47 protein-coding genes are annotated in these 57,671 nt (G+C 60.2%); 28 read left to right on the top strand and 19 right to left on the bottom strand.

Annotation, left to right across the window (positions count from 1 at the left end; all coding sequences use genetic code 11):
* Nucleotides 1-66: 66 nt before the first annotated feature.
* The 4 genes from GSQ93_RS22235 to GSQ93_RS22220 all read right to left on the bottom strand — a co-directional run bounded on the left by GSQ93_RS22235 (nt 67) and on the right by GSQ93_RS22220 (nt 3,622).
* On the bottom strand, nt 67-477 hold the full coding sequence (locus GSQ93_RS22235; RefSeq protein ID WP_158937800.1) for a type II toxin-antitoxin system VapC family toxin: 411 nt from the start codon (nt 475-477) through the stop codon (nt 67-69).
* Nucleotides 474-731: a type II toxin-antitoxin system Phd/YefM family antitoxin gene (locus GSQ93_RS22230; protein WP_158937799.1), complete on the bottom strand. Its 258-nt coding sequence runs from the start codon at nt 729-731 to the stop codon at nt 474-476. Before GSQ93_RS22230 ends, GSQ93_RS22235 begins: the two co-directional genes overlap by 4 nt.
* A gap of 325 nt (nt 732-1,056) precedes the next feature.
* A complete protein-coding gene (gene recN, locus GSQ93_RS22225) occupies nt 1,057-2,712 on the bottom strand; it encodes a DNA repair protein RecN (protein ID WP_158937798.1) in 1,656 nt (551 codons plus the stop codon).
* A 7-nt stretch (nt 2,713-2,719) separates the two neighbouring features.
* Nucleotides 2,720-3,622 (bottom strand): NAD kinase, encoded by a 903-nt coding sequence (locus GSQ93_RS22220; RefSeq protein WP_089166277.1) that lies wholly within the window; start codon nt 3,620-3,622, stop codon nt 2,720-2,722.
* A 220-nt stretch (nt 3,623-3,842) separates the two neighbouring features.
* Between GSQ93_RS22220 and hrcA the strand changes: the two genes are divergently transcribed.
* From hrcA to GSQ93_RS22205, 3 genes are all read left to right on the top strand, one after another.
* Complete coding sequence (hrcA, locus tag GSQ93_RS22215) at nt 3,843-4,862, top strand: heat-inducible transcriptional repressor HrcA (protein ID WP_089166278.1); 1,020 nt, start codon at nt 3,843-3,845, stop codon at nt 4,860-4,862.
* 194 nt (nt 4,863-5,056) lie between these two features.
* Nucleotides 5,057-6,124: a ferrochelatase gene (gene hemH, locus GSQ93_RS22210; RefSeq protein ID WP_158937797.1), complete on the top strand. Its 1,068-nt coding sequence runs from the start codon at nt 5,057-5,059 to the stop codon at nt 6,122-6,124.
* Nucleotides 6,125-6,133: 9 nt separating this feature from the next.
* Nucleotides 6,134-6,541 carry an RNA-binding S4 domain-containing protein gene (locus GSQ93_RS22205; protein ID WP_158937796.1) on the top strand — a complete coding sequence of 136 codons (408 nt, stop codon included), beginning with the start codon at nt 6,134-6,136 and terminating at the stop codon, nt 6,539-6,541.
* On the opposite strand, the gene GSQ93_RS37635 is transcribed toward GSQ93_RS22205, so the two are convergent.
* Nucleotides 6,513-6,674 (bottom strand): hypothetical protein, encoded by a 162-nt coding sequence (locus tag GSQ93_RS37635; RefSeq protein WP_174254665.1) that lies wholly within the window; start codon nt 6,672-6,674, stop codon nt 6,513-6,515. The two genes, GSQ93_RS22205 and GSQ93_RS37635, sit on opposite strands and share 29 nt — an antisense overlap.
* A gap of 455 nt (nt 6,675-7,129) precedes the next feature.
* On the opposite strand from GSQ93_RS37635, the gene grpE reads away from it, so the two are divergent.
* The 5 genes from grpE to pabB all read left to right on the top strand — a co-directional run bounded on the left by grpE (nt 7,130) and on the right by pabB (nt 13,580).
* A complete protein-coding gene (gene grpE / locus GSQ93_RS22200; protein WP_158937795.1) occupies nt 7,130-7,711 on the top strand; it encodes a nucleotide exchange factor GrpE in 582 nt (193 codons plus the stop codon).
* Between the two features lie 26 nt (nt 7,712-7,737).
* Nucleotides 7,738-8,133: a thioredoxin family protein gene (locus GSQ93_RS22195; protein WP_158937794.1), complete on the top strand. Its 396-nt coding sequence runs from the start codon at nt 7,738-7,740 to the stop codon at nt 8,131-8,133.
* 198 nt (nt 8,134-8,331) lie between these two features.
* Complete coding sequence (gene dnaK / locus GSQ93_RS22190) at nt 8,332-10,293, top strand: molecular chaperone DnaK (RefSeq protein WP_158937793.1); 1,962 nt, start codon at nt 8,332-8,334, stop codon at nt 10,291-10,293.
* Between the two features lie 331 nt (nt 10,294-10,624).
* Entirely contained in the window at nt 10,625-11,767 is a 1,143-nt protein-coding gene (gene dnaJ, locus GSQ93_RS22185; protein WP_158937792.1) for a molecular chaperone DnaJ, read from the top strand.
* Between the two features lie 25 nt (nt 11,768-11,792).
* The gene (pabB, locus tag GSQ93_RS22180) at nt 11,793-13,580 is read left to right on the top strand and encodes an aminodeoxychorismate synthase component I (protein WP_158937791.1); all 1,788 of its coding nucleotides are present in this window, start codon (nt 11,793-11,795) and stop codon (nt 13,578-13,580) included.
* Between the two features lie 135 nt (nt 13,581-13,715).
* Here the strand turns inward: pabB and panB are convergent, their stop codons facing one another.
* The 6 genes from panB to hda form a co-directional block, all read right to left on the bottom strand.
* Nucleotides 13,716-14,531: a 3-methyl-2-oxobutanoate hydroxymethyltransferase gene (panB, locus tag GSQ93_RS22175; RefSeq protein ID WP_158937790.1), complete on the bottom strand. Its 816-nt coding sequence runs from the start codon at nt 14,529-14,531 to the stop codon at nt 13,716-13,718.
* 58 nt (nt 14,532-14,589) lie between these two features.
* On the bottom strand, nt 14,590-15,297 hold the full coding sequence (locus GSQ93_RS22170) for a deoxynucleoside kinase (RefSeq protein WP_158937789.1): 708 nt from the start codon (nt 15,295-15,297) through the stop codon (nt 14,590-14,592).
* A gap of 58 nt (nt 15,298-15,355) precedes the next feature.
* Nucleotides 15,356-15,883 (bottom strand): 2-amino-4-hydroxy-6-hydroxymethyldihydropteridine diphosphokinase, encoded by a 528-nt coding sequence (gene folK / locus GSQ93_RS22165; RefSeq protein ID WP_158937788.1) that lies wholly within the window; start codon nt 15,881-15,883, stop codon nt 15,356-15,358.
* Between the two features lie 77 nt (nt 15,884-15,960).
* Nucleotides 15,961-17,586: a polynucleotide adenylyltransferase PcnB gene (pcnB, locus tag GSQ93_RS22160; RefSeq protein ID WP_174254664.1), complete on the bottom strand. Its 1,626-nt coding sequence runs from the start codon at nt 17,584-17,586 to the stop codon at nt 15,961-15,963.
* Nucleotides 17,579-18,265, bottom strand: a complete 687-nt coding sequence (locus tag GSQ93_RS22155) for an HAD family phosphatase (protein ID WP_158937786.1) — start codon at nt 18,263-18,265, stop codon at nt 17,579-17,581. Before GSQ93_RS22155 ends, pcnB begins: the two co-directional genes overlap by 8 nt.
* A 75-nt stretch (nt 18,266-18,340) precedes the next feature.
* Nucleotides 18,341-19,078, bottom strand: coding sequence for a DnaA regulatory inactivator Hda (gene hda / locus GSQ93_RS22150; protein WP_174254663.1), 738 nt, complete (start codon nt 19,076-19,078; stop codon nt 18,341-18,343).
* A gap of 232 nt (nt 19,079-19,310) precedes the next feature.
* Here hda and purM point away from each other — a divergent pair, with 232 nt between their 5' ends.
* Entirely contained in the window at nt 19,311-20,366 is a 1,056-nt protein-coding gene (gene purM, locus GSQ93_RS22145; protein WP_158937784.1) for a phosphoribosylformylglycinamidine cyclo-ligase, read from the top strand.
* A gap of 960 nt (nt 20,367-21,326) precedes the next feature.
* Nucleotides 21,327-22,493, top strand: a complete 1,167-nt coding sequence (locus GSQ93_RS22140) for an IS30 family transposase (RefSeq protein WP_158937783.1) — start codon at nt 21,327-21,329, stop codon at nt 22,491-22,493.
* Nucleotides 22,494-22,656: 163 nt separating this feature from the next.
* Here GSQ93_RS22140 and GSQ93_RS22135 read toward each other — a convergent pair whose 3' ends face one another.
* The 4 genes from GSQ93_RS22135 to thiL all read right to left on the bottom strand — a co-directional run bounded on the left by GSQ93_RS22135 (nt 22,657) and on the right by thiL (nt 28,192).
* Nucleotides 22,657-25,962, bottom strand: coding sequence for a DEAD/DEAH box helicase (locus GSQ93_RS22135; RefSeq protein WP_158937782.1), 3,306 nt, complete (start codon nt 25,960-25,962; stop codon nt 22,657-22,659).
* 81 nt (nt 25,963-26,043) lie between these two features.
* Nucleotides 26,044-26,544 carry a CinA family protein gene (locus GSQ93_RS22130; protein ID WP_158937781.1) on the bottom strand — a complete coding sequence of 167 codons (501 nt, stop codon included), beginning with the start codon at nt 26,542-26,544 and terminating at the stop codon, nt 26,044-26,046.
* Between the two features lie 54 nt (nt 26,545-26,598).
* On the bottom strand, nt 26,599-27,135 hold the full coding sequence (locus tag GSQ93_RS22125) for a phosphatidylglycerophosphatase A (protein ID WP_174254662.1): 537 nt from the start codon (nt 27,133-27,135) through the stop codon (nt 26,599-26,601).
* Entirely contained in the window at nt 27,125-28,192 is a 1,068-nt protein-coding gene (gene thiL, locus GSQ93_RS22120) for a thiamine-phosphate kinase (protein ID WP_158937832.1), read from the bottom strand. Before thiL ends, GSQ93_RS22125 begins: the two co-directional genes overlap by 11 nt.
* A 245-nt stretch (nt 28,193-28,437) precedes the next feature.
* Here thiL and GSQ93_RS22115 point away from each other — a divergent pair, with 245 nt between their 5' ends.
* The 3 genes from GSQ93_RS22115 to GSQ93_RS22105 all read left to right on the top strand — a co-directional run bounded on the left by GSQ93_RS22115 (nt 28,438) and on the right by GSQ93_RS22105 (nt 32,452).
* Nucleotides 28,438-30,744, top strand: coding sequence for an NADP-dependent malic enzyme (locus GSQ93_RS22115; protein WP_158937780.1), 2,307 nt, complete (start codon nt 28,438-28,440; stop codon nt 30,742-30,744).
* 626 nt (nt 30,745-31,370) lie between these two features.
* Nucleotides 31,371-31,889 carry a ribonuclease gene (locus GSQ93_RS22110; protein ID WP_254073992.1) on the top strand — a complete coding sequence of 173 codons (519 nt, stop codon included), beginning with the start codon at nt 31,371-31,373 and terminating at the stop codon, nt 31,887-31,889.
* A 5-nt stretch (nt 31,890-31,894) separates the two neighbouring features.
* Nucleotides 31,895-32,452: a barstar family protein gene (locus GSQ93_RS22105; RefSeq protein ID WP_158937779.1), complete on the top strand. Its 558-nt coding sequence runs from the start codon at nt 31,895-31,897 to the stop codon at nt 32,450-32,452.
* A 167-nt stretch (nt 32,453-32,619) separates the two neighbouring features.
* Here the strand turns inward: GSQ93_RS22105 and GSQ93_RS22100 are convergent, their stop codons facing one another.
* Together GSQ93_RS22100 and GSQ93_RS22095 are read right to left on the bottom strand one after the other, a co-directional pair.
* The gene (locus GSQ93_RS22100; protein ID WP_158937778.1) at nt 32,620-33,357 is read right to left on the bottom strand and encodes a 16S rRNA (uracil(1498)-N(3))-methyltransferase; all 738 of its coding nucleotides are present in this window, start codon (nt 33,355-33,357) and stop codon (nt 32,620-32,622) included.
* 118 nt (nt 33,358-33,475) lie between these two features.
* On the bottom strand, nt 33,476-33,889 hold the full coding sequence (locus GSQ93_RS22095; RefSeq protein ID WP_158937777.1) for a glyoxalase/bleomycin resistance/extradiol dioxygenase family protein: 414 nt from the start codon (nt 33,887-33,889) through the stop codon (nt 33,476-33,478).
* A gap of 359 nt (nt 33,890-34,248) precedes the next feature.
* Between GSQ93_RS22095 and tkt the strand changes: the two genes are divergently transcribed.
* Nucleotides 34,249-36,279 carry a transketolase gene (tkt, locus tag GSQ93_RS22090; RefSeq protein WP_158937776.1) on the top strand — a complete coding sequence of 677 codons (2,031 nt, stop codon included), beginning with the start codon at nt 34,249-34,251 and terminating at the stop codon, nt 36,277-36,279.
* Between the two features lie 91 nt (nt 36,280-36,370).
* Entirely contained in the window at nt 36,371-37,381 is a 1,011-nt protein-coding gene (gene gap, locus GSQ93_RS22085; protein WP_158937775.1) for a type I glyceraldehyde-3-phosphate dehydrogenase, read from the top strand.
* Between the two features lie 127 nt (nt 37,382-37,508).
* Here the strand turns inward: gap and fur are convergent, their stop codons facing one another.
* The gene (gene fur, locus GSQ93_RS22080; protein WP_047895757.1) at nt 37,509-37,937 is read right to left on the bottom strand and encodes a ferric iron uptake transcriptional regulator; all 429 of its coding nucleotides are present in this window, start codon (nt 37,935-37,937) and stop codon (nt 37,509-37,511) included.
* Between the two features lie 201 nt (nt 37,938-38,138).
* Between fur and GSQ93_RS22075 the strand changes: the two genes are divergently transcribed.
* The 9 genes from GSQ93_RS22075 (at nt 38,139) to GSQ93_RS22035 (ending at nt 47,760) form a co-directional block, all read left to right on the top strand.
* Nucleotides 38,139-38,990: an outer membrane protein assembly factor BamE gene (locus tag GSQ93_RS22075; RefSeq protein ID WP_158937774.1), complete on the top strand. Its 852-nt coding sequence runs from the start codon at nt 38,139-38,141 to the stop codon at nt 38,988-38,990.
* 148 nt (nt 38,991-39,138) lie between these two features.
* On the top strand, nt 39,139-39,942 hold the full coding sequence (dapB, locus tag GSQ93_RS22070; RefSeq protein ID WP_158937773.1) for a 4-hydroxy-tetrahydrodipicolinate reductase: 804 nt from the start codon (nt 39,139-39,141) through the stop codon (nt 39,940-39,942).
* 56 nt (nt 39,943-39,998) lie between these two features.
* Nucleotides 39,999-40,703 (top strand): MotA/TolQ/ExbB proton channel family protein, encoded by a 705-nt coding sequence (locus GSQ93_RS22065; RefSeq protein ID WP_158937772.1) that lies wholly within the window; start codon nt 39,999-40,001, stop codon nt 40,701-40,703.
* Nucleotides 40,704-40,763: 60 nt separating this feature from the next.
* The gene (locus GSQ93_RS22060; protein WP_158937771.1) at nt 40,764-41,195 is read left to right on the top strand and encodes a biopolymer transporter ExbD; all 432 of its coding nucleotides are present in this window, start codon (nt 40,764-40,766) and stop codon (nt 41,193-41,195) included.
* 392 nt (nt 41,196-41,587) lie between these two features.
* Nucleotides 41,588-44,182, top strand: coding sequence for a leucine--tRNA ligase (leuS, locus tag GSQ93_RS22055; protein WP_158937770.1), 2,595 nt, complete (start codon nt 41,588-41,590; stop codon nt 44,180-44,182).
* Nucleotides 44,183-44,274: 92 nt separating this feature from the next.
* Entirely contained in the window at nt 44,275-44,826 is a 552-nt protein-coding gene (gene lptE, locus GSQ93_RS22050) for an LPS assembly lipoprotein LptE (RefSeq protein ID WP_158937830.1), read from the top strand.
* Nucleotides 44,827-44,849: 23 nt separating this feature from the next.
* A complete protein-coding gene (holA, locus tag GSQ93_RS22045; protein ID WP_158937769.1) occupies nt 44,850-45,962 on the top strand; it encodes a DNA polymerase III subunit delta in 1,113 nt (370 codons plus the stop codon).
* An 84-nt stretch (nt 45,963-46,046) separates the two neighbouring features.
* Nucleotides 46,047-47,324 carry a glutamate-5-semialdehyde dehydrogenase gene (locus GSQ93_RS22040; protein WP_158937768.1) on the top strand — a complete coding sequence of 426 codons (1,278 nt, stop codon included), beginning with the start codon at nt 46,047-46,049 and terminating at the stop codon, nt 47,322-47,324.
* Nucleotides 47,325-47,343: 19 nt separating this feature from the next.
* Nucleotides 47,344-47,760: a CopD family protein gene (locus GSQ93_RS22035; RefSeq protein WP_158937767.1), complete on the top strand. Its 417-nt coding sequence runs from the start codon at nt 47,344-47,346 to the stop codon at nt 47,758-47,760.
* A 106-nt stretch (nt 47,761-47,866) separates the two neighbouring features.
* Here GSQ93_RS22035 and GSQ93_RS22030 read toward each other — a convergent pair whose 3' ends face one another.
* Nucleotides 47,867-48,643, bottom strand: a complete 777-nt coding sequence (locus GSQ93_RS22030; protein WP_158937766.1) for a copper homeostasis protein CutC — start codon at nt 48,641-48,643, stop codon at nt 47,867-47,869.
* 621 nt (nt 48,644-49,264) lie between these two features.
* On the opposite strand from GSQ93_RS22030, the gene GSQ93_RS22025 reads away from it, so the two are divergent.
* From GSQ93_RS22025 to GSQ93_RS22010, 4 genes are all read left to right on the top strand, one after another.
* On the top strand, nt 49,265-51,571 hold the full coding sequence (locus tag GSQ93_RS22025) for a type I secretion system permease/ATPase (protein WP_254073991.1): 2,307 nt from the start codon (nt 49,265-49,267) through the stop codon (nt 51,569-51,571).
* A complete protein-coding gene (locus GSQ93_RS22020) occupies nt 51,568-52,845 on the top strand; it encodes an HlyD family type I secretion periplasmic adaptor subunit (RefSeq protein ID WP_254073990.1) in 1,278 nt (425 codons plus the stop codon). Before GSQ93_RS22025 ends, GSQ93_RS22020 begins: the two co-directional genes overlap by 4 nt.
* A 5-nt stretch (nt 52,846-52,850) precedes the next feature.
* Nucleotides 52,851-55,076, top strand: coding sequence for a TolC family protein (locus GSQ93_RS22015; RefSeq protein WP_158937765.1), 2,226 nt, complete (start codon nt 52,851-52,853; stop codon nt 55,074-55,076).
* 648 nt (nt 55,077-55,724) lie between these two features.
* On the top strand, nt 55,725-57,671 hold a 1,947-nt coding region (locus tag GSQ93_RS22010; RefSeq protein ID WP_301952078.1), incomplete at its 3' end, for an ESPR-type extended signal peptide-containing protein.

Here is a 57,671-nt window from a genome sequence, read left to right as displayed (position 1 = left end):
ATTGCAACGTGGTCTCGGCTTCGGCCGGGATTTTTGATTGCAGCGCCCGCTCGCTACTTCACCAAGCTACTTCACCAAGCGAATCGGGCTCGCTTTGTACTCAGCGACCGTTTCGTCATTTGTCAGCAAGGTGATGCCCTCGACTGTCGCTTGCGCGATCAGCAGCCGATCGAAAGGGTCTTTGTGATGGTCGGGCAGGTTGCCGACGGCAGCAGTGTGCGCGCTGCTGATGGCCAGCTCGATATAGCCGTTGTCCAGCAGCGCCCGGCGGAACAAGTGCGCGTCCACTTTGAAGTCGGGTCTGCCGAGTCCGTTCTTGATTGCCACTTCCCAGACGCTTGCCGCGCTGAACAGCAGTTCGTTTTCCTCATCTTCGATTAGCGCGCGCGCTTCGTTGGATAACGAGCCATTCGAGCGAACGTCCGCGCTTGCAACGGACGCCCACAACAGTAAATGCGTGTCGAGCAACAGCTTCATTCGTCGCCGCCAAACATGGCGGCGATTTCGTCATGGCCCAGATCGTTGAATGCCTGCGCACCAGGCACGGTGACCTGACCTGCGAGGAATCCGATCCGCTTCTTCTTGGCCGGAAGCTGAGCGTCTATGGCAACGATCCTCACCATCGGCTTGCCGGCTTTGGCGATTACAACGGATTCGCCCTGCACCGCTTTCTCGACCAGCCGCGACAGGTTCGTTTTGGCCTCGTGCATGTTGACAGTGATGGTGGGCATGGCATTCTCATTAGCTTAGCTAGGTTGGCTTAGTCTATCATGCGTCCGAAGAAGAGGGGATGGCGGCCGCAGCTGCGGTGTGAATTGAGCGCGATGCCGAACCGCAGCACGACCATCGTCAATACATGTCAAAAATGACGAACTTCGGGGCAATGAGCTGGACGTTTTTGCGTGCGACCCGCTTAACGTGGCGCTCCGACAGGCGGCGATGCCAGGACCTGCAAGACGACGCTTGAATGACATGAAGGTGCGCCCACAGCGTCGCTGGCGTGTGCGTCGCGACGGACATGCCAGCAAATAGCCGCGCTCCGCATTTATTCACCGCTCACGCCGCCAGCATTTCCTTCGCATGCTTGCGCGTGGTGGCCGTGATTTCGAGGCCGCCCAGCATGCGCGCGACTTCCTCAACGCGCTTTGATTTATCCAGCGGCGTAACGGTGCTGACCGTTCCCCCCGCTGAGTCTCCGGCCTTCGCCACCTGGAAGTGGTGATCACCACGTGCCGCGACTTGCGGCAAATGCGTGACGCACAACACCTGCCGGTCGCGGCCGAGTTGATGCAGCAAACGTCCTACAACTTCCGCGACCCCACCGCCAATCCCCGTATCCACTTCATCAAAGATCAACGTGGGGGTCGGGCTCGCCGTGCTTGCAATCACCGCCAACGCCAGACTGATCCGCGCGAGTTCGCCGCCGGACGCGACCTTCGCCAACGGCCGCAACGTCACGCCCGCATGCCCGGCCACCCGGAATTCGATCTGCTCAAGCCCGTTTGCACCGCCCTCCGCGAGCGGTACGAGCGCGACTTCAAAGCTTCCGCCTGCCATCGATAATTCCTGCATGCCCTTGGTGACTGCCTTGCCAAGCGACTTCGCGGCTTTCGTGCGCGCCTTCGACAACACCGTCGCATCGGCCAGATAAACCTCTTTGGCCTTGGCAACCGCCGCGCGCAGTGCATCGAGATCAGCGGCGGCATCGAGCGCTGCCAGCTGTCTGCGCCGTTCGGCGTGCTCCTCGGGCAGCGCCTCGGGCTGCATGCGGAACTTGCGTGCGGCCGAATGCAGTTGTTCCATCCGATGCTCGACTTGCGCCAAGCGGTTCGGGTCAAGCTCGAGCCGCTGCGCGTAGTGCGAGAGCGAATACGACGCTTCCTGCAATTGAATTTCGGCAGGTTCGAGCGAAGCCAGCACGTCAGCCAGCGCAGGGTCGATATCGACAAGACTGCGCAGCTTCGAAACGATCGCGGAAAGCTGCGTGATCATGGCTTCGTCGGACTCGGACAACGCGTTCAGCGCGCCCTGCACACCGTCGATCAAACTCGCCGAATGCGACAACCGATGATGCTCGGCGCTCACGTCTTCCCACTCGCCCGGTTGCGGCGCAAGTTTGTCGAGTTCGTTCAACTGCCATGCCAGACGCTCGCGTTCCAGTTGCAACTCGCGATCGCGGTTCTGCGCGAGTTCCACCGCGTGCGTTGCGTCGCGCCAGACCCGATGCGCCCGCGCTACTTTCTGTGCCGAGTCGAGAAGACCCGCGTGGGTATCGAAGAGTTCGCGCTGGGCGTCCGGGCGCATCAGCAATTGATGCGCGTGCTGGCCGTGGATATCGACCAGCATTTCGCTCAGTTCACGCAATTGCACAAGCGTAGCCGGCGTGCCGTTGATAAACGCCCGCGAACGTCCGCTGGAATCAACAACCCGGCGCAGCATGACCGTGTCGGCGTCACCGACAGCCAGCGCGTGCTCGTCCAGCCAGCGCGAGACTTGCGCGTGGGTCGAAAACTCGGCGGTGATATCGGCCCGCGCTTCGCCGGTTCGCACGATGCTGGCGTCGGCGCGCGCCCCGAGCGTGAGCGCGAGGGCATCGATGAGAATCGATTTGCCGGCGCCCGTTTCGCCTGAGAATACGGTGAAGCCGCGCTCGAACTCGAGGTCTAGCGCGGCGACAATCACGAAGTCGCGAATCGAGAGATGACGGAGCATGGGCGTCTTATAGTTTCGTGGCGTCTTCGTGCGAGGGATATTCGTTCCAGTGCAGCTTCTTGCGCAGCGTGGCGTAATGGCTATAGCCGACCGGATGCAATACCGGCACGGTATGGCGCGAACGCCGCACTTCAATGGTGTCGTTCAGTTCGACCGCGGTAAATGACTGCATGTCGAAATTCACGTTCACGTCGCGCCCGCCAATAATCTGGATATCCACCTGCGAGTCGTCGGGCAGAACAATGGGACGATTCGACAGCGAATGCGGCGCGATGGGTACGAGTACAAAACCCTGCAATTGCGGATGCAGGATCGGTCCGGACGAGGAGAGCGCGTACGCGGTAGACCCCGTGGGCGTGGCAACAATCAGGCCGTCCGAGCGCTGGTTGTACATGAAACGCCCGTCCACCGACACGCGCAGTTCCGCCATGCCCGAGAAGCCGCTCCGATTCACCACGACGTCATTGAACGCCAGCGCGTGATAGATCGGCCGGCCGTCCCGGACAATGCGTGCTTCCAGCAAGGTCCGCTCTTCGCGCTCGAAGCTGCCAGCGAGCATTTGCGGCACCAGCTCCTGCATTTCGGCCAGCGTGATGTCCGTGATGAAACCGAGCCGCCCGTGATTAACGCCGATCAGCGGTGTGCGATACGGCGCAAGCTGTCGGCCAATACCAAGCATGGTGCCGTCGCCGCCGAGCACGACCGCCACGTCCGCGCGCGCGCCAATTTCCGGCGCGGTTAATGCGGGATAGTCGGTCACGCCGACGTCATGCGCCGTTTCCGCTTCGAACACGACGTCAAAGCCGCGTTTCAAAATGCACGCGGCGAGCGCCGTCAGCGGCTCCCTGATGCCGGGTGTATTGTTGCGCCCCACGAGCGCGACAGTCTTGAATTGGGTACCAATTTCCATGCCGGCATTACACCATAGGTGAGTGTCGAAAAGAACCGCGCGCCACGTCCGCGGCGCCTACGCGTTGTGTGTATACGCTAAGCCCGGGCGTGACGGGGAATTGTCGTTAGAATGGTGCGGATCATGAATTAATGACGGGTGAATGACAAAATAACGTCAATCGTCGTCGCTATATTGGCTTCGCTCGCTGTTTCCTTACACGTTGAGCTAAAATTTCCCGATGCTAGACCCACGTGCCCAGACCCTCCTCAAGACGCTGATCGAGCGCTATATCGCCGAAGGTCAGCCGGTCGGTTCCCGCACGCTGTCGCGTTACTCTGGACTCGAGCTCAGCCCAGCCACTATCCGCAACGTCATGTCGGACCTGGAAGACCTCGGGCTGGTGGTGAGCCCGCATACGTCCGCGGGGCGGATTCCCACGCCGCGTGGCTACCGGCTCTTCGTGGACACCATGCTCACCGTCGAAACCACCGACGACGAAGCCATGACCTCCGCCGTCAAGATCAAGCTGCAGGGCGGCGAGCCGGCGAAGATCGTGGCCGCCGCGGCGAGCGTGCTGTCGAGCCTGTCGCAGTTCGCTGGCGTCATTCTCACGCCGCGCCGCAGCCACATGTTCAAGCAGATCGAGTTCATGCGCCTGTCTGATAAACGCATCCTGCTGATCATCGTGACGCCGGAAGGCGACGTGCAGAACCGCATCATGGCGACCCAGCGCGACTATTCGCCGTCGCAGCTCACCGAGGCGTCGAACTATATCAACGCCAACTTCGCCGGTTTGTCCTTCAACGAAGTACGCCGCCGACTGCGCGAGGAAATCGATGCGTTGCGCGGCGACATGACCTCGTTGATGCAGGCAGCGGTGGCCGCGAGCGTTGACGAAACGGATCAAGGCGACACCCTGCTGATTTCCGGCGAGCGCAACTTGCTGGAAGTGGCGGATCTTTCCTCCGACATGGCGCGGCTGCGCAAGCTCTTTGACGTGTTCGACCAAAAGACAAGTCTCCTTCAATTACTCGATGTCTCGAGCCACGCGCAAGGCGTGCAGATATTTATCGGCGGCGAGTCGAATCTCGTGCCGATCGAGGAAATGAGCGTGGTAACCGCGCCCTATGAAGTGAACGGAAAGATCGTGGGCACGCTGGGCGTGATCGGACCCACGCGGATGGCGTACAACCGCGTGATTCCCATTGTGGATATCACCGCGCGCTTGCTCTCCCTCTCGCTCAGTAGCCAACAATAGTGCAATAAGCGTTCAATAAGCCGTCTGCCGGTGCGCTCCGGCCCGCAAAATGCTGCGGATCCCTCCGGCGGACAACCCATCTTGCCTTGCCGCAGCCCCATGCACCACTCGGCCGTTCGGCCGATGTTGCGTTCCGAAACCCGCCGCTATAATGGGTTTCACTACTTACATGGGCTTCGCAGCCTCTTTCCTTTATGCGCTACGACCTCGAGTTGCCTTCGCAGCCTTCCGCTTCGCATCGCGTTGCGGTGCTGCTGATCAATCTCGGCACGCCGGACGCGCCCACGCCCAAGGCCGTGCGCAAGTACCTCGCGCAGTTTTTGTCGGACCCGCGCGTGGTGGAAATTCCTGCGCTCGCGTGGCAAGTGATCCTGCGCCTGGCCATCCTGCCGTTCCGCGGCAAGGCGTCCGCGAAGAAATATGCCCAGGTATGGCTACCCGAAGGCTCGCCGCTGCGGGTCAATACGGAAAAGCAGGTGGAAGGGTTGCGGCGTTTATTCGTGGTGAACGACTATCACGTGATCGTTGACTACGCCATGCGCTACGGGACGCCCGGCATTCCGGCCATGATGAATCAGCTCAAGCTGGAAGGCGCCGAGCGCGTGCTGCTCGTGCCCATGTATCCGCAATATTCGTCGTCGACCACGGCCACCGCGTTCGACGACGCGTTCAACGCCCTCCGGCGCGTACGCAATCAGCCGGAGCTGCGCACTATCCGGCAGTACGCCGATCATCCGGCCTATATTGGCGCACTGGTCGAGCAGGTTCGCGACTATTGGCGGCATCACGGCCAGCCGGACTTCGCGGCGGGCGACCGGCTGGTGCTGAGCTTCCACGGCGTGCCAAAGCGCACCATGGATCTTGGCGATCCGTATCATGATCAGTGTCAACAGACGGGCTCGTTGCTCATGGCGGCGCTCGGGTTGTCGCCGGTCGAATGCCGGGTGACATTCCAGTCGCGTTTTGGCAAGGCGGAATGGCTGCAGCCTTATACCGCGCCCTCGCTCGCCGAACTTGGCGCGGCGGGCGTGAAGCGGGTGGACGTGTTTTGCCCTGGTTTTACGTCGGATTGCCTGGAAACCATTGAGGAAATCGGCATTGAAGTGCGCGATGAATTCCTGCACGCTGGCGGCAAGGAGTTTCACCGGATTCCCTGCCTGAACGCATCGCCGGCCTGGATCAAGGCGCTGGGCGAAATTGTCGCGCAGCACCTGCAGGGCTGGCCGGTGCAAGCGCCGCAAACGCTGAGCGCAGCTGCATAGACCGAGCTAATGAACTACCAGATCTCAACCGACGCCGGCGCGCGCCTTCGTATCGATAAATGGCTGTGGGCAGCGCGCTTTTTCAAAACGCGCTCACTGGCTGGCGACGCTGTCGAGAAGGGCCGTGTGCGAATTGGCGGCGCGAACGTGAAGCCGTCCAAAGATGTGCGTGTTGGCGATCTCGTGGAAATCGAGATTGAACACGTGCTTTGGCAGGTGAACGTACTGGGAATTTGCGAAGTACGCGGTCCTGCGCCCATTGCACAGACGCTTTACGCTGAAACGGACACTGGACGGGAAAAACGCGTGGCGGAGAACGAGCGGAGGAAGACGTATCGTGAGCCGGCAGCCGCATTGCAGGGCCGCCCGACCAAGCGCGACCGCCGCATTATCGACAAACTTTCAGGCTCGGACTGAAAAAGTGTTCCATGGTGGCCGAGACGCCACCGTATTCCGTGGTGTGGTCGTTGACCGCGCCGGACATGCAAATGGTCGTGGTGCCGCCAACGAGTACCAATGCGACTATCGCAATAGCAAAGGTCAGTTTCATGGGCACCCCCTGTAACAACTCAACAGCTCTAAAATCGGGCGCTAGAGCTGACTTGAAGCAAGCTTTAGCGATTAAAAGACTTGGATTCGGGCATTCGTAAGATTAGGGTTAACTAGAGCTTTCGAAGACATGTTCGAAGTGTAGGCGACCAAGTCAACCGGCTCAATCTGAATCTGATGACAGGCCCAAAATGGTTGTAACCGGTCATTTCTGCAGCCTAGAATTAGCCCCGGAAAGCACGTGCAACCCCTTGAAAACGCTCATCTGAGCCTCAGATGGGTTTCTTAGGACGAACGCAGGATGTCCCTCGCTTTACTCGCACTGTCCGCAGTTCATACAGTTGTGTTTTTGCAACGTTGAGTTGGCGGTTATCATCGGCAGCTTTTCGATGGGCCGAAACCGCAACGTTGCGTTCGATTTCATCCGTTTTCACCCATAGCAAAATCTCAAGCGACATGGAAAACACGCAAGATAATTCAGCGAGCCAGAACCCCGCGCCCGCCGACAATTCCGCGGCGGCTCAAACTATCCAGCAACCCGGCACGCCAGACGGAGCTTCCTTCCCGGACACTGTCGACACAAACGAAACCGAGGCATTGCTCGCCGAAGCGCAAGCGAAGGCAGCATCGTTGCAAGAAGAGTTCTTGCGCGCGAAGGCCGAGACCGAAAATGTGCGGCGCCGGGCGCAGGAAGATGTGCAGAAGGCGCATAAATTCGCGATCGAAAATTTCGCGGAGAACCTGCTGCCGGTGCTCGACAGCCTGGAAGCCGCGCTGACGCATTCCTCTACCGACCTGGCAAAAGTTCGCGAAGGCGTTGAGCTGACGCTGCGCCAGCTGACCGCCGCGCTCGAAAAGGGCCGTGTGGTCGAGGTGAATCCGGTTGGCGAGAAATTTGATCCGCATCGCCATCAGGCTATTTCGATGGTGCCGGCCGAGCAGGACGCGAACACGGTGGTTTCGGTGTTGCAAAAGGGCTATGTGATCGCGGACCGCGTTTTGCGTCCGGCACTGGTCACCGTCGCTGCGCCGAAATAAGCGTTTCGGCCAAAGGCGCGGCTGCTGTGGCCAATATCCCTGTCGACGCCACCGCGTTTGCCACTTTCGACATGCAGGAATTGAGCGCCGAGACGTTCGACGCCGGTCTTCAGTCGGCGGCGGACGAACTGGCCGTCGTGTTTTTCTGGGGTTTCGAGTGCTTCAATTGCGAAATCGCGAAGAAGGCGATGCTCGCCAAGCCGGACGAGATCCGGGCGCTCGGGCTGAAATGGTTTCACAGTAACGTCTACGAGCATCGTGATCTCGGCCGCCGTTTCATGCTGCATGGCGTGCCAACGTGGTTTTTCTTCTACCGCGGCAAGCGCCTTGGACGAGCAACCGGCTGGCATGGGCTTGGCCAATTCGAGGCTGCTGTCGCGGCCGCCCGCGAGAAAATCCGGGCGCTCGATGCGAAAGTGTGAGCCGGTCAGCCAGAAAAAGTTTCAGATCGGCTGAAAAAAAGCGGGAAAGCGTCAGTTTTTGGTCTTGAAAACGATGCGAACGCTCTTATTTGGCGTACAGGGTTAAATTTTGGGCATCCGGCTAGCGGATTCGAGTGTCAACCACGTCGAAAACGCAAAAACGGACCTGCTGCAATCAAAGTCAGGAGAGTGATAAAAATGGGCAGAATCATTGGTATCGATCTGGGCACGACGAACTCGTGCGTCGCGATCATGGAAGGCAACACGGTCAAGGTGATTGAGAACGCGGAAGGCACGCGCACCACGCCGTCGATCATCGCCTATGTGGACGACAACGAAATTCTCGTTGGTGCGCCGGCGAAGCGTCAGTCGGTCACGAACCCGAGAAACACGCTGTACGCAGTCAAACGGCTGATCGGCCGCCGTTTCGACGAAAAGGAAGTGCAAAAGGACATCGCCCTGATGCCCTACAAGATCGTGCGCGCCGATAACGGCGACGCCTGGGTTGAAGCTCGCGATCAAAAACTGGCACCGCCGCAAATCTCGGCTGAAGTGCTGCGCAAGATGAAGAAGACCGCTGAAGACTATCTCGGCGAAGAAGTGACGGAAGCCGTCATTACGGTTCCGGCCTACTTCAATGACAGCCAGCGTCAGGCGACGAAAGACGCAGGCCGTATCGCTGGTCTGGACGTGAAGCGCATCATCAACGAACCGACCGCAGCCGCGCTCGCGTTTGGTCTGGACAAGAACGAAAAGGGTGACCGCAAGATTGCGGTGTACGACTTGGGCGGCGGTACGTTCGACGTATCGATCATCGAGATCGCGGACGTTGACGGCGAGAAGCAGTTCGAAGTGCTCTCCACGAACGGCGACACGTTCCTCGGCGGTGAAGATTTTGACCAGCGCATCATTGAATACATCATTGGTGAGTTCAAGAAGGATCAAGGCGTCGATCTGTCGAAGGACGTGCTCGCGCTGCAACGCCTGAAAGAAGCCGCTGAAAAGGCGAAGATCGAGTTGTCGTCGGCCGCCCAGACCGAAATCAACCTGCCGTACATCACGGCGGACGCGTCGGGTCCGAAGCACTTGAACCTGAAAATTACGCGTGCGAAGCTTGAGTCGCTGGTCGAAGATTTGATCGAGCGCACCATGGAACCGTGCCGTATCGCTATTAAAGATGCAGGCGTGAAGGTCGGCGAAATCGACGACATCATCCTGGTCGGCGGTATGACGCGTATGCCGAAGGTGCAGGAAAAGGTTAAGGAATTCTTCGGCAAGGACCCGCGTCGCGACGTGAATCCGGACGAAGCCGTGGCGGTTGGCGCTGCGATTCAAGGCCAGGTTCTGTCGGGTGACCGGAAAGACGTGCTGTTGCTGGACGTGACGCCGTTGTCGCTGGGTATTGAAACCCTTGGCGGCGTGATGACCAAGATGATCAACAAGAACACGACCATCCCGACCAAGCACGCACAGGTGTATTCGACGGCTGATGACAACCAGAGCGCCGTGACGATCAAGGTGTTCCAGGGCGAGCGCGAAATGGCAGCGGGCAACAAGCTGCTGGGCGAGTTCAACCTTGAAGGCATTCCGCCGGCATCACGCGGCACGCCGCAGATCGAAGTGAGCTTTGACATCGACGCGAACGGGATTTTGCACGTTGGCGCGAAGGACAAGGCAACGGGCAAGGAAAACCGCATCGTCATCAAGGCGAACTCGGGTCTGTCGGACGCTGAGATCGACAAGATGGTAAAGGACGCCGAAGCGAACGCTGAAGAAGATCACCGTCTGCGTGAACTGGCCGACTCGCGCAATCAGGGCGATGCGCTGGTGCACAGCACGAAGAAGGCCGTGGCTGAATACGGCGACAAGATCGAAGCGGCTGAGAAAGAGCAGATCGAAGCGGCGTTGAAGGATCTTGAGGAAGCGCTGAAGGGCAGCACGGCTGACAAGGCTGCGATTGACGCGAAGATCGAAACGCTGGCAACGGCGTCGCAGAAACTTGGCGAAAAGATGTACGCCGATATGGCCGCAGCACAAGGTGCGGCGGGCGCGGCAGCGGGTGGTGCAGCGGGCGCAGCAGGCGGCCCCGGTGCGCAAGCGGCGCCGGAGCAGCACGACGATGTTGTCGATGCTGACTTCAAGGAAGTGAAGAAGGACTAAGTCGATTGAACCGCATCAGCGATTCGTCGATGAAGGATCCGGTCCCGCGTAGCTTTGGTGTTGCGCGGGACCGCGACGAAAAAAGTCTTGCGTGCGGTTGAGCGCACGGACGAAGAACGCGCCTGGCGAGCCGAATGGCTTCCCGGGCACGTTGTTTTTTAGAGGGCGCTGCGCTTTGTGCGGGTTAATTTGCGTACGGGTCACTTATTGATCGCGCGAATCACGCATGGCGGCCAGGCGTTGACGAACCACATGAGTCGCGAGACTCCAGGCATCCAAGAGGGAGCTGCCGGCCCTGATCTCTGATCAGGCGCGGGGGCGCTGAACCGATATGGCGAAACGGGATTACTACGAGGTTATGGGCGTCGCGAAGAATGCGAGCGACGACGAAATCAAGAAGGCTTATCGCAAGCTTGCGATGAAGCATCACCCCGACCGCAATCCGGATAACAAGGATTCGGAAGCGCGTTTCAAGGAGGTCAAAGAGGCCTACGAAATGCTCTCGGATCCGCAAAAGCGCGCAGCCTACGATCAATACGGGCACGCCGGCGTTGATCCGAACATGGCGGGTCCAGGTCAGCAAGGTTTCGGTGGATTCGCCGATGCCTTCGGCGATATTTTCGGCGACATCTTCGGCCAGGCGGCCGGCGGTGGCGCGGGAGCCAGCCGTGGGCGCGCGGGCCCGCAGGTTTATCGCGGCGCGGATTTGCGCTACAGCATGGAAATTTCGCTGGAGCAGGCGGCGCACGGCTACGACACGCAAATTCGCGTGCCGAGCTGGGTGAATTGCGAGATTTGCAAGGGCTCGGGTGCGAAGCCCGGCACCAAGCCTGAAACCTGTCCGACGTGTCAGGGACAAGGCACCGTGCGCATGTCGCAGGGTTTTTTCAGCATCCAGCAGACTTGCCCGAAGTGTCATGGCACCGGTACTCACATTCCTGAGCCTTGCGGTCATTGTCATGGCGCGGGCAAGGTGAAGGAAACGAAGACGCTGGAAGTGAAGATTCCGGCGGGTATTGACGACGGCATGCGGATTCGCTCGTCGGGTAACGGTGAGCCGGGCATCAACGGCGGTCCGAGCGGTGACTTGTACGTCGAGATTCACATCAAGCAGCATTCGGTGTTCGAGCGCGACGGCGACGACCTGCATTGCCAGATGCCAATTCCGTTCACCACGGCGGCGCTTGGCGGTGAAATCGAAGTGCCCACGCTTGCCGGCCGCGCGAGTTTTACCGTGCCGGAAGGTACGCAGTCGAGCAAGACGTTCCGGCTGCGTAGCAAGGGTATCAAAGGTTTGCGCTCAAGCATTGCCGGGGACCTTTATGTGCATGTGCAGGTCGAAACGCCGGTCAAGCTCACCGACCCGCAACGCGATCTGCTTAAGCAGTTCGAGCGTTCTTTGACGGAAGGTGGCGCGCGTCATAGTCCGCAAAGCAAGAGCTGGTTCGATCGGGTGAAGAGTTTCTTCGACTAAGATTCTCTCGACTAAGGCATTGATCATGCAGCAACGCAGCGAGGTTTTTGCGCTGCTCGACGATTGCGACTCGACCGCCGAAAGGCGGTCGAGTCGCCTTTACGCCAGCTTCGTGCACGAACGGTCATGTCATGACGCCGCGCAACTCGACGAAGTGTGCGCGAGTGTTGAAGCAGACCTGCGCGACGGATTGCACGCCGTCGTGCTCGCAGATTATGAATTCGGCCGCAACCTCCAGTTAGCGCAGCCCGGCGATGCCGCGCTGCGCTTTTTGTTGTTCCGCGAGTGCACGTTGTTATCGCGTGAAGAGGCGAATCAATGGCTTGTCGCGCGCGATAACGGCCTGGCCGACCGGCCATCGGTGGCGGGTGTCGCGAACGTTGAAGAGAGCGTCACAGGCGACGCGTTCGAGCAGGCCATCGCGGCGGTTCAGGACGCGTTGCGGGCCGGCGATTCCTATCAGATCAACTACACGTTCCGTCTCGCCTTCGATGTCTTTGGCTCGGCCGTTGGGTTGTATCGACGGCTGCGGGAGCGGCAGCCGGTGCAATACGGCGCGCTGATTGCGTTGCCCGATGGCCGCGATGTCCTCTCGTGCTCGCCCGAGTTGTTCATTCAGCGCCAGGGCGACGTGCTGCAGGCGCGGCCGATGAAGGGCACGGCGCCCCGCAGCGCGGACCCGGAATGGCTGCGCCTCGATCCGAAGAATCGCGCCGAAAACGTAATGATCGTGGACTTGCTGCGCAACGATATGTCGCGTGTCGCGGTCACGGGAAGCGTGCAGGTGCCGCGCTTGTTTTCGGTCGAGGCGTACAACTCGGTTTGGCAGATGACATCGACGGTGGAGGCGCGGTTGCTTCCGGGGGCCACCTTCGCCGACATATTACGGGCGCTTATGCCGTGTGGGTCGATCACGGGCGCGCCGAAGCATAAGACGATGCAACTGATCGATGCGCTCGAAAGCACGCCGCGCGGCATTTATACGGGCGCAATTGGCTGGCTGGATACCCACCAAAACTTCTGTTTGTCGGTGCCGATCCGGACGCTGGAAATACAGCACGGCCGAGGCAGGATGGGCGTGGGCGCGGGCATTGTGCTGGATAGCGTTGCCGCCGATGAATACGAGGAGTGCGAATTGAAGGCTCAATTCCTGACTGGATCGGATCCAGGTTTCCAGCTCTTCGAGACCACGTTCGCCACTAGGGAAGAAGGGATTCGCCATTGGGATCGCCATCTTTCGCGGCTTGAAACCAGCGCGCTGTGGTGCGGATTTCCGCTTGATCAAATAATGCTGCAGGAACGTATTGAAGAGACCTGCGCGAGCTTCGAAGCGGAGACGGGCTATCGGTTTCGGATTGCGTTGGGCAAAAGCGGTGAGATTGTCGTGACGAGTGCACCGCTCGTGCCGGTGGCGTCGTCAACGGTCGACGTTTTGCTGGCATCGGAATATGGCTTTGCACCACGATTGGCGGATGATCCGTTGCTCAGGCACAAGACGACGTCGCGTGAGGACTATGACCGTGCATGGCGGGTGGCCGAAGCGCAAGGCGCGTTCGATATGTTGTTTTTCAATGAGCGCGGAGCGTTGACGGAAGGCGGCCGGTCGAACGTGTTCGTGAGACTCAATGGCCGTTGGAGCACGCCACCGCTCGACGCAGGATTGTTGCCGGGCGTGATGCGCGGCGTGTTGATCGAAGAGCTGGATGCTGAGGAGCGCACACTGACGCGTGAAGACCTGGAGCATGCGGAATCGTTGATGATCTGCAACGCGCTTCGCGGCGCCATGCCAGCGCGATTGACGCGGTTGAGCTAAGTAGAAGGTAGCCGCCGGCGATCTCGTTTTCGCGGCAGCTTCCTTAGCGATTCGAAGAGGAAGTTCCCGCTGCCAGGCTCGCCAGCTTGAAGTCGCGAACAAAAACGCAGCCTCTGACAGAACAGCAAAACCCCCTTAAAACGTATGCTCCGGCCCGGGAAATGTCTTCTCCCTGACGGCGTGAACATACGCCTCAACCGCTGCAAGAATACTCGGCTGCCCTTGCATGAAGTCTTTGACGAAGCGCGGCCGTTTGCCGGGGAAGATCCCGAGCATGTCGTGCAGCACCAGCACTTGGCCCGAACACTCGATCCCGGCACCAATGCCAATCGTCGGGATAACCAACTGCTGCGTCACCTCGCTAGCCAGCAGCGTAGGCACCGCTTCGATCACCAGCAACTGCGCGCCTGCATTCTGAAACGCTAAAGCATCGCGACGCATCTGCTCGGCACCGGCGTCGGTTTTCCCTTGCACCTTGAACCCGCCAAACGCGTGCACCGATTGCGGCGTCAACCCGACATGTCCGCAAACGGGAATTGACCGGTCAACGAGAAACTTGACCGTATCGGCGACCCATTCACCGCCTTCAATCTTCACCATCTGCGCGCCCGCTCGCATCAACTGCACGGCGTTCGCATAGGTTTCCTCGCGCGAGCCCACTGTACCAAACGGCATATCGGCGACAACCAGCGCGTTCTTGTTGCCCCGTGCGACCGCGGCGGTGTGATACGCGATATCGGCCAGTGTCACGGGCAGCGTCGTGCCATGCCCTTGCAGCACGTTTCCAAGCGAATCGCCAATCAGCAATACATCGACGCCCGCGCGATCCAGCAACGCGGAAAAGCTCGCGTCGTAACACGTGAGCATCGTGATTTTTTCGCCGGCTTCGCGCATGGTCCTGAGCTTCGGGACGGTGATCGCGGTGCGGCTGCTTTCCTGCAAATACGCCATGAGAATGTCCACATCGACTAGATAAGAGACGGCACGCCTACGCGCAAGCCGGACGGACTTAAAGTGACGTGCCCTTGACAAAGAATTCCTTGCGCCCACGCATGGTTTCAATGCGGTCTACCAGCAGCGCCAGATCGGCGTCCGATTCCAGCGGGTTCAGATGCTCGGCGTTCACCGTCAACAGCGGTGTGGCGTCGTAGTGATAGAAGAAGTCATTGTAGGCGTCGCAGAGGGCGCGCAGATACGCGTCGGGAATTTGCAGTTCCATTGGCACTGCGCGCTTTTGAATGCGCGCGAACAATACCTCGGGACTCGCCTGCAAATACACGACCAGATCCGGCGCGGGTGCTGACGTGTCAACCCGCTTGGCGATCTCCCGGAACAACTCGAATTCGTCGTCGGGAAGCGTGAGGCGGGCGAACAAGGCGGTTTTATCGGTGAGGAAATCGGTGATGAGCGGCGCGCCGGCGTTTTGCCCCAGATGTCCCGGTGCGCCCAGCAACGCCGCAGCAATCTCCTGCGTTTGCTGCGTGCGCTGCAACGCGAACTGCAATTGCGTGGGCAGCGCGTAACGCGTGTTGTCGCGATAAAACCGCTCGAGAAACACGTTCTCCTGCGGGCGCTCGAACAGCGTGCGCATTGACCAGCGTTCGGCGAGCAAGCGCGCCAGCGTGGTCTTGCCGACGCCAATGGGCCCTTCAATCGCGATATACCGATGCGGCGGCCGCAACTGCGGCGCGGTGACGGTGAGGGGCGACATGCTCATGGGCTATTCACCTTTCAGGCTTCGCGTTGCGCAATCTCAGGCTTCGCGTCGCAAATTTTTAGGCTTCGCGCCGCGAAGTGCAGCGGGAAGCGAATAGCGGGCACTGATGTGTCGCCACTTTTTCAATCCGTTGATCCTGAACCGAGGCGAGAAATGCGTCGGCACGGCCGCGTTGTGCAATGACGACATCGCGGTCGAGTTCGACCAGCGGCACGAGCGTAAACGCGCGTTCGGTGAGACGGGGATGGGGCACGACGAGATCGGCTTCCTCGATGCAGGAATCGCCGTACAGCAGGATGTCGATATCGAGTGTACGCGGCGCGTTTCTGTACGGCCGCTCGCGTCCGAAATGGCTTTCTATGCCGTGGCACAGCCGCAGCAACTGGCGCGCGGCCAGCGTGGTATCGATCTTGACGACGCAATTGATGTAGTCGTCGCCACCGGCGTCCACAGGCGCAGTGCGATAGAGGCTCGACTTCGCGAGCACGGTGATCGTGTTTTGCTGGGCAAGACACACCACTGTGTCTTTCAGGGTCTGGCGCGCGTCACCGAGGTTTGCGCCCAGGCCCAGATAAGCTACCGTCATGGCATGAATCCTACAACTGTCGTTTGGCGTTACACGACTCACGCGCGTTGATTAAATCAAGGCGCGCAGGGCCCGTGTCAATCGTCGCGCTGGCCACCGCTTTCGTCGCCATACCGCACGTCACGCACGTCACGCACATCACGTCCGTCACGCTCTTCGCGATTGTCGCGAGCTGACCCTGCTTCCACGGTGCTCGCGCCGCCCTCCATTCCGTCACCCGGCCTGCGGCTTTTGGCGTTGCTGCTACGCCGCCGTCGTTTCTTGACGGGTGCCCGGTCCTTCCCGCCTTGCGAAAGCAGTGACTCTCGCGCGGCAGCGTCCCCTTCAATGAAATCCGTCCACCACTGACCAACTGATGCATCCAGTTCGCCGGATTCGCATCGCAGCAGGAGGAAATCATAACCCGCCCTAAACCTTTGGTGTTCCAGCAGCTTCATCGCGCTTCTGCCCGAGCGTTTTTCGAGCCGATGTTGCAGGCCCCATATCTCGCGCATATCCGATGAAAACCGCTTGTGGATAGCGAGTTTTTCGGTCTGCATGTCGAGCACGTCGTCCATCGCGCGGTGCAGTGCGGGCACGGGGAATTCACCGGCCGCCGTGTACTGTTCCCAGCGCGTCTGCATGTCGTTCCAGAGCAGCGTGGCGAACAGGAAACCTGGCGATACACCCTTGCCGGCACGCACGCGTTCGTCGGTATTGGTCAACGCGAGCGTGATGAATTTCTCGCCGTGCGGTGATTCGAAAATCACGTCGAGCAGCGGCAATACGCCGTGATGCAAACCTTCCGCGCGCAGCCGCGTCAGGCATGCGAGCGCGTGGCCTGAGAGCAGCAGCTTGAGCATTTCGTCGAAGAGACGGGCGGCCGGAACGTTGCTGATCAGGTCGGCCAGTTCCGCGATCGGCGCGCGCGTGGCGGGCTCGATCTCGAAGCCGAGCTTTGCTGCAAAACGCACGACACGCAGCATGCGCACCGGGTCTTCGCGATACCGCGTGGCCGGGTCGCCGATCATGCGCAGCAAACGCGCGCGGATGTCGGCCATGCCGTCGTGATAATCCAGCACGGTTTGCGTGGCCGGATCGTAATACATGGCGTTGATCGTGAAGTCGCGGCGCGTGGCGTCTTCGTGCTGCTCGCCCCACACGTTGTCGCGCAGCACGCGGCCGCTGGCATCCACGGCGTGCGTGCGCGTGTCCATCTCACCGCGTCGCAGACGGGGCGGAGGCGGTGAGGGCGGTGCATCGGCGGGGGTATCGACGAGCGCGCGAAATGTAGACGTCTCGATGATGTCCTGCCCGAACTGCACGTGCACGATCTGGAACCGACGGCCAATGATGCGCGCGCGGCGGAACAGTTTCTGCACCTGGTCGGGCGTGGCGTCCGTTGCAACGTCGAAATCCTTCGGCGCGACGTTCAGCAGCAGGTCGCGCACGGCGCCGCCCACGATAAACGCACGATGCCCGCCTTGCTGCAGGCCATCGGTCACGCGAACCGCGTTCTTCGAGATCAGCGCCGGGTCGATGCCGTGCACCTCCGCCGACAGGATCACGGGCACGTTGGGATCGCGCTTCGCCACGGCGGGGGCAGCCTTCTTGCGCGTGCTCTTGCGGGCGGGTTTTACATCGTCGGAGAGCGGGGCGGTTGCCGGGGTCTCTTCTTTGGCGCTTTCCTGGCCGAACAGCTTGCGGATGAGTTTTTTAATCACGTGGGGAGAAGATTTCCAGGATGCGCCAGCCGCGGACCTGCGCATGCGCGCGCAGGGTGTCGTCGGGATTGGTCGCGATCGGGTCGGTGACTTTCTCGAGTAGAGGAATGTCGTTGTGCGAGTCGCTGTAGAAGTAGCTGTGTTCGAAGTCGTTCAGGCTTTTCCCCATGGACGCGAGCCACGTTTCGGTGCGCACGATCTTGCCTTCGCGAAAGCTCGGCGTGCCCGTTGGGCGGCCGGTCAGCTCGCCGTTGGGGATATTGTCGACCGTTTCGACCTCGCATGCGATCAATGCTTCAATCCCGAACGCCCGGCCGATCGGCGCCGTAATGAACGCGTTCGTGGCGGTGACGAGGCAGCAGAGATCGCCGGCTTCCTGGTGGCGGCGCACGAGTTCCAGCGCCGCTGGAGCAATGGCCGGCGTAATGATTTCGCGCATGAATTGCGCGTGCCAGTCGTCCAGCTGCGCGCGCGGGTGCTGGGCGAGCGGTGAAAGCTGGGCGTTCAGGTAGGCGTGGATATCGAGCGTGCCAGCTTTGTAATCTTCGTAGAACGCGTCGTTTTGCTTCGCGAACTGATTGGCGTCGACAATGCCGAGCTTCGCCATGAAGCGACCCCATTCGTGGTCGCTGTCAGTCGGGATGAGCGTGTGATCGAGATCAAAAAGGGCTAGGTTCATGGGAGCGCATTTTACTTGAAGCGGGTGGAAGCGTTCGCTGGCTGCTCGCGGCGGGTGGTGTGACCAAGAAAAACGCTAAAAAAGCTCGGTCTGCGGACGGGTCGCATCGTTGTCTGCGTTGCCTTCTTTTGCAGCGAGCATCGTACGTAATAACGGCAGCGTTACGGCGCGCTTTTGTTCCAGCGAAAAGCGGTCGAGTTCATCGAGCAGGGTCATCAGGCTGGGCATGTCGCGTCGAAAATGCGTGAGCAGGTAGGCGGGGACGTCGTCGGCCAGTGCAATGCCGCGCTCGCGCGCCGCGTGTTTCAGCGCGCTCGCCTTGCTTTCGTCGGAGAGGGGCGTGAGCTGGAAAACCAGTCCCCAGCCGAGGCGCGTGCGCAAATCTTCTCTCACCGATAACCCCAGCGGTGCCACATTGCCCGTTGCCACCAGCGCGCTCGCCGGATGCGCTCGCACCTCGTTGAACAGGTTGAAGAGCGCGATTTGCTGCGCGCCTGAGAGCCGCTCGCAGTCGTCGATGGCGTAGATGCTCGCCGTGGTGTCGAAGGTGAACGCGGCCAGCGGTGCTTGCGGGCTCAGGAAGCGCGCCCGGCCGTTCGCTTCGTGCACCAGCGCTTGCAGCAGATGGCTGCGGCCGCTGCCCGCTTCACCCCAGACATAGAAGGTCCGGTCGGCCATGGGGCCGGCTGCGAGCGCACCGTCGAGTTCGCGCAGGCGGGTCACCAGTTCGTGGTTGCCGGCGGCGAAAAAATTATCGAAGGTGGCGAGCGGCGGCGTGCCGAGATCGAGCGTCAGTTGGCGTTGCACGGGCAATCGGTTCCGTCAGGGCGTATCTTGAAAAGCGGCGCGCTCAGTATGCCGATGCCCGGTTTATGCCGTGGCGAAAGGCGTTGAGCGCAGGGTCGAGTTTCCAGCCGGATAGGCGCGAGTCTCGAAAAGGCTTTGGTACGGTCTTTTGGAGTCAGGGCCGCGAACTGCGAGAAATCCGGCCGGGCGGCTGGCATCGGTTAAAATCTCATTTTACCGACCTTCTCGCCGATCCCCCATGAATCAACCGAAATCCGCCCCAGACGCCCAAGGTTTGTCCTATCGCGACGCGGGCGTGGACATCGATGCCGGCGACGCGCTTGTCGACCGGATCAAGCCCTTTGCCAAGAAAACCATGCGCGACGGCGTGTTGGGGGGAATTGGCGGATTCGGCGCGCTGTTTGAAGTGCCTAAACGATACAAAGAGCCGGTGCTGGTTTCCGGCACGGACGGCGTGGGTACGAAGCTGCGGCTGGCGTTTCAACTGAACAAGCATGACACAGTGGGCCAGGATCTGGTCGCCATGAGCGTCAATGACATCCTGGTGCAGGGTGCCGAGCCCTTGTTTTTCCTCGATTATTTCGCTTGCGGCAAGCTGGACGTGGATACAGCCGCGACCGTGGTGCAGGGGATCGCGCAGGGTTGCGAGCTGGCCGGATGCGCGTTGATTGGCGGTGAGACGGCTGAAATGCCGGGCATGTATCCGGACGGTGAGTACGATCTGGCCGGATTTGCGGTGGGCGCGGTTGAGAAGAGCAAGATTATTGACGGCTCGACCATTCAGCCTGGTGACGTCGTTTTGGGGTTGGCTTCTTCCGGCATTCATTCAAATGGGTACTCGTTGGTGCGCAAGATCATTGAGCGTGCGCAGCCTGACCTGAATGCCGATTTCGATGGCCGTTCGCTCGCCGATGCCTTGATGGCGCCGACGCATATTTACGTGAAGCCGTTGTTGTCGCTGATGTCGCAGATGGCCGTCAAGGGTATGGCGCATATCACCGGCGGCGGGCTGGTTGAGAATATTCCGCGAGTTCTGCGCGATGGGCTGACGGTTGAGCTGGATCGCCGGGCGTGGCCGTTGCCGCCGTTGTTCTCGTGGCTGCAGAAGCATGGCGGTGTGGCTGACGCGGAAATGCATCGGGTGTTTAACTGCGGGATCGGGATGGTCGTGGTGGTGGCCGCTGGCGACGCTGAAGCCGCTACGGGGCTTTTGTCGGCTGCCGGGGAGCAGGTTTGGTCGATCGGCGTGGTACGGGATTCGCTTCCGGGGGAAGCTCAGACTGTAGTGGTTTAGGGTTTCGCTCGCGCCGGTGGACCGGAGGGGGAGGTGTTGGGTTTTTAGGTTTCTGGGGGGGTAGCGGTCGGGGTCAGTGCTGGGTGGTTGCTTTCAGTGTGAGTGGTGTGCTTGACTCGGCTTTTCTCTTTATCACTGTTAGCCACTGTGCGTGGCGGCACGTCATTTCTTTGTCCAAAGCGACAAAGAAACGAAGCAAAGAAAACGCTTTAACCGCACTACCCTAAGTGTCCACAGCGTGCGGTTTTGATTCATAGGTGCCCCAAAAGCACGGTGCTCGCCAGAGCGCAGGATGTGTAAAACCCTCCTTCTCCGAACACGAGTTCTGACACGCTTCGCCACCAGTGATTGAATCTGCCCAAGGTTCACCCCGCGCTATCCGCGTCAGCCACCCACTAAATAGGTTCGCATACCGAACCATGCGGCAACCCACCAAGAAAATGCGACATAAAAATGCGTGAGGCCGCAGCCGGCAAAAATAGTATGCGGGCTAAAAAACGCTCAACATAAACGACGCAGTCAGTCTGCATCCGGCCGAAATGTAGTCCATGAAATTGCTGGGCAGAGCTCGCAACCAACTGCCAAAACTCAGGAGGTAGCTGTTTCCACGGGTATTGCTGCGCAAACTGGGCGGCTAATTCATAAACGAAGTGGCGCTGCACAAACGCGTGGGGCCGTACGGGTTCATTGGCAAGGGTGCTTGCCCGAGAGCACGGGTGGCGAAGCGTGTCTATGTCGGGATTCGCGAGAAGGAGGGGTTCACACATCCGTCGTTCTGGCGAGCACCGTGCTTTTGGGGCACCTATGAATGAAAACTGCACGCTGTGGACACTTAGGGTAGTGCGGTGAAAGCGTTTTCTTTGCTTCGTTTCTTTGTCGCTTTGGACAAAGAAATGACGGGCGGATTCAACCGGTCGATGCAACACCTCTGTTCCAATACGGAAATCGGAGGATGAGGCTATGAAACGACAAGCAAAACCGTGGTTGACGTCGACCCAGAAGGGGGAGATCTGGAAGCGCTGGCGCGCAGCGGAGTCTGTCAGCGAGATTAGTCGGGCGCTGGAGCGTGAAGTGGGCTCGGTGCATCGGATGCTTGCTAAGCGCGGTGGGATCGCACCGCCGCCAAGAAAGCGCTCGCCACGTGCACTGACGCCCGAGGAGCGCGAAGCGATCTCGCGTGGGCTGAGCGCGAACTGGTCTTCAAACCGCATTGCAGCGAGCCTGAACCGAGCGCCATCGACGATCAGCCGGGAGATCGAACGCAACGGCGGACCGATAAAGTACCGCGCGCAACAGGCCGACGCCAATGCCTGGAAGAACGCGCTACGGCCCAAAGCGTGTGCTCTTTCAAACCGGGCGCGACTACGTATGCTCGTGGCGAGCAAGCTCAAACGACAATGGGCACCTGCCCAGATATCGGGCTGGCTCAAACGGCAGTTTCCAGTCAATAAGCTCATGCATCTATCACACGAAACGATTTACCGAAGCCTGTATGTACAAGCCCGGGGTGTCCTTAAAAAGGAGTTGATGGAGCATTTGCGCACCCATCGCGTGATGCGGCGCGCTAAAAAAGCCACGGGCAGCGGACAAAACCGAGGGGCGATCATCGATGCTGTATCAATCAGCGAACGTCCTGCCGAAGTGGAAGATCGAGCGGTTCCCGGGCACTGGGAAGGTGACTTGATATCGGGCTCGAACAACTCGCATATTGCGACCCTGGTTGAACGCCAATCGCGCTTTGTGATGCTGGTGAAAGTCCAAGGCAAAGACACTACAAGCGTCGTGTCGGCACTGATCAAGCAGGTGAAGAAGCTGCCTAAGGAGTTGCGCCAAACGCTCACGTGGGACCGTGGCCGCGAACTGGCAAGCCACAAGACGTTCACACTTGCCACCGAGGTCGACGTGTATTTCTGCGATCCACGAAGTCCTTGGCAACGCGGTAGCAACGAGAATACGAACGGCCTGCTACGTCAGTACTTCCCTAAAGGCACACGCCTGGATGGGTATTCACACGCTGAGTTGAACAAGGTCGCCGCACTTCTGAATGGAAGACCGCGTAAAACCCTCGACTTTATGACGCCAGCCAATAAACTTGCAGAAGTTATAGGTGTTGCATCGACCGGTTGAATCCGCCCGTGCCGCCACGCACAGTGGCTAACAGTGATAAAGAGAAAATCCGACTCACGCAGACCACTGACATTGAAAGCACCAACCCGGCACTAACCCCAACCGCTACCATCAGAACCTATCACCCCGGCATAACCCCAAACCGCTAACCCCGGGTGCCAACTCAAACCACTGGCATTGGCGCCAGCAACGCCTCAATATCCTCGGCAGAAAACTTCGCTGCCCCAGCCGCGTCCTCACGCAAAATACTATCGGCGAGAGCGGCTTTACGGCCCTGCATTGCCACAATCCGTTCTTCAATACTCCCCGCCACAATCAGCTTGTAAACGAACACCGGCTTCAATTGCCCGATCCGATGCGCCCGGTCCGTCGCCTGATTCTCCGCCGCCGGATTCCACCACGGATCGTAATGAATCACCGTGTCTGCAGCGGTCAAATTTAACCCCACGCCGCCCGCCTTCAGGCTGATCAGGAACAACGGCACCTCGCCGTCCTGAAAACGCGTCACTGGCGTAACCCGGTCTGTCGTATCTCCCGTCAATGTGACGTAAGGAAGCCCGGCTTTATCGAGCGCGGCAGCAATAATCGCCAGCATCCCGGTGAACTGCGAAAACAACAACACCCGGCGCCCTTCCTCAAGCAGCTCCGGCAGCATATCGAGTAACAAATCGAGCTTCGCCGATTCCTCCACACGCCCCGCCCGCGCCAGCTTCACCAACGCCGGATCGCAGCAAACTTGCCGCAACTTGAGCAACGCCTCGAGCACGACAATATGGCTGCGCGCCAAACCCTGGTCCGCCACCGCCATCCGCACTTTTTCCTGCATCGCGATTCGCACCGTCTCGTACAGATCACGCTGGGCACCTTCAAGCGCCACGGTCCGTACAATGGTCGTTTTCTGCGGCAACTCCTTCGCGACCTCATCCTTCCTTCGACGCAGCATGAACGGCCGAATCCGGCGCACCAGTAAATCGCGCCGTACCGGATCGTCGTATTTCTCGATCGGTGTGCGCCAACGCTTCGTGAAATCTTTCTGTGTGCCAAGGAAACCGGGCAGCAGGAAATCGAATTGCGCCCACAGCTCACCCAAGTGGTTTTCCAGCGGCGTGCCAGTCAGACACAGCCGATGCCGCGCGCGTAAATCGCGAATACCCTTTGCGGCCTTGGTCGCGACGTTCTTCACTATCTGCGCTTCATCAAGGATCAGCAGGTGGTACTCGTGCAACGACAACATCGCCTGATCGCGCCATAGCAGCGGGTACGTGGTCAGCACGAGATCGTGCTCGGCAATCTGATCGAAACGTTCCTTGCGCTGCGGACCATGCAGATCCAGCACCCTCAAATCTGGCGCAAACTTTTTCGCTTCCTCACGCCAGTTGTGAACCAGCGTGGTCGGCAGCACCACCAGCACCGGCCGGTCCAGCCGTCCCGACTCTTTCTCGACCAACACGTGCGCCAGCGCCTGCACGGTTTTGCCGAGGCCCATGTCATCGGCGAGAACGCCCGACAGATTGCGCTCGCGCAAATACTGCATCCAGTTGAGCCCCTCGCGCTGATACACGCGAAGCTCGGCATTCAAACCTCGCGGCACGGGCACTTCCCGCAGCCCCGGACCTTCCTGCAAACGCTGAGCCAGCTCGCGAATGGAAACATCGCCGTGAAACTCCCAGCGGCCCGTGTCGCTGAGCGCTTCCAGCCGTCCGGCGTCCTGTTCGGAAACACGCAGCGGATGCGTGCCGAGGGTATCGAAGAGATCGATCAGTACGCGCACCACCGGCTTGATCCGCGACGCCCGCACCCGCAGCCGCTCGCCAAGATCGGTCTTGAGCTCGATGCCTTCGTCGTCGTGGATTGAATCGATAGCGCCAGCCAGCCAGCGCCGGTCGCGCTGGAACAGGTCGGCCAGAAGCGGTTCGAGCCGAACGCTCCGGTCGCCCACGGCAATGCCGAGTTCCAGGTCGAACCAGCCGTCGGTGCCCTGGCGCGCGGTGCCCTGGATGTCGTCGATCTCAATGAAGTCGAAGCGAAATTCCGGCGACATGCTCACGCGCCAGCCGTTCTCGCGTAACTCGGGCAACGCGTCGTTGGTGAACACGGCCCATGCGTCGGGCACGGGCAAGCCGAGCACGCCATTGGGAATGGGCTTGGGTCCAAAACGCTGATGCGAGGGAATCTGGCGGAAGCCGAGATCGTAGAGCGAGGCGAGGTAACGCGCTTCCACGTCGTGACGGCGCCTCACCTGAACCATCTCTCCAGACGCGGAGCGCATGACCGTGGTGGCGCGCGTGGGGTCGATGCTGAAACCGTCGTAATCGAACGTCACGAGGGCAAAGTCGAGCACGTTCGCGGCCGTGCGCTCGTCGCGGGACCGCCAACTGCTGTTGACGGGCCGTGTATCGAGCAGGAGCACCGGCACCGGCTCCTTATCGATAATGCGGACGTTCAGCGTTTCCGGCTCCGGCGGCGGCGGCAGGTCGGAGTCGACCTCGCGCAGCATCGCGCTGACCAGCGGCGCTTCGGCAAGCGAGATGGGCGGCATCGACAAATAATCGGCCAGTTGCCGCGCGGGTTGCGGCATATCGACGACGCCCGCTTCACGCGTTTGCGCGTCGACGAACCACAACGGTTCGGTGGGAATGACCAACGTGGCGGGCGGCTCGGTTTGCAGCACGGGACGCACGCGATCGTCCGGATCGGGTGTCCACTCGATGCGTCCCGGCCGTTTCGCGCCTTCGCGCACCGGCCGGCGCGGCTCCGAGGCGTCGTGGTCGGCCGGCATGGCGCTGAACAATCGCCCGGTCGCCAGCATGCGATGCATCAGGTCCGCACCTTCTTCGCCGTGCAGCCCGTAGCCACCGAAATCGTTGCGGGTACGTCCAATGAGGAGCCCCCGCACGATGGTCATGTCTTCATCGCTGACGAACTTCGGCTGCTTGACCAGCGCCGCGTCCAGATTGGTCCAGGGCCGGTCGAGCGTCTGGAACGAGCCGTCCGGACTGAGCCGCACCTTATGCAACGCGACTTCGGCAGTGCGCATGATGCGCGATGTTCCCAGCACATAAACGAGCGCGAGCGCACCGCCGGAGTCCCCTGGCTTTTTTGCGGAGGCGTTGCGAGTGGAGGCGAACCGCGAGCGGAATCCTTCAAGCCAGCCCGCCACTTCCGGGCGCACGGTTTCGGACTCGCGCGGTCTGTCCGCGGCGCTCGCGAGCAATACGGCGGCTGCGTGCTTGCAGCCGAATACTACCGGGCACGAACAGTGGCCTTTTGCTGAAAGCTTGCCATGCTGCTCGTTAAACACGACCTCCACGGTATAAGGCCGGCGTTGTGTGCCTTGGACGTAGGCGCGCAGGATATCTTCGTCCCAGTGCAGACGCGTCACTTCGTCCACGTACCCGCGTGCCTTGGCAACGGTATGCGAACCGAGCCACTTAATGATTTGAGCCGTGTCGTACGCAAACGCCGGCATCAGCAACCCCGTCCGTGCATGGCCGTTCCTGTCTCACCCTGGTCACCCTGTCTTGCCGCCATCTGCTTAATCACCGTCTACTCACCGTTCCCTGCGTTCCAATAATTCCAGCAAACCGCGCAGCGCGTACGCCGCCGCCTGGGTGCGAATCTGCTCGCGATCGCCCTTGAATTGCTGCGTCTCTACCGCCGTGTGCAAGCGGTTGCTCCACGCAAAAGACACCATGCCGACGGGCTTCGTTTCCGTGCCGCCGCCCGGTCCGGCCACGCCTGTAATTGATAGCGACACCTGCGCCCGGCTGTTCCTCAGCGCGCCTTCTGCCATGGCTTTGGCAACCGGTTCGCTGACTGCGCCGTGGCGATCGATCAGCTCGGCCGGCACGCCGATCATCTCGGTCTTCGCCAGGTTCGAATAGGTGACGAAGCCGCGCTCGAACCACGCGCTGCTGCCGGAAATATCGGTCATGGCGGCGGCGACCATCCCGCCGGTGCACGATTCGGCGGTCGCGAGCATCAGCCGCTCGTCGCGCAATTTGTTGCCGGCACGGATGGCGAGCTGGTGGACGACTTTATCGGTAGCCATGGCAAAGCCTCGGGTGGGGGCGGTCGAAAACGTGAGATGCAGGCGAGACAGAAATCAAATGGTCATGCGCCATAGCGCGATCACGAGCAGCGTGAAGAACGCAGCGGCAATATCGTCGAACATGATGCCGAAACCGCCTTTCAACCGGCGGTCGAAATAACTGATGGGCGGCGGTTTCACCATGTCGAAGAAACGGAACACGATGAACGCCCACAACTGCCCGGTGAACGTGGCCGGCGTGACGAACAGCAACACCAGCCAGAACGCGATGATCTCGTCCCACACCACCGGCGACGGATCGGAAATGCCCATTTTCTTCGCCGTGAAACCGCAGAACCAGCAGCCGGCCACGAAGCCGACGGCGATCAGCACGGCCCATTCGGCGACCGTCAGGTGCGGGTTGAACACCACGAACGACACCCACGCGAACAAGGTGCCGACCGAGCCGGGCGCGATTGGCGACAAGCCGCTGCCGAAGCCGAGCGACAGGATATGCAGCGGATGAGACAGCATGAAGCGCGCGCTCGTGCGGCGCGATGGCTTCGGGGGTGGTGTGTCGTCGATTGTGTCGATGATCGGATCAGTCTGCATGAAAATGGTCGAAGCCCGTGTCTGGGAAAGAAACCGGACCAGTGTTGTCGCGCCAGTCGATGGCCGGCAAGTCAGCCGGCAAGTCGCGAGGCGCGCCCGTTGGGGCCGCGCTGGACGCGCCAGATGCCGCTTGTCCCTCGGCGGCCGGACCCTCGATTGTACCGATACGCGTCAACAAAACTTTCTGCGCCGTTCCTATCCGCTCGATTTCGGCCCTCACGGAGACGGGCGCGGTGAAGCAGAGTTCGTAGTCATCGCCGCCCGCCAGGATGCAATGCACCTGCGAGGTTTCGGGCAGCGTGGCGAGCATGCCGGAACGCGGTATCTGATCGATATTCACCGTCGCGCGGACGTTCGAGCGCTTCAGGATATGCAGCAGGTCGCCGGCGAGACCGTCGGAGAGATCGAGCGCGGCGTGCGCGATTCCCCGCAGCGCGATGCCGAGCGCCACGCGCGGTTCCGGCTGTTCGAGCGCCTTGATTGCAAGGGTTTCGTCCGCTGGATCTTTCATCGACCATTCGCCGCGGCGAATACCGAGCCCGGCGCGTGCACCGCCCAGGACGCCGGACACCCAGATGTCGTCGCCCGGGCGCGCCGCGTCGCGCCGTAGCGCCTGCGCAGCCGGGACATCGCCGAATACGGTAATGCTGATGCACACGTGCGGGCCGCTGGTTGTATCGCCGCCAATCAGTTCGCAGCCGTGCTGGTTCGCCATATGGAAGAGACCGCTGCTGAATGCTTCGAGCCAGCTTTCATCGGCCTTTGGCATCGACAACGCCAGGGTGAACGCGCGCGGCTTCGCACCCATGGCGGCGAGGTCCGACAGGTTCACCGCGAGCGCCTTGTAACCGAGCGCCCACGGGGCGACATCGGGGAAAAAATGGCGGCCCGACACGAGCATGTCGGTGGAGATTGCCAACTGCTGGCCGTGCTGGGGGGCGAGCAGCGCACAGTCATCACCTATACCCAGCGTCGCCTTCGGCTCGTCGCCCGTTGCCGGAAACGCGGCGGCGGGCTGGGAGAAATATCGTTCGATCAGGGAAAACTCTGAGAGCATCGGCGATCCGGCAATGTCGAGGGAAAGTTGAGGACGATGCGCGCCTGTTGATGCGCGTTTCATCTCAATAAGGGAATTTTGTGGCGTGAACGCGCTGCCGGCTTGGCGGTCATGCTGCTTTTCCAGGCCTTGTCCAAATGGGCTATGCGCCGCTGATAGCCGGTATTGCCATCCGGAGAGCCTGTTGATTGGCGCTACAATGCGTTCGAACATCTATTCTAATCTCGCCTAAAGCCAGACGCCTCATGACCACACCTGCTGATCTCGCCAAAGCCAAACTCCGCGAAGCCGCGCTCGATTACCACGAGTTTCCCACTCCCGGCAAAATCGCGATTGCCCCCACCAAGCAGATGATCAACCAGCGCGATCTCGCGTTGGCGTACTCACCGGGCGTGGCGTTTGCGTGCGAGGAAATCGTCGCCAATCCGCTGAATGCCGCGCGTTTTACCGCGCGCAGCAACCTGGTCGGCGTTGTGACAAACGGCACGGCAGTGCTTGGGCTCGGCAATATCGGCCCGCTCGCGTCGAAGCCGGTCATGGAAGGCAAGGCAGTGCTGTTCAAAAAGTTCGCCGGCATTGACGTGTTCGATATCGAGCTGAACGAGATGGACCCGCTAAAGCTCGTCGACGTGATCTGCGCGCTCGAACCCACGTTCGGCGGCATCAACCTGGAAGACATCAAGGCGCCGGATTGCTTCATCGTTGAGCGGGAATGCCGCAAGCGCATGAAGATCCCGGTGTTCCACGACGACCAGCACGGCACGGCGATCGTGGTCGCGGCCGCTATTACCAACGGCTTGGTGGTGGTCGGCAAGAAGATTGAAGAAGTGAAGCTGGTCGCTTCAGGCGCGGGCGCGGCAGCGCTGGCCTGTCTGGACCTGCTGGTTGAACTCGGCATGAAGCTCGAAAACATCATGGTGACCGACCTGGCCGGCGTGGTCTACAAGGGCCGCGTGGAACTGATGGACCCGGACAAGGAACGGTTTGCGCGCGAAACCTCGGCGCGTACGCTCGCCGACGTAATGGAAGGCGCCGACGTATTCCTCGGCCTGTCCGCCGGCGGTGTGTTGAAGCAGGAGATGGTCAAGGGCATGGCGCAAAAGCCGCTGATTCTCGCGCTCGCCAACCCGACGCCGGAAATCCTGCCGGAACTCGCGCTGGAAGTGCGTCCGGACGCCGTGCTTGCCACCGGCCGCACAGACTATCCGAACCAGGTCAATAACGTCCTGTGCTTCCCGTTCATTTTCCGCGGCGCGCTTGATGCGGGCGCAAGCACGATCACGCGCGAGATGGAAATTGCCGCCGTGAACGCGATTGCGGAACTGGCGCGTCAGGAACAAAGCGATATCGTGGCAACCGCCTATGGCATTCAGGACCTGTCGTTTGGTCCCGAGTACCTGATCCCGAAGCCGTTCGACCCGCGCTTGATCGTAAAGATCGCGCCGGCCGTGGCCAAGGCCGCCATGGACTCAGGTGTGGCCACGCGTCCCATTGAAGACATGGACGCGTACGAACAGCATTTGCAGCAGTTCGTCTATCACAGCGGCACGACCATGAAGCCCGTGTTCCAGCTCGCACGGAGCGTGGAGCCGGACAAGAAGCGCATTGTGTTTGCCGAAGGTGAAGAAGAGCGCGTGCTGCGCGCCGTGCAGATCGCGGTGGACGAGAAGATCGCCAAGCCAATCCTGATCGGACGTCCGGCCGTGATCGCGCAACGCATCACGAAGTACGGCTTGCGTTTGACGGCGGGCGTGGACTTCACCGTGGTGGATACGGATCACGACGAGCGGTATCGCGACTTCTGGCAGACGTATCACACCATGATGGCGCGCAAGGGCATCAGTGCGCAGATGGCGAAGCTGGAGATGCGCCGCCGCACCACGCTGATCGGCGCGATGCTGGTCAAGAAGGGCGAAGCGGACGGCATGATCTGCGGCACGATCAGCACGACGCACCGCCATCTGCATTTCGTCGATCAGGTGATCGGCAAGAAGGAAGGCTGCAGCGTCTATGCGGCCATGAATGCGCTGGTGCTGCCGGGCCGGCAGATCTTTATTGTCGACACGCACGTGAACGTGGATCCGACCCCCGAGCAGCTTTGCGAGATCACGATCATGGCGGCGGAGGAAGTGCGCCGATTCGGTATCGTGCCGAAGATCGCACTGCTGTCCCATTCGAACTTCGGTACCAGCAACGCGCCGACGGCCATCAAGATGCGCGACACGCTGGCATTGCTGCGCGAGCGTGCGCCGGATCTGGACGTGGACGGCGAAATGCACGGCGACGTGGCGCTGGATGCCAATCTGCGCCGCGAAGTCCTGCCGGAATCAACGCTGGTAGGCGACGCGAATTTGCTCGTACTGCCGAACATTGATGCCGCGAATATTTCGTACAACCTGTTGAAGACGGCCGCCGGCAATAACATTGCCATTGGGCCAATGCTGCTGGGCGCGGCTCAGCCTGTGCATGTGCTGACGGCGTCGGCTACGGTTCGCCGGATCGTCAACATGACGGCATTGCTGGTGGCGGACGCCACGGCTGTGGCGCGGTAAGGGTTCGAAAGCCCGGGTTCAACGCTCGCGGGGCTAAAACCCGCCGGATCAGAACTCGCGCAGGGCTGGCAGGTTCAAGTAGAGCTCCGGCAAGAAGGATTGAAGGAATAAAAAGAGGGATTGCGACACGTGGTCGCAATCCCTCTTTTTCATTTCCGCGACGATTGCACCGCATAGGTGCAGCAACTCGTCGACTTGACGATCAGGTTCCTGATACCCACGCTCGACGCCGAAGCGAAAAAAAAGCGTGCCGGATGATCCGACACGCCACGAGGTATGCAAGGGGATTTGCTTTCTCCTCCAAACAGCGATGGTGCCGGTTTTTACACCGTGGGAGCTTCGCGAGAGAGGCGACGCTGGTTCCACTCCCCAAACCATGCATGAAGCCATTATTCACCTGAACGAGATAAAAATATCTCAGACTGATCCTAAATATGATCGAGGCCTATTTTTCTTGTCATCGATGAAAAAGCGCTTGGGAGCCGCATGTAACGGTCCGATACGAAGCAAAAAGCGCCTGAAAAACGGGCATCTTCCGAACCAACATTGATTCCCGGTGTCATTAGCGATACCCTTACGTCTTTCATGGTCGTCATATTTCTGGGTTCAAAGCGGGGACAGGTTTCGTGAAGCGCGCGTGGTTTTGTGGGTTCATCGTGGCGCTTTGTTTGGTGCTGAGCGGCTGCGGGAAAAGCGGGCCGGATTCCCAAAGCACGGCCGCGAACACCTCAGCAGGAGCGTCGCAGGCGGAACCGCCGCACGTGTTGCAAGACAAGGACAAGCTGAAAAGCGATCCGCGCGCAGAGAGCTGGCGCGATGCCGCATCAACGGGTTCGGAACCGTCGCAGACTACCGTCGACGCAGCACAATTGCCGAAACAGGCCATTGTGACGCTGCAGCGGATCGAGGCTGGCGGGCCGTTCCCGTATGAGAAAGACGGCATTGTGTTTGGTAATCGCGAGCGTGTGCTGCCGCCGCACCCACGCGGCTTTTACCACGAATACACCGTTCCTACGCCGCGCGCCCGCGATCGCGGCGCACGTCGGATTGTATGTGGCGGGCCCCGTCGGCAGATCGACAACTGCTTCTATACCGACGACCATTACGTGAGTTTTAAACGCATTGCGGGATTAACTTCGGGATGAACGGCATGAGCGACAACATCTACGCGCACGACAACGGTGTCGCGGGTGATCTTTTCGCCGGCGATGGCAACATGTTCCAGCGAGTTTTGCGACTCCGCACGACAGACGAAAATCGACCCGACGACGAACAGAGCACGGCGCTGTCATCATTGAACGAGGGGTCTATGAGTCTTTTCAAGACGGTACGATCGAATATCGTGCAGTCGATCCGCGCTTTCAGGGTCCAGGATCTCGCCGACGAAGCGAGCAAGCTGGGCCAGCATTTTCTCTACGCGTACTGCGGTCAGGCCCAGAGCAAGCAGGAAGTGCTCGAAACCATCGCCACGTCGTTCTTGTTTCCCAAGCACTTTGGGAAGAACTACGACGCGCTGTACGACAGTCTCACCGACCTCGTGCACAAAGCGGGTTCGCAGCCGGGTTTCGTGATCGTGCTGGAAGCGCTGCCGGTCGCGCAGAAATTTGACAAAGAAGGGCGCGAGACCTTGCTCGACGTGTTTCGTGAAGCGTCGGAATTCTGGGCGGAGCGACGTGTGGCATTCAGGGTGTTTTACTCGTTCGCCTGAACCATTTGCGTCGACGCAAGCGGTCGACGCACGAGTTCCGCACTTAAACCGCTGCGTTTTCTCGGCGAAAAGAAGTCAAAAAGCCGGTCGTCGTCTGTTGAACAGGGGCGCTGACCGGCTTTTTTGCGTTTGATTTCGGGATGGATCGCGACGAGGCAGCGGTTAATTCACCACCCGCCCCAGCGCGCGGCGAGCGCGCCTAAGACGGCTATGCCCGCCGTTTCGGTGCGTAAGACGCGAGGTCCGAGACCCAGTGTGGCAAAACCGGCATCGACCAAGGTCGCTTCCTCTGCCGGCGAAAATCCGGCTTCCGGCCCGATCGCGATGGTCACGGGTGCGCTGGGCGCGCTCGCCGGCAAAGAGGCAAACCCAAGCTGCGCGCGCGGCGACAGCAGCAGCCGCAACTCGCCATCTACGGCGGGCGGCAGGTTGCCGAGCCATCTATCTAGATCCTGAGGCGCCGCTACGTCCGGCACCCGATTTCGTCCGCATTGCTCGCACGCGGCTCGCACCAACGCCTGCCAATGTCCTTGCCGACGCGCCGCGCGTTCGCCCGATAGCCGCACCACGCCGCGTTCGGCAGTGAGCGGAACGACGGACGTGACGCCCAGTTCGACCGCCTTCTCGATCAGCCAATCCATTTTGTCGCCGCCCGCCACACCTTGCGCCAGCGTGATTCGATACGGCGGCTCCGCTTCGCGATCGATGAATTCATCGAGTTGCACGGTCGCCGTCCGCTTGCCGATTTCAACCAGACGCGCGCGATATTCACCGCCGGAGCCATTGAACAAATGGACCGTGTCGTCGGATTGCAGGCGCAGGACGTGAACATGGCGGACGACATCGTCCGGCAAAGGCATGATTTCGCCCGCGACAAGCGGACTAGCAACAAAGAAACGTGGCATGAAGTGACTCGCCCGGACGCTAAACAGCGCGCGGGCAGGGAAGTGATGAGTGCTTGAACGCTATCCGTTCAACCTTCGACTCGCGATGTAGAGCGCGATGGAACGCGACGGACCCAGCCTAATTCAAATGCCGGGCGATTGCCCAGCGATACCCGTCCGGGTCTTCGAACTGCGCAAAACGGTCGCCCCAGTACTGGTCTTGCGGTTCGATCAACGGCTTCGCGCCAACCGCGACTGCACGCGTGAACGCGGCGTCCACATCTTCGACGTAGAGATAGAACGATTGCGGCGCCATCAGGCCCGTGCTTTTCGGTGTCTTCGCGTGCGAGCCGTACGCGCCTTCCGGGGCGAACATCAGGATCAATTGTCCGCGATACGTCATCTCGACGTGGATCACGGCGCCGTCGTCGTTGACGCTGTCACGCACCGCAAAACCTAGCGCCTGTTCGTAGAAACCGGTGGAAACACGGGCATCGCGAACGGTCAGGTAAGGCGTGAGCCACGGCACATCGGCGGGGCGGGGGTCGGACATAGGGCTTCTCCTCGAGCTCGGCTTGATGGATGCATTGTGCCATGGCGCCCTTTGGCAGAAGGGCTGTGCGGATTTCTATTGCTGCTCTACGTCGCGTCGGCTCTATATGTCGATGCAGGGAGCGTGCCCGCGCGCGCCATTCGTTATGATTTACGTTTCAGACGATCAATGTGTTCTCGGCGCCGCCCGGGCGCGCTTTGGCCCTCGCGCCAGTGCTTCAAGGTCGTCTGCTAGAATAACCGGCTTCCGATCCTCTCCGTTTCTCGTCGCTCCGGGTGTTGAAAACGAGGTCTTATCGTTTGCTCCGGTGCGCCGCCGAGAATCATCCCAGGATCTTTTCAGGACCTACCGGACTCGACATGACGACCCCGAATTCCAGCCAGACCAGCCTGATGGCCAACGCAATCCGTGCGCTGGCAATGGACGCTGTTCAACGAGCCAACTCCGGTCATCCGGGCATGCCAATGGGCATGGCGGAAATCGGCGTCGCGCTCTGGTCGCGTCACCTGAAGCACAACCCGAGCAACCCGCACTGGGCCGACCGCGACCGTTTTGTCCTGTCGAACGGTCATGGTTCCATGCTGCTGTACTCGTTGTTGCACCTGACCGGCTACGACCTGCCGATCAACGAACTCAAGAACTTCCGCCAACTGCATTCGAAGACGCCAGGACACCCGGAATACGGCATCACGCCGGGCGTTGAAACCACCACCGGCCCGCTCGGCCAGGGTTTGGCGAACGCGGTCGGCATGGCGCTCGCCGAAGCGCTGCTCGCGGCGGAGTTCAACAAGGACGGCACAAAGATTGTCGACCATCACACGTACGTGTTCCTCGGCGACGGCTGCATGATGGAAGGCATCTCGCACGAAGCCTGTTCGTTCGCCGGCACGCTCAAGCTGCACAAGCTGATCGCGCTGTACGACGACAACGGTATTTCCATTGACGGTCACGTGGAGCACTGGTTCCACGACGACACCCCGAAGCGTTTCGAAGCGTACGGCTGGAACGTGATCCGTGCGGTGGACGGCCACAACGTGGACGCGGTGGACGCGGCCATTGCGCAAGCGAAGAACTCGGATAAACCCACGCTGATCTGCTGCCGTACGACTATCGGCAAGGGTGCGCCGACCAAGCAAGGCAGCCACGATTCGCACGGCGCGCCGCTCGGTCTGAAGGAAATCGCCGATGCCCGCGCAGGAATGGGCTGGACCTGGGAACCGTTCGTGATTCCGCAAGAAGTCTACGCAGCGTGGGACGCGAAGGAAGCGGGTGCGCGCGCGGAAGCGGAATGGAACAAGCAATTCGATGCGTATCGCGCGAAGCATTCGGCCGAAGCCGCCGAATTCGTGCGCCGCATGAAAGACGAACTGCCGGCCACGTGGGCGCAGGACGCGAAGAACATTATTGAAGCCGCGAATCAGAAGGGCGAAACCATTGCCACGCGCAAGGCTTCGCAGCAGACGCTCGACGGCCTCGCTGCCGCGCTGCCTGAACTGCTTGGCGGTTCCGCCGACCTGACGGGCTCGAATCTGACCAACTGGAAGGCATCGAAGCCAGTACGTGCTGGTGAGATCACGACCGACATCCAGTGGGGCAATCACATCAATTACGGCGTGCGCGAGTTCGGTATGAGCGCGGCTATCAACGGCATCGTGCTGCATGGCGGATATCGGCCGTTTGGGGGCACCTTCCTGACGTTCTCGGACTACAGCCGCAACGCGCTGCGCGTGGCTGCACTGATGAAAGCGCCGTCCATCTTTGTGTTCACGCACGATTCGATCGGTCTGGGCGAAGACGGCCCGACGCACCAGTCGGTGGAACAAACGTCGAGCTTGCGGCTGATTCCGCACTTACAAGTGTGGCGTCCGGCGGACACCGTCGAGACCGCTGTGGCATGGACGCACGCCATTGAGCACAAAGGTCCTTCGGCGCTGATTTTCACGCGTCAGAACCTCCTGTTCTCGGCACGTAACGACGTGCAGATCGCGAACATTGCGAAGGGCGGCTACGTGCTGCGCGACTGGAACGACGACATCCCGGCACGCAAGATCATCCTCATCGCGACGGGCTCGGAAGTCGAACTGGCGCTGAAGGCCGGCGAGAAACTGGCGCAAGAAGGCATTGGCGCGCGCATCGTGTCCATGCCGTGTACGAACGCGTTCGATCTGCAAGACCAGGAGTATCGCGACCGCGTGTTGCCGAAGGGTGTCGTGCGCGTGGCGATCGAAGCCGGCGTGACCGATTTCTGGCGCAAGTACGTGGGTCTCGAAGGCGGCGTGGTGGGTATCGATTCGTTCGGTGAATCCGCGCCCGCTGGCGAGCTTTTCAAGTATTTCGGCTTCACCGTCGAGCATGTCGTGGAGACGGCAAAAGCCGCCCTCGCGGGCTAATCGGTCGCTGGGTAGGAAGCTTCACGGCAATAACCCAGCGAATCCGGCAGCAGCGAACTGGAACTTTTTTTCAGCCATCAGGAGATAGACCATGACGATTCGCGTTGCAATCAACGGCTACGGCCGGATCGGCCGCAATACGCTGCGCGCCTTCTATGAAAACGGCAAGAAGCACGACATCGAGATCGTTGCGATCAACGACCTCGGCGATGCCGCCACGAACGCGCACCTGACGCAGTACGACACGGCGCACGGCAAGTTCCCGGGCGAAGTGTCGGTGGACGGCGATTACCTCGTGGTGAACGGCGACCGCATCCGCGTGCTGGCTAACCGCAACCCGGCCGAACTGCCGTGGGGCGAGCTGAACGTGGACATCGTGCTGGAATGCACGGGTTTCTTCACGACGAAGGAAAAGGCCAGCGCGCACATCAAGGGCGGCGCGAAGAAGGTCATCATCTCGGCGCCGGGCGGCAAGGACGTTGATGCGACCATCGTTTATGGCGTGAATCACCATGTGTTGAAGGCATCGGATACGGTGATCTCGAATGCATCGTGCACGACGAACTGCCTGGCGCCGCTGGTCAAGCCGTTGAACGACAAGATCGGCCTGGTGAACGGCCTGATGACGACCATCCACGCGTACACGAACGACCAGGTTCTGACGGACGTGTATCACGAGGACCTGCGCCGCGCGCGTTCGGCCACGCACAGCCAGATCCCGGCTAAGACGGGCGCGGCGTCGGCGGTGAGTCTGGTGCTGCCGGAATTGGCGGGTAAGCTGGATGGTTACGCTATTCGCGTGCCGACCATCAATGTGTCAATCGTGGATCTGTCGTTTATTGCTGCACGCGACACGACGGTTGAAGAAGTGAATTCGATCATGAAGGAAGCGTCGGAAGGCTCGTTGAAGGGCATCCTGGGCTATAACACCGCGCCGCTGGTGTCGATCGACTTCAATCACAACCCGGCTTCGTCGACGTTCGACGCGACGCTCACAAAGGTGTCAGGCCGTCTGGTGAAGGTGTCGAGCTGGTACGACAACGAGTGGGGCTTCTCGAACCGCATGCTGGACACGGCTGTGGCGCTGGCTAACGCCAAGTAATACAGCGAAGTAACACAGCGAAGTAAAGCAGTGAAATCAAGCTGAAAAAAAGCCGCCGGTTTGCAAGAACCGGCGGCTTTTTCACGCTTGGCGCGCCAACGTCACGCGCATGAACGGTCGATCAAAATCAGTTTTTCCTGTGCGGGCAATGCTCCTTCGTGCACGTGCCGTACAGTGCGAGCGCGTGCTCGTGCAGCTTGAAACCGCGTTCCTTCGCGATATCCTGCTGACGGCTTTCAATTTCAGCGTCGAAGAATTCTTCCACCATGCCGCAGTCCAGACACACCAGATGGTCATGATGGGTCCCTTCGTTGAGCTCGAACACAGCCTTGCCCGATTCGAAGTTACTGCGCGACAGCAGGCCGGCTTGCTCGAACTGCGTGAGCACGCGGTAGACGGTCGCAAGACCGATGTCGAGTTCCTCATGCAACAGGTTTCTATACACGTCTTCTGCAGTCAGGTGACGCACAGGACTATGCTGGAAAATCTCAAGTATCTTGAGCCGGGGCAAGGTCGCCTTCAGCCCGATATTTTTCAGATCGGCGGGATTGGTCATCGCTAGGCATCCCTAGAGTACAATTCAAGGTTCTCATAGTAATGCGTTTTTACCGTTCCGGTCACCATCCGAACGAAATGGCGCGATCTCCGAAAGACTCCGAAACTTCTTGCGCCCCCACGGGCGATGGGCCAGGCGAAGGGTGAAATGAAGGGTGAAATGTTTCTAAAATCTTTATTGAATAGCCGGGAGAGCCGTCGTATGCGCGGAACTTTGATCGCTGCCGCCACTATGACCGTCCTGGCTGGTTGTTCCACTTACGATAGCGTTACGCAGAGTTTCGCGCAGCACATCACACCGTATCGGATTACGGTTGTACAAGGGAACTTCGTTTCAGCGGAAGCGGCGAGCCAGATGAAGGTCGGCTTGACGCGTGACCAGGTGAAGACGCTGCTCGGCACGCCGTTGCTGGCAGACATGTTCCACGCGGATCGCTGGGACTACGTTTTCTACTTCAAGCGCGGTTCCACGTCGATTGTGCAGCAGCGTGACTTCGTCGTGCTGTTCGCGGGCAATACCGTGGCGAGCTGGTCGGGTGGCGAAAACCTGCCGTCGAACCTCGAATTGCTGGCTGAAATTGACGGCGACAAGGGTCGTAAGCTGACCGCCGCCACCGCTGCAGCTACGGCCGCTTCTGCCAATGGCGCCAGCGCAACGGACGCGACAGCGGCGGCGGGTACATCCGCCAGCGGTGCTGCGGTCGCTGGCGCGGCCAGTGCACCGGGCATTCGGCCGGACGCATCGAATGCGGCGAACGCATTTGCCGGTGACGCCAACCAGCAAGCCGCCCAGGCTGCCAACCGCGCGACCGACGCCGTGCAGACACCTACGGGCCGCACCCGCTCGTCGGCCATGCCGACTGTGCCGGGCAACCCGGGATTGCCGCCGAACGTCAATGCCGCAGGCAACTCGCAGATCCAGTTGCAGCGTCGTCCGACTACCGTCACGATCCCGGACAGCAGCGCTGTGGGGCCGCAGGGCACGTCGCCTGCCCCGGCGAACACGAGCAACGGTCTAGGCGCGTCCTCCGTGCCGGCGACGACCACCAACTAAGCAGAACGGCGGGCTTCGTCCTGCCTGTTTCACCTGCTTCGCTTGGGTTTCGTCGAGACCTGTCCTGTTCGGGCGGCCGCGCGCCAAGCGGCCGCCGTATTGCTTCCCTGCTTCTGACTTCGTAGCTCCAACTCACGCGAGACACGCCATGAAAATCGCCATCGCCGGCGCATCGGGCCGCATGGGCCGCATGCTCATAGAAACTGTTCTCAAGGACGCCAACGCCACGCTGGCTGGTGCGCTCGACAAAACCGGATCGACGCAACTTGGTCAGGATGCAGGCGCGTTCCTCGGCCAGGAAACGGGCGTTTTGCTGACGGATAATATCGAGCAGGTTTTCGCCAACGCGGACCTGCTGATCGACTTCACGCGTCCCGAAGGCACGCTCGTGCATCTGGAAGCGGCGTTGCGGCATAACGTGAAGATGGTCGTCGGGACCACGGGTTTCGACGATGAACAAAAAGCCCGGTTGCGCGCGGCGGGTGAAACAATCGGCATCGTGTTTGCGCCGAACATGAGCGTCGGCGTGAACGTGACGCTCAAGCTGCTCGAGTTCGCCGCACGGCATTTCGCCGAAGGCTACGACATCGAGATTATTGAGGCGCATCACCGGCACAAGGTCGACGCGCCGTCGGGCACCGCGCTTGCGATGGGTGAAACCATCGCCCATGCGCTCGGCCGTGAGCTGAAAGATTGCGCGGTGTACGGCCGCGAAGGCGTGACGGGCGAACGCGATCCGTCCACCATCGGTTTCGCGGCGATTCGCGGCGGCGACATCGTCGGCGATCACACTGTGTTGTTCGCCGGCATTGGCGAGCGAATCGAGATCACGCACAAGTCGGCTAACCGGCTGTCTTACGCGCAAGGCTCGTTGCGTGCCGCGCACTTTCTCGCGGGCCACGAACGCGGTTTCTTCGACATGCAGGACGTGCTCGGTTTGCGCTTAGCCTAAGCCTGAGCTCGATCTTGAGCCTGATTTGAGCCACCCAAACCCGGGGTTTCCTTCCGATGGCTACAACCGGCATCATCCATTACTTGCAGAGCAGCGACGGCATCACGCATGGCGTCGCGGGCGTGCTTCTGGCCATGTCGGTGGCGAGCTGGTGTTTTCTGATCGTGAAGGCGTGGGTGCTGGTGCGCGCGAAGCGTCAGGGACCGCGCGCCGTGCAGCGTTTCTGGCAGGCGCCGACGCTGGCCGAAGGCATCGCGGAGCTGCGCAAAGCTGATAAGGAACGCGTGTATTTGCCGCTAGCGATCGCTGCGTGGCGGGCGTCGGAGGCGGAAATGCCCGGCGCGTTGATTGCGCATGTGGAGCCCGGCGAGCGTGTATTGCGTGCGTTGCGGCATGCATTGCTCGCGTCGCAACGGCGGCTTGAATTCGGGCAGGTTTTGCTGGCATCGGTGGGGAGCACGGCGCCGTTTGTTGGTTTGCTGGGCACCGTGTGGGGCATTTATCACGCGCTCGGCAGCATTGCCGCGAGCGGGCAGGCGATGATCGAGAACGTGGCGGGGCCGGTTGGCGAGGCGCTGATCATGACGGCGTTCGGGCTGGTCGTCGCCATTCCGGCGGTGCTTGCGTACAACGTGCTGGGACGGATGGTGCGGCAGATCTCGGAAGAACTCGACGGTTTCGCCCACGACCTGCACGCCTACACGAACGGCGTGGCGCCACGCCGCGTCAAGAGCGCGCCCATTGAAGATCGCGTAGTTTAAGCATGCTTTAATCAAGGCACGAGCCGACCCTTCACACCCCCGCACCCGGACGAGCACATCATGGCATTCGGAGGACTGGACAAGAAATCGAACGGCGCTCCCATGGCCGAGATCAACATGACGCCGCTGATCGACGTCATGCTGGTCTTGCTGGTGATTTTCATCATCACGGCGCCGTTGTTCACGCACGCTATCCGTCTTGATTTGCCCAAGGTCGCGTCGCAAGTGGCGCGCGAAACGCCCGAGACCATCACGCTTTCCATCGACGATACAGGCAAGATCTACTGGAACGACACGCCGATTACGCTCGATCAGATGCGCACCCAGTTCGTGGCTGAAGGCAAACGCGCAACGCCGCCGGAGATTCACCTGAGGGCATCGAGTGCGACGCGTTATGACGTGATCGCGCAGGTGATGGGCGCGGCTCAGGGCGCGGGGCTGAGCAAGATCGGCTTCGTGACCGATCAGGTCAAGCAGCCGGCGCATCCGTGACCCGTTCGGGCAACGCCGCCGAGACAGACCGGCGAGCGTACCGCTTCGCCGGGATAAAAGCCCCGGGACTCGCCTAAAGCCCTCGCATCGAGCGCGGCGCGCGTTCAGGCACGGCAGCAGTCCAGCGCAGCGGACACGCGTAGCGCCAGAACCTTCTGCCTCAACGGTATGCAACGGTATAATTGGCGCTTTGGCCGCGCGGGCGTGCCCACCGGGGTTGGAACGGCGCGAGGCAGCGGCCCGACAGCCGCGATCCCGGTAAGAGCCTGCAAAACCCTGTAAGACCCGGGCAAAACCGCAAACCGACGCCAGCCGAGTACTGCCGCAAGGCAACCTCGCCGCCAAGGCAGTACTGCCGCAACGCCGAAAGGCAAAACCGCCAAAACCACACCATGCAAGATAAATACGTACCCGCCGACGTCGAATCCGCAGCGCAAAGCGACTGGCGCGCGAAAGACGTCTACCGGTCGACCGAAGTCAGCGACAAGCCCAAGTTCTACTGCGTCTCCATGCTGCCGTACCCGTCGGGCAAGCTGCACATGGGGCACGTGCGTAACTACACCATCAACGACGTGATGTACCGGTTCCTGCGCATGAACGGTCATAACGTACTGATGCCCATGGGCTGGGACGCGTTCGGCATGCCCGCGGAAAACGCCGCGATGGCGAACAACGTGCCGCCGGCGAAGTGGACCTACGACAACATCGACTACATGAAGAAGCAGATGCAGTCGATGGGGCTGGCTATCGACTGGTCGCGGGAAATTGCGTCGTGCAAACCCGAGTACTACAAATGGAACCAGTGGCTGTTCCTGAAGATGCTGGAAAAGGGCATCGCGTATAAAAAGACCGGGACGGTGAACTGGGACCCGGAAGATCAGACGGTGCTCGCCAACGAGCAGGTGATCGACGGGCGCGGCTGGCGGTCGGGCGCGCTGGTGGAAAAGCGCGAAATCCCGATGTACTACATGCGCATCACGGATTATGCGGATCAGTTGCTCGGCGACCTGGAAGGCCTCGGCTGGCCCGAGCGCGTGAAGGTCATGCAGCAGAACTGGATCGGCAAGAGCTTCGGCGTGAATTTCGGCTTCCCGTACGAGATCGACGGCGAAAGCAAATTGCTGCGCGTGTTCACCACGCGCGCCGACACCATCATGGGCGTGACCTTCGCTGCCGTTGCTGCGGAACATCCGCTGGCAACCCGCCTTGCTCGCGATAACGCTGCTTTGCAAGCGTTCATCGAAGAATGCAAACGCGGCGGCGTGGCTGAAGCCGACGTCGCGACGATGGAAAAGAAGGGCATGCCCACGGGCTTTTTCGTCACGCATCCGCTGACGCAGGAAAAGGTCGAAGTGTGGATTGGCAACTACGTGCTGATGAGCTACGGCGAAGGCGCGGTAATGGGCGTGCCCGCGCACGATGAACGCGACTTCGCGTTCGCCAAGAAATATGCGCTGCCGATCAAGCAGGTGGTCGGGGTTGAAGGCAAGACCTACAGCACGGACGAATGGCAAGAGTGGTACGGCGAGAAGGGTACGGGCACGCTGATCAACAGCGGCAAGTACGACGGCCTCAATTTCGAAGAAGCGACCACGGCAATCGCGGCTGACCTGAAGGCGCAGAACCTCGGCGATAAAAAAATCACGTGGCGTCTGCGCGATTGGGGTATTTCCCGCCAGCGCTATTGGGGCACGCCGATCCCGATCATCCACTGCGAAACCTGCGGCGACGTGCCGGTGCCGGAAGCCGACCTGCCGGTCGTGTTGCCGGAAGACCTGGTGCCGGACGGCACGGGTAATCCGCTCGCGAAGTCCGAAGCGTTCGTGAATTGCACGTGCCCGAAGTGCGGCGCGCCGGCCAAGCGCGAAACGGACACCATGGACACGTTCGTCGATTCAGCCTGGTATTTCTCGCGTTATGCCGCGCCCGACGCGACGTCGATGGTCGACGAACGCACCGATTACTGGATGCCGATGGACCAGTACATCGGCGGGATCGAGCATGCGATTCTTCACCTCTTGTATTCGCGCTTCTGGACCAAGGTCATGCGCGACCTGGGTTTGGTCAAGTTCGGCGAGCCGGCGAAGAACCTGCTCACGCAGGGCATGGTGCTGAACGAAACCTACTTCCGCGAAGATTCGGCGGGCAAGAAGACGTGGATCAACCCGGCCGACGTGACCGTCACTCACGACGATAAAGGCCGCCCGGTCGGCGCGGTGCTGAACGCCGACGGCAAGCCGGTGGTGATTGGCGGCGTGGAGAAGATGTCGAAGTCGAAGAACAACGGTGTTGATCCGCAATTGCTGATCGATGCCTACGGGGCGGACACCGCGCGTCTCTTCGTGATGTTCGCGGCACCGCCCGAGCAGTCGCTCGAGTGGTCGGGCACGGGCGTGGAAGGCGCGAGCCGCTTCTTGCGTCGTGTGTGGCAACTCGCGCATGGCCGTGCCGCTGTCCTTAAAACGCATGCGAAGCTCGATGCATCGAAGTTCAACGACTCCGATCGCACGCTGCGCCGCGAGATCTACACCATCTTGAAGCAGGCCGATTTCGACTACGGCCGCTTGCAGTACAACACGGTGGTATCGGCGGCCATGAAGATGCTGAATGCCGTGGATAGCGCGAAGGACGCAACGCCCGCTGTTCTCAACGAGACCTTCGGTGTGCTGCTGCGCGTTCTGTACCCGGTCGTGCCGCACATCACGTTCCAGTTGTGGCAGGAACTCGGTTACGCCGATCTGCACGGTGGTTTGCTCGACGCGTCCTGGCCGAAAGTGGACGAAGCCGCGCTCGAACAGGCCGAGATCGAACTCGTGCTCCAGGTCAACGGCAAGGTGCGTGGCTCGCTGACCATGGCGAAGGATGCATCGCGCGAGGACATCGAAAAGGCGGCGGTCGCGCATGAGATGTTCGAGAAGTTTTCGGAAGGGCGCGCGCCGAAGAAGGTCGTCGTGGTGCCGGGCCGACTGGTGAACGTAGTCGTATGAGCCGGGGATCGCGCGCCATGAAAATCCTGGAGGACGTTGTGAGCAGGAAAGCTGTCAGCTTGAGTTCGACCAATACGAAGACGAAGCGCGCGATCAGCCGGCGCTCGGTCCTGACGCTGGCGTGCAGCGCGGTGCTGCTGTCGGCATGCGGTTTCCAGTTGCGCGGGCAGCAGGACTATGCGTTCAAGCGGCTCGCCATTAACGGCGGCACGCCGGAGATGCTTGGACGCCTCCAGCGTGTAGTGGAAGGCGGCAGCGACACCGTGATCGTCAAGGCGTCTGAAAAGCCCGACGCTATTCTCTCGCTGAGCGGCGGCAACGGCATGAAGACGCTGAGTCTGAACGCGCAAGGTGTCGTGCAGGAGTACGAACTCGACTACAACCTGAATTACTCGATGGTGGGCGCCGACGGTACCTTGCTGATTCCGCCGAGCGTGATTTCGCTGAACCGCGCGTTGACGTATAGCGATCAGTTCACGCTGGCGAAGGGTATTGAAGCGCAGACGCTGTATCGCGACATGCAGTTCGACGCTGTGGACCAGTTGACGCGCCGGCTTGCCGTCGTACGTTCGCTGCATCCGGCGCCGAGCGAGGCGTTACCGGGCATCGCGCCGCGTGCGCCGTTGCCTGTGCCGCCGCTGTAAGCGCCGGGACGCCGCCAAACACCATGCAACTTCGACTCGACGCGCTCGACGCGCACCTCGCGAAAGGGCTGAAAGGCTTGTACGTTGTCTATGGCGACGAGCATCTGCTCGCGCAGGAAGCATGCGACAAGATTCGCGCGAGCGCCCGGGCGCAGGGTTTCACGGATCGCTCGGTGTTCGTGGTCGATCGTTACTTCGACTGGAGTTCACTGCTGGGCGCGAGCCAGTCGATGTCGCTCTTCGGCGACCGCCAACTGGTCGAGTTGCGCATTCCCACCGGCAAGCCCGGCAAGGAAGGGGGCGAGGCGCTGAAAACCCTCGCCGCCGATAACCCCGACGTCCTCACGCTCATCACCTTGCCGCGGCTCGACGCAGCCACGCAGAAGTCCGCGTGGTTCACGGCGCTGAGCGGCCCGGGCGTGATGATGAAGATTGATCCGGTTGAACGCGCCCAGTTGCCTATGTGGATCGGCCAGCGTCTGACGTTGCAAAACCAGCGCGTCGCACCGGGCGAAGACGGGCGGCGGGCGCTGGTGTTTATCGCGGAACGGGTGGAAGGCAATTTGCTCGCGGCGCATCAGGAAATCCTGAAGCTGGGTTTGCTTTATCCGGCGGGCGTGCTCAGCTTCGAACAGATCCATGAAGCCGTGATGAACGTCGCGCGATATGACGTCTTCAAGCTCAATGAAGCCATGTTGACCGGCGATGTAGGACGGTTGGCGCGCATGCTCGATGGCTTGAAAGGCGAAGGCGAAGCCGGAACGCTGGTGATCTGGGCGCTGGTCGAAGAAATACGCACGCTGCTGCGGATGAAACGCGGTGTCGCGGCGGGCAAGCCGCTTGCCACACTGCTGCGCGAGAACCGCGTCTGGGGGCCGCGCGAACGGCTGATCGGCCCTGCCCTTACGCGCGTGACGGAAGCGGCGCTGGAGAAGGCTCTGTCGCTGGCGGCGAAGCTGGATCGGCAGGTGAAGGGCTTGTCGGGTGGCACTGGCCCGCGAGGCAGCGCGAACTCAGGCGATCCGCCGCCCGATCCGTGGGACGGCATGTTCGAACTGGCGATGACCGTCGCGTCGTCGGGCAGTCCGCTGCAGCGCAACACGCCAGCAACGGCGTCGGCGAAGCGCCCAGTCTGACAACAGCATAAAATCGACGTTCTTCGGTGACGAAAGCCGAAACCCGCTCCACATCGAGCGTCGAACAAACCCAAGAGAATGACGATGACCGACATCGACGACTATATGACCGACCTTGGCCGCCGTGCGCGCCGGGCTTCACGCGCCATGGCGCGTGCATCGACGGCGGCGAAGAACGCCGCGCTCGACGCGGTCGCAAACGCGATTGAACGCGAGCGTGCCGCGCTGAAGGACGCGAACGCGCGAGATCTCGCCCGCGCTCGCGACAAAGGTTACGACGCGGCGTTCATCGACCGCCTGACGCTCTCCGATAAAGCCATGAACACGATGATCGAAGGCCTGCGGCAAGTGGCCGGGCTGGCTGATCCTATCGGTGAAATCAGTGGTCTCAAGTATCGTCCGAGCGGGATCCAGGTCGGTCAGATGCGCGTGCCGTTGGGCGTGATCGGGATCATTTACGAATCGCGGCCGAATGTGACTATCGATGCCGCCGCGCTGTGTCTCAAATCGGGCAATGCCACCATTCTGCGCGGCGGTTCCGAGGCGCTGGAATGCAACACGGTGTTGGCGAAATTGATTGGCGAGGGGCTGGAAACGGCCGGCTTGCCGCAAGACGCGGTGCAGGTTGTGTCGACGGCGGATCGCGCGGCCGTGGGCAAGCTGATCACCATGACCGAATACGTCGATGTCATCGTGCCGCGCGGCGGCAAGGGCCTCATCGCACGGCTCATGGAAGAGGCACGCGTGCCGATGATCAAACACCTCGACGGCATCTGCCACGTCTACGTGGACGATCGCGCCAATATGGCGAAGGCGCTCAACGTCTGCGATAACGCCAAGACGCACCGGTACGGCACCTGCAACACCATGGAAACGCTGCTGGTCGCTCGAAGCATTGCGTCGGAAGCGCTGCCCGTGCTGGCGAAGGCATTCCACGCGAAGGACGTGGAGTTGCGCGTGGACGCAGCCGCGCGTGCTGTCCTTGAAAAGGCAAACTTCGACGGCCCGCTCGTTGACGCGACCGAAGCCGACTGGAGTACGGAGTATCTCGCGCCCATTCTGTCGATCAAGCTGGTGAACGACCTCGACGAAGCGATCGACCACATCAACACGTATAGCTCGAATCACACCGACGCCATTGTCACCGAGGACCACGACCGCGCCATGCGTTTCCTGCGCGAAGTGGATTCGGCCAGCGTGATGGTCAATGCATCCACCCGTTTCGCCGATGGTTTCGAATTCGGCCTCGGCGCTGAAATTGGTATTTCGAACGACAAGCTGCACGCACGCGGTCCGGTCGGACTGGACGGTTTGACATCGCTGAAATACGTGGTCTTAGGTCACGGCGAAGTACGAACATAACGGCGAGAAAACACCTCCGATGCTCTGGATCAAATCGCTGCATATAGTATTAGTGGCCTCGTGGTTTGCGGGCCTGTTCTACCTCCCGCGCATTTTCGTCAACCTCGCGATGGAAACCGAGCCGGCCGCCATCGCCCGCTTGTTGACGATGGCGCGCAAGTTGTTCCGCTTCATGACGTTTATCGCGGTGCCGGCACTCGCCTGCGGTTTGTGGCTCTTGCTGGTGGTCGGGATTGGCCAGGGTCAGGGCTGGATGCATGCGAAGCTGGGTATCGTGGTCCTGATCATCATTTACCACGCGTATTGCGGCGTCTTGCTGCGGACGTTCGCGCGCGGTGAGAACAAGCGCTCGGACAAGTGGTACCGCATGTTTAATGAACTGCCCGTGCTCGGGCTGCTTGGCGCAACGCTGCTGGTCGTAGTCAAGCCGTTCTAAGCAACGCAAGCCTGTTGCAGTAAAAGAAACGCCGGCCGCACGTGTCGGCGTTTTTGCGTCTGAAAGTCGTTCGACATAACCGCTCGTAGCGGAGGCACTTGCGTTGTTAGCCGATGCGGCGCGCGTCGTCCAAGCCGCCATTCATCTCCGCGATGATCTGTTTCACCAGGTCAGCCGAGGTCTCCACGATCGCGTATTCATCCTGCCCCGGGCCGCCCATTTTTACGCGTTCATTGCGATACCGCATGCCGCTCGCAAAAGGCGTGCGGCCGGACGTGTGAAATTCGATGCAGCCCGTTTCAGCGACCAGCCGTGCGATGTTGTTCAACCGTACGCCTGCACCGGGCATGACGACCAGCCGCTCGCCTGCTGCCTCACGCAGCCGGCTGATCAATGCGGCGCCTTCTGGTGCGCTAGCTTCCTGGCCGGAGGTGAGGAGGCGATTGCAGCCCGCCTTAATAACCTCCTCCAGCGCTTTAAACGGATCACGCGCGACGTCAAACGCGCGGTGGAAGGTCACCGGCAGGGGCGTGGCCAGTTCAACGAGCGCTTTGGTGCGGACCACGTCGATATCGCCGTCAGCGGTCAGTAGTCCTATTACTACGCCGTCCACGCCGAGTTTTTTGCACGCGACGATATCCCGTTCCATCACTTCAAATTCGACATCGGAATATAGAAAGTCGCCACTACGCGGGCGGATGATCACGTTCAACTGAATCCGCAGCTTTTCCCTCGCGCTAGCGATCGCGCCATAAGAAGGCGTGGTTCCACCTTCGAGCAGGTTGTCGCAGAATTCCACGCGCGACGCACCGCCTTCTTGGGCCGCGAGACACGAAGTAACAGAACCGGCACAGATTTCCAGCAGAAGAGAGGGCACAGACATGGAGAGGTTTTCCTGGTTATGCGCAGCGTTGCAGCTTAAAGCATGCTCGACCGTATTTCAGCTTGCGTTCAAGTCATTCGCACGCGGCGAAACATAACGTTTAGATCAGTCGCATTCCGTGCTCAACGAATCGCCGGTTCCCGGTCTGTTCCGAGCAGCGTTAGGGTCGCTATAAAGCGGTTCTGATCCGCTGCAGTATCTTGCAATTGCCGAAACTCCGGCTTCCAGCGCGGGCGTTGTCGCGTCTGGTTTCTGCTCCTCAACCCCCGCCGTTGCTCACGCTCCGCTGCATCAGCTTCCGGTTCTGCTTCAAAAAACCACCTCACTTCCCACTATCCGGCATCCGTTTAATTAGGACGTTTCTCATGGTTGTCCGAGGCCTCGACGCCGAGAATCAACTCATCGCATTAAGTCAGTGCGCAGAGCAGCAATTACGGATTCCTTTCCCTGTTTGTATTTAAGACGTTTCCGATTTTCCGCGTCCTAGCCCGTGCAGATAATGCACCCGCTGAAATAAATGCATCCCGCGATGAATCTTTTCGCGTCGTCCAGAGCGACGTACCCACCCCGGCCGGTTCGGAGGCTTATGCCTCCCCACCGGACGCTCAAAAGTCAAATGCCATGAAAAATGAAGTACCGGGCGCGATAACGCCCATGCAACCGGACGGCGGCGAGGAAAAATTTACACTCACCACGAAGGTTGACGACACCCTGCTGCAAAGCCTCGTATGGATGGCGGCCTATCACGGCAAGCCCACCAGCGAAGCGGCCATGTTGTCAGGACTCCCCGCTGGACGATTCATTTCGCCGAAGCAAGCACAACTCGCCATGGAGCAGTCCGGCTTCTCGGTGGGTGTCATCGAACGTCAGCCGCATGAAGTTTCGCCCATGCTGTTACCCGTCGTGTTGTTCCGCAAGGATCACGGTGGTTGCGTATTGATCGGCCGTTCGCCGACCGACGTCAAGCTCATCAAGCCAGCTTCGGAAATGAAGGAGGGCGAGCAGCCGCAAGACCAGATGGAAGCCGCGTACCTCGTGGTGCTGCCGGAAGCGGGCTCGAAAGTCGTTGCTATCGGCGTGAGCCAACTGAAGGCGAACTACTCCGGCTTTGCGATGCTCATAAAGCCAGTCGGACGCGTCGACACGCGCGCCGGCAAGCCGGCGCCGAAGGAAAACGGTCACTGGCTGCTGAGCACATTGTGGCGGTATCGCCGTTATTACTGGAGCGCTGCGCTCGGCGCTCTGCTGATCAACGTGCTTGCGCTGGCCGGTACGTTCTTCACCATGAACGTCTATGACCGTGTCGTGCCCAACCAGGCCTTCGTGACTTTGTGGTCGTTGGCGATTGGTGTGGCGATTGCCATGTTGTTCGAGTTCATCTCGCGAAATGTTCGAGCGCACGTGCTGGATGTCGCCGGCAAAAAAGCCGACTTGATCATGGGCGCGATGCTCTTCAAGCAGGCACTGTCCATCCGGATGGAACACAAGCCGGCGTCGTCGGGATCGTTTGCCAATCAGTTGCGGGAGTTCGAATCGGTACGCGATTTCGTGGCGTCCGCGACGCTCGCAACCATCTCCGACTTGCCGTTCACGTTCCTGTATATCGCGGTGATCTTCATGATTGCCGGCCCGCTTGGCTTCATTCCGCTGGCGCTGATTCCGGTGATCATTGGTGTGAGCTTGTTCATTCAGTGGCCGCTCAAGAAGACCATGAAGGAAAACCTGCGCGAATCTTCGCTGAAGCAAGGTGTCCTGATTGAAACCGTAGAAGGTATTGAAACGCTCAAGGCAACGGGCGGCGAACGTTACATGCAGGAACGCTGGGAACTGTTTTCCGCGAAAGCGTCCGATACCTCGATGAAGTCTAAGCGCCTTTCAGCGCTCGCCACCAACTTCGTTTCGTGGATCACGCAGTTCGAGACCGTGATGATCGTGGTCGCCGGCGTGTACCTGATTGCCGATGGCAAGCTCACCCAGGGCGCATTGATTGGTTCCGTGATTCTGGCAAGCCGTGCGCTGGCCCCGCTTGCTCAAGTGACCGGTCTGGCTGTGCGTTTCCAGCAGTCCAAGGCCGCGCTCGATTCGCTGAGCGGTTTGATGAAGAAGCCGGTCGAACGTGACCCCGAAGTGGATTACCTCGATGGCCCGGTTGTCACGGGTGCGATCGAACTGAAGGGCGTTGGTTTTCATTACCCGTCGCCGGGTGGCATGAAGCCGCCTGAGTTTCTCAAGAACATCAACATCAAGGTTCAGGCGGGCGAACGCATTGCCATTCTGGGTCGCGTGGGAAGTGGCAAGTCTTCGCTGCTGCGGGTGATGTCGAATCTTTATCGTCCGACGAGCGGCCAGGTGTTCAGCGACGGCATCGATCTCTCGCAAATCGATCCGTCCGACTGGCGCGCCTCAGTAGGTTACGTCGCTCAGGACAGCCGCTTGTTCTACGGCTCGCTGCGCCAGAACGTCATGATCGGCCGTCCCGAAGCATCGATTCACGAATTGCTGCGCGTTGCAAAGGTCACGGGAATCGACGCTCTCGCAGCGAGCAATCCGCAAGGCTGGAACATGCAGATCGGCGAAAACGGCGACGGCTTGTCCGGCGGCCAACGCCAGCTCGTGGCCCTTGCCCGATGTCTGCTTGCCCGTCCCAAGCTGCTGCTCATGGACGAACCGACCAGCGCGATGGATACACAAACCGAAGCCGCGTTCATCCGCGACCTGGCAACGGCAACCGTTGGCACGACGCTGATTGTCGTCACGCACAGGCCTTCGCTGTTGCAACTGGTGGATCGAATCATTGTCGTCGATGAAGGCAAAGTCGTTACCGACGGCCCCAAGGAAACCGTGCTTGCCGCGCTACGTACGCCGGCTGTCACACAAACGGCGCAGCCAGGCATTCAAGCGGCCGGCGCTACGAAGGAACAAGCATGAACTCACTCACTAAACTGGGCCGCTGGGTCCGAGGACTGACGCCGGCTGGCCGTCGCAAGAATGCTGAACCGCGCATGCATCCGGCGCACGCTGCCTACATGAACGATCTGCGCGAGTCGCAGCTTGCACAAACGATCCCCGGCACGCTGGTCGTGCTGTATCTGGTCGCGGCAATCCTCGTCTGCGGCGTTGTATGGGCGAAATTTGCCAAGGTCGAGGAAATCACGCAAGGGCAGGGCAAAGTCATTCCCGTCAGCCGCGAGCAGGTCATCCAGTCGCTGGAAGGCGGAATTCTCGCCGACATGCATGTGCGTGAAGGCGATGTGGTCGAAAAGGGGCAACTGTTGCTCAACATCGATCCGAAGCGGGCCGATTCGAACTATGCAGAAGGTCTGTCGAAGCTGATTGGCTTGCGTGGGAAAGTTGCTCGCTTGAAAGCTGAAGCGTTTCACACAGCGCTGGTATTTCCTCCGGACGTCCTGGCCGACAAAAGTGTCGTGCAAAGCGAAACCATGGCCTATACCGCACGCCGCCAGGCTTTGGACGACAGCGTGGCATCACTTCAGCATAGCTACACGCTCGCCATGGACGAGCTCAACATGACCGAGCCGCTGGCCGCGCGTGGACTTATTTCGGAAACCGAAGTGATTCGCATGAAGCGCAGCGCCAATGAACTTCAATCGCAGATCGTGGATCGCCGCAACAAGTATCAGGCCGACGCCAACGACGAACTCTCGCGACTCGAACTCGAACTCGCGCAGACGAAGGAAAACCTGGTTGGGCGCGCTGACGTATTGAAACGTACGACGCTGGTTGCACCGGTGAAAGGGACGGTCAAGGACATCAAGGTGACAACCGTTGGCGGCGTGATCCAGCCGGGTCAGCAAATCATGAGCATTGTTCCCTTCGCGGATCAGTTGATTGTTGAAGCGCGTATCAAGCCTTCCGATGTGGCGTTCCTCAAGCCGGGACTTCCGGCCATGGTGAAGATCTCCGCCTACGACTTCGGTATTTACGGTGGTCTGAAGGGACACGTTCTGAACGTGAGCCCGGACACCTTCGCCGACGACAAAGCAGCACCAGGAAAAGCCGATGCCATTTACTACCGCGTTGAAGTCCTGACCGAGAAGAGTGAGCTCACCGCCGCTGGCAAGCACCTTCCGATCATCCCGGGCATGACCGGCAACGTTGAGATTCGCACTGGCGAAAAGACCGTTCTGTCGTACTTGCTGAAACCGATTTTCAAGTCGCGTGAAGCGTTCCGCGAGAGATAAGCACCATGTCAAATTCAATCCATACCGCGCGGATAGATCGTCGCGAAGAGCAACTCATCAAAGATGTAGTCCGTCGCCGGCCGCTGTTTTCTGCATTCAGCGTGTTGGTGGGAACGGGAGCAGTAGCATTGTCGGCACTGCCGGCGCAGGCTCAGGCGAGATCCGCGCTTGACGACATGCAGTGGGCTCCGCAGCAGCACGCCCCGTTGACTCAGGCACCCGCCGTGGCGCAAGTCGCAAGAACCACGCTGGACGAAGCATCCAGCATGTCGAATGACTCCGTTCGAGCGATGTCGCCGCAGCCGGGCGCAGTCAGCAACCCGGTTTCGACCACGATGCCTTCTGTACCGAAAGCAGATACCGCGACCACGTCCACATCAGTAGCTTCCGCCCGGGCGCTTGCACAGAAACAGGTGGTAGCGTTCAATGCGGCGCCTCAGGGCCGCGTTCAGCCAGCGCCGCCGATGCCGCGTTCGCGAGGTTTCGCCGATGCAGGTTTGGTGCCGGAAGATAACTTGCAGCCGAGCTCGAATGACGCCAATGAGGCGCAAGCGGCTCAGCAAGCGGCTCAGCAGACGGCTTCGGTCGCACGCAACGTCGCCCCGGTTGCCGTCCCGGTTCGGAATGAGCCTGTGCCAGAGCTGCGTGCACCCGTGGCAGCGCCGGTCGCGGCGCCGTTGGGTCTCTCCACGTCGCCAATTCGTCCGGCACTCTCGATCAAGCGTGCGCCTGATATGCAAGCGGACATCATTTCGTTGCGTGGAAGTATTGCCTCAGGTACAGCGAACAAGTTCGACGGCAATGAGGTGTCTTCAATGCCGTCTGACCAGGCCGAGTCCTCGATCCGTCGCGGCGCACCTTCTGCGCGAACGGGCGATACAAATATCGCTGGCCCGCTTGCCAATGGCGCCAACGCACCGATGCAAAAGGGCCTGCGCAAGGGTCGCGGCGTTGAGGATAACTATGCCGACTGGCTGGACGACGGTCGCAGCACGAAAGCGGTTGCCGATACAGCCGTCGTGCCGGAGCAAGCTATCCGTGCCGCGTTGCGCAACGCGGCGGACGCTGCGGCGGCGCGCAGCCCTGCGCTGAAGCAGGCTCGCAATGACTGGGACGCGGCAAAGTTCGACGTCGACCAGGTGAAGGGCCAGCGTTATCCGCAGATCCAGGTCGGCGCGAATTCGCCTTCCATTACCGGCGATAGCGCGAGTTTCAACCAGTACAACCGCCCGACCGCCAGCGTCGCGATCACTACGTTGATCTACGACTTCGGCAAGACGAGCAAGAGTATCGACAGCCGTAAGAAAACAGCGCAAGCCGCGGAGTTCTACTTCCAGACATTGGCGCAGCAGAATGCGTACGAGACATCGAGCAGCCTGGTCGAACTGACCAAGAACCGTGCTGTATATGCAATTGGCGAGAACTACGTCAAGCGCATGTCGCAACTGGTGCAGATGCTGGATGAGATCGTCAAGATTGACCCAGGTCGCCTGAGCGAGCTGACGCAAGCGAAATCACGGCTGCTGCAGGCCCAGACGTCGCAGGAAATGGTCGCAGCGCAAGCTCGCACGCAGGAGATTGCGGTCCAGAAACTGGTGGGTGCGGAGCCTACGCCCATGCCCGCCGGCACGCACTGGCAGTTCATGCTCGATGGTGTTGATTCGTCGGTCGCGGCTGTCGCACAGAATCCGGCAATCGCCCAGGCCGATGCCGAGGCCGCCGCAGCGAAGCTGAGTGCGCAGTCGGTGCACGCGGATTCCTTGCCCAAACTGAATTGGGTAATCAACAAGAACACGGCGCCGGATGTGTTCGGCAATCGGCAGCCGTGGTCGACCATGCTGCAACTAAGCTGGACGCCGTTTCAGGGCGGTAGTCAGCGCGCGGCTGAGCGTGCTGCGCTTTCTCGCGCATCGTCTAGCCTGGACAAACGGGACCAACTGGCGCTCGACTCGGAATTCAAGGTGCGTGACGCTTATCACGACGCTCTGGCCATGAGCACGCGCGCCAAACTGTACGAGCAGCAGTCGACGGAATCGGATCTGATCCGGAAGCAGTTTTTTGAGCAGTGGTACCACTTGAACCGCCGGACGTTGCTGGATGTGTTATCGGCTGAAAGCGATTTCTATAACAACCAGGTCAGCGCAACGGCAACCCAGTTTGATGCCTATCAGGCAGTTCTTAAAATTCATCTTAATAATGGTACGTTGAATCAGTGGTTGCAGGAGTCTTGACAAGAACCACTTTCGAATAGGTGTATGAAAGCTTGTTCCGGTGTTGAAGTGCAGCGCTGTATTTTAAGATATCGATTATAGAAAGCCATTGGTGCCTAGCGCACCAATGGCTTTTTTCATATAAACGGGCGTGTTATAGAAAGAAGCTGTCTCAAATAAAATTCTAAAAAAATAAAGCAAGCTCATTTTTGTAGTTATTTGTCGCATGCGCACTGGGTAACGGGTTGTTTCGATGCAACGGTTTAATTTTATAAGACTAATCCTAGTATCTCGATAATATCGGAAAATCGACCCGACATAATGAGTGAAGTCTTTGCCAGCAAAGCTTTGGCGGCTTTGGCTATGTCGAAATGAGAGCTCGTTACACGATCTTTTAATTTAGAAACACCTGATTTTGTTTTGCGCCACGCAAATTAGGAGTTTTCGCATTAAGCGGCTCGCCTTCCAAACCTATAGTTCGTTTGCGGTCACAAAAACCGGGCCTGAGTTGCTACCCGGTCTCAGTGCTTCAGTGCGAAATCTCTGAAAGGCAATGAACGTCAAGCGTTAAGCGGAAGCCCTTAAAACGGATTGCATCTCATAAATAGATCGATCCCTGTCTCTGCCGAGCCGCAAGGCGATTTTCTTATTTTTGTAAAGGTACATAGCATGAACAAGTCATACAAATCGGTTTGGAATGAGTCGACGGGATCATGGGTCGCTGTTTCAGAACTAGCAACGGGTCGCAGCAAGAGCAAGCGTGCGAAGACGGCAATCTCGAAGGCAATCCTGACGCAAATCGCTATTGGCGGCATGAGCCTGGCAGGCGCTTCGGTCGCGATGGCTGATCCCATGACGCCGGGTACGGTCAATGTGGCTGGCGGTGTTGCGATCGGCACGGACTCGGAAGTCGATGTAGATCCGGCTAACGCCAGCAAGACGGGTGGCGTCGCTATTGGCGACTCGTCGTACGCTATTGGCTCCGGTGTTGCAGTCGGCCAAAACAGCTCGGCGAGTTCAGATAGCCTGGCATTCGGCGCGAACGCGGCTGCGGGCAACGGCGGCACGGCAATCGGGGCTAATTCAGCTGCCTACAACACCGGTGCAGTGGCCTTGGGTCAAGGCGCTTCCGCAGGTGGCGCAAATTCCTTGGCGCTTGGCACGAACAGCGTCGCAACGGGCTCGGGCTCGGTCGCGCTGGGTCTGGGATCAGTCGCAACGGACGTGAATACGGTTTCAGTCGGTAACACAACAACGCAACGCAAGATCGTGAACCTGGCAGCAGGCGCGGCAGCAACGGATGCAGTGAACGTTGGCCAGTTGACGGCAGCAGGCTTGAACATCGACACAACGGGTAAAGCCACGAATTCGTTCGTAGCGTACACCGGCACGACCAAGGATCTGGTCACGCTGGGCGGTACGGCAGGCACGAAGCTCTCGAACGTCAAGGCCGGCACGACTGCCATGGACGCAGTGAATCTGGCTCAGTTGACGGCAGCAGGCTTGAACGTCAATACGAGTGGCGTAGTTACCAATCCGCTCGTAACGTACGACGACACGGCGATGAACACGATCACGCTGAAGGGCTCTGCCGGCAGCACGAAGATCACCAAGCTGACCGCCGGTTCGCTAAGCGCAACCAGCACGGACGCAGTCAACGGTACGCAACTGTTCAACGCGGCATCGAGCGCAGCAGCGGCAATCGGCGGCGGTTCAACGCTCAATCCGGCTACGGGCACGATCAGCAAGCCGTCTATCTTGGTTAACGGCACGACGTACACGGACGTTGCAGCAGCAGTCACGGCAGCAGGCGCGGCAGCAACAACAGCACTGACCGGATCGACCAACGCAGTCCAGTACGACGACGCATCGCACGCAAAGGTGACGCTGGGCGGCACAGCTGCGACGAAAGCGGTCACGTTGTCGAACGTTGCAACAGGCGTAGCTAACACCGACGCAGTGAACGTTGCTCAGTTGACCGCTGGATTAAACACCGTGACTGACAGCACGAAGCAGCTCGCCAGTTCCATCAAGTACATTGGATTTGGTCCGAGTGTGGCGTCAGCTGCAAATGCAGGCAGTACCGATTCAATCGCTTTGGGCGGCAATTCGTTTGCTAGCTCTGACCGTGCGCTTGCCATTGGCTTGAACGCCCGTGCAGGCTTTGCGGACTCGGTAGCAATCGGTAGCTACTCCGTTGTCAGCGCTGCTAACACGGTATCTGTTGGCTCGGTCGGTTCAGAACGCCGCATCACGAACGTCGCTATTGGTACAAGTACAACGGACGCAGTGAACCTGGGTCAGGTAACGAAGATGCTGAGCGGCCTGACGCCGACTCAATCGCAGCAAGTGTTGAAGTCGGGTGTTGCGATGTCGATGTTAGGTGCTTCGGCACAAAACTGGACAGACGTGCTGGCAACGGGTGATACGAACAAGTTGGGACAGACGCAGGCGGTCGGTACGGACGCAATGGCGATTGGCCTCAACACGCACGCTACAGATGCGCAAGCCACGGCAATTGGTCAGAATGCGTACGCTACAGCGCAAGGCTCAGTCGCAGTCGGTAATGGTGCGATTTCGAACGGTATCAACGCAACGGCAATCGGCGTAAATGCT

Source organism: Burkholderia sp. S171 (assembly GCF_009766085.1).
In the GTDB taxonomy this organism is placed as follows: domain Bacteria; phylum Pseudomonadota; class Gammaproteobacteria; order Burkholderiales; family Burkholderiaceae; genus Caballeronia.
This window is presented reverse-complemented; position numbering and strand designations above follow the sequence as displayed.

What these genes read in the sequence shown, in the direction of transcription:
- GSQ93_RS22235 (WP_158937800.1), bottom strand. Translation starts at nt 477, where the DNA reads ATGAAGCTGTTGCTCGACACGCATTTACTGTTGTGGGCGTCCGTTGCA.
- GSQ93_RS22230 (WP_158937799.1), bottom strand. Translation starts at nt 731, where the DNA reads ATGCCCACCATCACTGTCAACATGCACGAGGCCAAAACGAACCTGTCG.
- recN (WP_158937798.1), bottom strand. Translation starts at nt 2,712, where the DNA reads ATGCTCCGTCATCTCTCGATTCGCGACTTCGTGATTGTCGCCGCGCTA.
- GSQ93_RS22220 (WP_089166277.1), bottom strand. Translation starts at nt 3,622, where the DNA reads ATGGAAATTGGTACCCAATTCAAGACTGTCGCGCTCGTGGGGCGCAAC.
- hrcA (WP_089166278.1), top strand. Translation starts at nt 3,843, where the DNA reads ATGCTAGACCCACGTGCCCAGACCCTCCTCAAGACGCTGATCGAGCGC.
- hemH (WP_158937797.1), top strand. Translation starts at nt 5,057, where the DNA reads ATGCGCTACGACCTCGAGTTGCCTTCGCAGCCTTCCGCTTCGCATCGC.
- GSQ93_RS22205 (WP_158937796.1), top strand. Translation starts at nt 6,134, where the DNA reads ATGAACTACCAGATCTCAACCGACGCCGGCGCGCGCCTTCGTATCGAT.
- GSQ93_RS37635 (WP_174254665.1), bottom strand. Translation starts at nt 6,674, where the DNA reads ATGAAACTGACCTTTGCTATTGCGATAGTCGCATTGGTACTCGTTGGC.
- grpE (WP_158937795.1), top strand. Translation starts at nt 7,130, where the DNA reads ATGGAAAACACGCAAGATAATTCAGCGAGCCAGAACCCCGCGCCCGCC.
- dnaK (WP_158937793.1), top strand. Translation starts at nt 8,332, where the DNA reads ATGGGCAGAATCATTGGTATCGATCTGGGCACGACGAACTCGTGCGTC.
- dnaJ (WP_158937792.1), top strand. Translation starts at nt 10,625, where the DNA reads ATGGCGAAACGGGATTACTACGAGGTTATGGGCGTCGCGAAGAATGCG.
- pabB (WP_158937791.1), top strand. Translation starts at nt 11,793, where the DNA reads ATGCAGCAACGCAGCGAGGTTTTTGCGCTGCTCGACGATTGCGACTCG.
- panB (WP_158937790.1), bottom strand. Translation starts at nt 14,531, where the DNA reads ATGGCGTATTTGCAGGAAAGCAGCCGCACCGCGATCACCGTCCCGAAG.
- GSQ93_RS22170 (WP_158937789.1), bottom strand. Translation starts at nt 15,297, where the DNA reads ATGAGCATGTCGCCCCTCACCGTCACCGCGCCGCAGTTGCGGCCGCCG.
- folK (WP_158937788.1), bottom strand. Translation starts at nt 15,883, where the DNA reads ATGACGGTAGCTTATCTGGGCCTGGGCGCAAACCTCGGTGACGCGCGC.
- GSQ93_RS22155 (WP_158937786.1), bottom strand. Translation starts at nt 18,265, where the DNA reads ATGAACCTAGCCCTTTTTGATCTCGATCACACGCTCATCCCGACTGAC.
- purM (WP_158937784.1), top strand. Translation starts at nt 19,311, where the DNA reads ATGAATCAACCGAAATCCGCCCCAGACGCCCAAGGTTTGTCCTATCGC.
- GSQ93_RS22140 (WP_158937783.1), top strand. Translation starts at nt 21,327, where the DNA reads ATGAAACGACAAGCAAAACCGTGGTTGACGTCGACCCAGAAGGGGGAG.
- GSQ93_RS22135 (WP_158937782.1), bottom strand. Translation starts at nt 25,962, where the DNA reads ATGCCGGCGTTTGCGTACGACACGGCTCAAATCATTAAGTGGCTCGGT.
- GSQ93_RS22130 (WP_158937781.1), bottom strand. Translation starts at nt 26,544, where the DNA reads ATGGCTACCGATAAAGTCGTCCACCAGCTCGCCATCCGTGCCGGCAAC.
- GSQ93_RS22125 (WP_174254662.1), bottom strand. Translation starts at nt 27,135, where the DNA reads ATGCAGACTGATCCGATCATCGACACAATCGACGACACACCACCCCCG.
- thiL (WP_158937832.1), bottom strand. Translation starts at nt 28,192, where the DNA reads ATGCTCTCAGAGTTTTCCCTGATCGAACGATATTTCTCCCAGCCCGCC.
- GSQ93_RS22115 (WP_158937780.1), top strand. Translation starts at nt 28,438, where the DNA reads ATGACCACACCTGCTGATCTCGCCAAAGCCAAACTCCGCGAAGCCGCG.
- GSQ93_RS22105 (WP_158937779.1), top strand. Translation starts at nt 31,895, where the DNA reads ATGAGCGACAACATCTACGCGCACGACAACGGTGTCGCGGGTGATCTT.
- GSQ93_RS22100 (WP_158937778.1), bottom strand. Translation starts at nt 33,357, where the DNA reads ATGCCACGTTTCTTTGTTGCTAGTCCGCTTGTCGCGGGCGAAATCATG.
- GSQ93_RS22095 (WP_158937777.1), bottom strand. Translation starts at nt 33,889, where the DNA reads ATGTCCGACCCCCGCCCCGCCGATGTGCCGTGGCTCACGCCTTACCTG.
- tkt (WP_158937776.1), top strand. Translation starts at nt 34,249, where the DNA reads ATGACGACCCCGAATTCCAGCCAGACCAGCCTGATGGCCAACGCAATC.
- gap (WP_158937775.1), top strand. Translation starts at nt 36,371, where the DNA reads ATGACGATTCGCGTTGCAATCAACGGCTACGGCCGGATCGGCCGCAAT.
- fur (WP_047895757.1), bottom strand. Translation starts at nt 37,937, where the DNA reads ATGACCAATCCCGCCGATCTGAAAAATATCGGGCTGAAGGCGACCTTG.
- GSQ93_RS22075 (WP_158937774.1), top strand. Translation starts at nt 38,139, where the DNA reads ATGCGCGGAACTTTGATCGCTGCCGCCACTATGACCGTCCTGGCTGGT.
- dapB (WP_158937773.1), top strand. Translation starts at nt 39,139, where the DNA reads ATGAAAATCGCCATCGCCGGCGCATCGGGCCGCATGGGCCGCATGCTC.
- GSQ93_RS22065 (WP_158937772.1), top strand. Translation starts at nt 39,999, where the DNA reads ATGGCTACAACCGGCATCATCCATTACTTGCAGAGCAGCGACGGCATC.
- GSQ93_RS22060 (WP_158937771.1), top strand. Translation starts at nt 40,764, where the DNA reads ATGGCATTCGGAGGACTGGACAAGAAATCGAACGGCGCTCCCATGGCC.
- leuS (WP_158937770.1), top strand. Translation starts at nt 41,588, where the DNA reads ATGCAAGATAAATACGTACCCGCCGACGTCGAATCCGCAGCGCAAAGC.
- holA (WP_158937769.1), top strand. Translation starts at nt 44,850, where the DNA reads ATGCAACTTCGACTCGACGCGCTCGACGCGCACCTCGCGAAAGGGCTG.
- GSQ93_RS22040 (WP_158937768.1), top strand. Translation starts at nt 46,047, where the DNA reads ATGACCGACATCGACGACTATATGACCGACCTTGGCCGCCGTGCGCGC.
- GSQ93_RS22035 (WP_158937767.1), top strand. Translation starts at nt 47,344, where the DNA reads ATGCTCTGGATCAAATCGCTGCATATAGTATTAGTGGCCTCGTGGTTT.
- GSQ93_RS22030 (WP_158937766.1), bottom strand. Translation starts at nt 48,643, where the DNA reads ATGTCTGTGCCCTCTCTTCTGCTGGAAATCTGTGCCGGTTCTGTTACT.
- GSQ93_RS22025 (WP_254073991.1), top strand. Translation starts at nt 49,265, where the DNA reads ATGAAAAATGAAGTACCGGGCGCGATAACGCCCATGCAACCGGACGGC.
- GSQ93_RS22020 (WP_254073990.1), top strand. Translation starts at nt 51,568, where the DNA reads ATGAACTCACTCACTAAACTGGGCCGCTGGGTCCGAGGACTGACGCCG.
- GSQ93_RS22015 (WP_158937765.1), top strand. Translation starts at nt 52,851, where the DNA reads ATGTCAAATTCAATCCATACCGCGCGGATAGATCGTCGCGAAGAGCAA.